57 protein-coding genes and 1 tRNA gene (1 of these 58 running past the window's edge) are annotated in these 55910 nt (G+C 67.5%); 29 read left to right on the top strand and 29 right to left on the bottom strand.

Annotated features, from left to right (window positions below):
* Nucleotides 1-534 carry the end of a DEAD/DEAH box helicase gene (locus tag ACFVWR_RS12640; RefSeq protein WP_387212317.1) on the top strand. Its footprint begins 1278 nt before the window's first position, so 534 of the gene's 1812 nt are visible here — the last part of the coding sequence; the start codon falls outside the window, past its left edge; its stop codon occupies nt 532-534.
* Nucleotides 535-597: 63 nt separating this feature from the next.
* Here the strand turns inward: ACFVWR_RS12640 and gdhA are convergent, their stop codons facing one another.
* On the bottom strand, nt 598-1962 hold the full coding sequence (gene gdhA / locus ACFVWR_RS12635) for an NADP-specific glutamate dehydrogenase (RefSeq protein ID WP_387212282.1): 1365 nt from the start codon (nt 1960-1962) through the stop codon (nt 598-600).
* A gap of 92 nt (nt 1963-2054) precedes the next feature.
* Here gdhA and ACFVWR_RS12630 point away from each other — a divergent pair, with 92 nt between their 5' ends.
* Nucleotides 2055-2783: a VIT family protein gene (locus ACFVWR_RS12630; protein WP_387212279.1), complete on the top strand. Its 729-nt coding sequence runs from the start codon at nt 2055-2057 to the stop codon at nt 2781-2783.
* 11 nt (nt 2784-2794) lie between these two features.
* Nucleotides 2795-3574 (top strand): AMP nucleosidase, encoded by a 780-nt coding sequence (locus ACFVWR_RS12625; RefSeq protein WP_387212276.1) that lies wholly within the window; start codon nt 2795-2797, stop codon nt 3572-3574.
* Nucleotides 3575-3582: 8 nt separating this feature from the next.
* On the opposite strand, the gene ACFVWR_RS12620 is transcribed toward ACFVWR_RS12625, so the two are convergent.
* The 9 genes from ACFVWR_RS12620 to ACFVWR_RS12580 all read right to left on the bottom strand — a co-directional run bounded on the left by ACFVWR_RS12620 (nt 3583) and on the right by ACFVWR_RS12580 (nt 13408).
* A complete protein-coding gene (locus ACFVWR_RS12620; RefSeq protein WP_387212273.1) occupies nt 3583-6996 on the bottom strand; it encodes an error-prone DNA polymerase in 3414 nt (1137 codons plus the stop codon).
* Nucleotides 6997-7046: 50 nt separating this feature from the next.
* Complete coding sequence (locus ACFVWR_RS12615; RefSeq protein ID WP_387212270.1) at nt 7047-8597, bottom strand: DNA polymerase Y family protein; 1551 nt, start codon at nt 8595-8597, stop codon at nt 7047-7049.
* The gene (locus tag ACFVWR_RS12610; protein ID WP_387212267.1) at nt 8598-9302 is read right to left on the bottom strand and encodes a hypothetical protein; all 705 of its coding nucleotides are present in this window, start codon (nt 9300-9302) and stop codon (nt 8598-8600) included. It abuts the gene before it with no gap.
* A 132-nt stretch (nt 9303-9434) separates the two neighbouring features.
* Nucleotides 9435-9638, bottom strand: a complete 204-nt coding sequence (locus ACFVWR_RS12605) for a cold-shock protein (RefSeq protein ID WP_223690547.1) — start codon at nt 9636-9638, stop codon at nt 9435-9437.
* 179 nt (nt 9639-9817) lie between these two features.
* Nucleotides 9818-10657 carry a DUF3097 domain-containing protein gene (locus tag ACFVWR_RS12600; RefSeq protein WP_387212264.1) on the bottom strand — a complete coding sequence of 280 codons (840 nt, stop codon included), beginning with the start codon at nt 10655-10657 and terminating at the stop codon, nt 9818-9820.
* A gap of 47 nt (nt 10658-10704) precedes the next feature.
* Entirely contained in the window at nt 10705-10995 is a 291-nt protein-coding gene (locus tag ACFVWR_RS12595) for a DUF6504 family protein (RefSeq protein ID WP_387212261.1), read from the bottom strand.
* Nucleotides 10996-11190: 195 nt separating this feature from the next.
* Nucleotides 11191-12282, bottom strand: coding sequence for a VIT1/CCC1 transporter family protein (locus ACFVWR_RS12590; RefSeq protein WP_387212258.1), 1092 nt, complete (start codon nt 12280-12282; stop codon nt 11191-11193).
* A 13-nt stretch (nt 12283-12295) separates the two neighbouring features.
* The gene (locus tag ACFVWR_RS12585) at nt 12296-13261 is read right to left on the bottom strand and encodes a cation diffusion facilitator family transporter (RefSeq protein WP_387212254.1); all 966 of its coding nucleotides are present in this window, start codon (nt 13259-13261) and stop codon (nt 12296-12298) included.
* Nucleotides 13262-13320: 59 nt separating this feature from the next.
* Nucleotides 13321-13408, bottom strand: a tRNA-Leu gene (locus ACFVWR_RS12580).
* A gap of 142 nt (nt 13409-13550) precedes the next feature.
* Here ACFVWR_RS12580 and ACFVWR_RS12575 point away from each other — a divergent pair.
* The 3 genes from ACFVWR_RS12575 to mshC are packed head-to-tail and all read left to right on the top strand — an operon-like array spanning nt 13551 to nt 17034.
* A complete protein-coding gene (locus tag ACFVWR_RS12575; RefSeq protein ID WP_387212251.1) occupies nt 13551-14864 on the top strand; it encodes a M20/M25/M40 family metallo-hydrolase in 1314 nt (437 codons plus the stop codon).
* 55 nt (nt 14865-14919) lie between these two features.
* Complete coding sequence (locus ACFVWR_RS12570) at nt 14920-15783, top strand: undecaprenyl-diphosphate phosphatase (RefSeq protein WP_387212248.1); 864 nt, start codon at nt 14920-14922, stop codon at nt 15781-15783.
* 6 nt (nt 15784-15789) lie between these two features.
* Nucleotides 15790-17034, top strand: coding sequence for a cysteine--1-D-myo-inosityl 2-amino-2-deoxy-alpha-D-glucopyranoside ligase (gene mshC / locus ACFVWR_RS12565; RefSeq protein WP_387212245.1), 1245 nt, complete (start codon nt 15790-15792; stop codon nt 17032-17034).
* Between the two features lie 99 nt (nt 17035-17133).
* On the opposite strand, the gene ACFVWR_RS12560 is transcribed toward mshC, so the two are convergent.
* A complete protein-coding gene (locus ACFVWR_RS12560) occupies nt 17134-18075 on the bottom strand; it encodes a proteasome assembly chaperone family protein (RefSeq protein WP_387212242.1) in 942 nt (313 codons plus the stop codon).
* 88 nt (nt 18076-18163) lie between these two features.
* Between ACFVWR_RS12560 and ACFVWR_RS12555 the strand changes: the two genes are divergently transcribed.
* The 10 genes from ACFVWR_RS12555 to lnt are packed head-to-tail and all read left to right on the top strand — an operon-like array spanning nt 18164 to nt 28311.
* A complete protein-coding gene (locus ACFVWR_RS12555; protein WP_387212239.1) occupies nt 18164-18850 on the top strand; it encodes an HAD family hydrolase in 687 nt (228 codons plus the stop codon).
* Nucleotides 18847-19869 (top strand): tRNA (adenine-N1)-methyltransferase, encoded by a 1023-nt coding sequence (locus ACFVWR_RS12550; protein WP_387212235.1) that lies wholly within the window; start codon nt 18847-18849, stop codon nt 19867-19869. The genes ACFVWR_RS12555 and ACFVWR_RS12550 overlap by 4 nt, the downstream gene beginning before the upstream one ends.
* Before the next feature lie 60 nt (nt 19870-19929).
* Nucleotides 19930-20835, top strand: a complete 906-nt coding sequence (locus ACFVWR_RS12545) for an FKBP-type peptidyl-prolyl cis-trans isomerase (protein ID WP_387212232.1) — start codon at nt 19930-19932, stop codon at nt 20833-20835.
* Between the two features lie 18 nt (nt 20836-20853).
* Entirely contained in the window at nt 20854-21894 is a 1041-nt protein-coding gene (locus ACFVWR_RS12540) for a helix-turn-helix transcriptional regulator (RefSeq protein WP_387212229.1), read from the top strand.
* Nucleotides 21887-22861 (top strand): helix-turn-helix transcriptional regulator, encoded by a 975-nt coding sequence (locus ACFVWR_RS12535; protein WP_387212226.1) that lies wholly within the window; start codon nt 21887-21889, stop codon nt 22859-22861. Before ACFVWR_RS12540 ends, ACFVWR_RS12535 begins: the two co-directional genes overlap by 8 nt.
* Nucleotides 22862-22870: 9 nt before the next feature.
* Entirely contained in the window at nt 22871-23221 is a 351-nt protein-coding gene (locus tag ACFVWR_RS12530; RefSeq protein ID WP_387212223.1) for a hypothetical protein, read from the top strand.
* Nucleotides 23222-23225: 4 nt separating this feature from the next.
* Nucleotides 23226-23483: a Sec-independent protein translocase subunit TatA gene (gene tatA / locus ACFVWR_RS12525; RefSeq protein WP_387212220.1), complete on the top strand. Its 258-nt coding sequence runs from the start codon at nt 23226-23228 to the stop codon at nt 23481-23483.
* Between the two features lie 42 nt (nt 23484-23525).
* Nucleotides 23526-24278: a twin-arginine translocase subunit TatC gene (tatC, locus tag ACFVWR_RS12520; protein ID WP_387212314.1), complete on the top strand. Its 753-nt coding sequence runs from the start codon at nt 23526-23528 to the stop codon at nt 24276-24278.
* A 9-nt stretch (nt 24279-24287) separates the two neighbouring features.
* Nucleotides 24288-26717, top strand: a complete 2430-nt coding sequence (locus ACFVWR_RS12515) for a DEAD/DEAH box helicase (protein WP_387212217.1) — start codon at nt 24288-24290, stop codon at nt 26715-26717.
* 46 nt (nt 26718-26763) lie between these two features.
* The gene (gene lnt / locus ACFVWR_RS12510; RefSeq protein WP_387212214.1) at nt 26764-28311 is read left to right on the top strand and encodes an apolipoprotein N-acyltransferase; all 1548 of its coding nucleotides are present in this window, start codon (nt 26764-26766) and stop codon (nt 28309-28311) included.
* A gap of 59 nt (nt 28312-28370) precedes the next feature.
* Here the strand turns inward: lnt and ACFVWR_RS12505 are convergent, their stop codons facing one another.
* From ACFVWR_RS12505 to ACFVWR_RS12490, 4 genes are all read right to left on the bottom strand, one after another.
* Nucleotides 28371-28739, bottom strand: a complete 369-nt coding sequence (locus tag ACFVWR_RS12505; protein ID WP_387212211.1) for an RNA polymerase-binding protein RbpA — start codon at nt 28737-28739, stop codon at nt 28371-28373.
* A gap of 97 nt (nt 28740-28836) precedes the next feature.
* Nucleotides 28837-29586, bottom strand: a complete 750-nt coding sequence (locus ACFVWR_RS12500) for a glycerophosphodiester phosphodiesterase (RefSeq protein ID WP_387212208.1) — start codon at nt 29584-29586, stop codon at nt 28837-28839.
* Nucleotides 29583-30557, bottom strand: coding sequence for an SPFH domain-containing protein (locus ACFVWR_RS12495; protein WP_387212205.1), 975 nt, complete (start codon nt 30555-30557; stop codon nt 29583-29585). The genes ACFVWR_RS12500 and ACFVWR_RS12495 overlap by 4 nt, the downstream gene beginning before the upstream one ends.
* Nucleotides 30554-31057, bottom strand: coding sequence for an NfeD family protein (locus ACFVWR_RS12490; RefSeq protein WP_387212202.1), 504 nt, complete (start codon nt 31055-31057; stop codon nt 30554-30556). The genes ACFVWR_RS12495 and ACFVWR_RS12490 overlap by 4 nt, the downstream gene beginning before the upstream one ends.
* 108 nt (nt 31058-31165) lie before the next feature.
* Here ACFVWR_RS12490 and ACFVWR_RS12485 point away from each other — a divergent pair, with 108 nt between their 5' ends.
* Both ACFVWR_RS12485 and ACFVWR_RS12480 read left to right on the top strand, forming a co-directional pair.
* Nucleotides 31166-31945, top strand: a complete 780-nt coding sequence (locus ACFVWR_RS12485; protein WP_387212199.1) for an SDR family oxidoreductase — start codon at nt 31166-31168, stop codon at nt 31943-31945.
* The gene (locus tag ACFVWR_RS12480) at nt 31932-33932 is read left to right on the top strand and encodes a S9 family peptidase (RefSeq protein ID WP_387212196.1); all 2001 of its coding nucleotides are present in this window, start codon (nt 31932-31934) and stop codon (nt 33930-33932) included. Before ACFVWR_RS12485 ends, ACFVWR_RS12480 begins: the two co-directional genes overlap by 14 nt.
* 69 nt (nt 33933-34001) lie before the next feature.
* On the opposite strand, the gene ACFVWR_RS12475 is transcribed toward ACFVWR_RS12480, so the two are convergent.
* Nucleotides 34002-34634 carry an HdeD family acid-resistance protein gene (locus tag ACFVWR_RS12475; protein WP_387212193.1) on the bottom strand — a complete coding sequence of 211 codons (633 nt, stop codon included), beginning with the start codon at nt 34632-34634 and terminating at the stop codon, nt 34002-34004.
* 142 nt (nt 34635-34776) lie between these two features.
* On the opposite strand from ACFVWR_RS12475, the gene ACFVWR_RS12470 reads away from it, so the two are divergent.
* Nucleotides 34777-37164 carry an ATP-binding cassette domain-containing protein gene (locus tag ACFVWR_RS12470; RefSeq protein ID WP_387212190.1) on the top strand — a complete coding sequence of 796 codons (2388 nt, stop codon included), beginning with the start codon at nt 34777-34779 and terminating at the stop codon, nt 37162-37164.
* A 291-nt stretch (nt 37165-37455) separates the two neighbouring features.
* On the opposite strand, the gene ACFVWR_RS12465 is transcribed toward ACFVWR_RS12470, so the two are convergent.
* Nucleotides 37456-37818 (bottom strand): winged helix-turn-helix transcriptional regulator, encoded by a 363-nt coding sequence (locus ACFVWR_RS12465; RefSeq protein WP_387212187.1) that lies wholly within the window; start codon nt 37816-37818, stop codon nt 37456-37458.
* Nucleotides 37819-37899: 81 nt separating this feature from the next.
* Between ACFVWR_RS12465 and ACFVWR_RS12460 the strand changes: the two genes are divergently transcribed.
* On the top strand, nt 37900-38568 hold the full coding sequence (locus ACFVWR_RS12460; RefSeq protein WP_387212184.1) for an SDR family oxidoreductase: 669 nt from the start codon (nt 37900-37902) through the stop codon (nt 38566-38568).
* Between the two features lie 165 nt (nt 38569-38733).
* On the opposite strand, the gene ACFVWR_RS12455 is transcribed toward ACFVWR_RS12460, so the two are convergent.
* Entirely contained in the window at nt 38734-39297 is a 564-nt protein-coding gene (locus ACFVWR_RS12455) for a TetR/AcrR family transcriptional regulator (protein WP_387212181.1), read from the bottom strand.
* A gap of 70 nt (nt 39298-39367) precedes the next feature.
* On the opposite strand from ACFVWR_RS12455, the gene ACFVWR_RS12450 reads away from it, so the two are divergent.
* A complete protein-coding gene (locus tag ACFVWR_RS12450) occupies nt 39368-39760 on the top strand; it encodes a DUF4267 domain-containing protein (protein WP_387212178.1) in 393 nt (130 codons plus the stop codon).
* Between the two features lie 95 nt (nt 39761-39855).
* On the opposite strand, the gene ACFVWR_RS12445 is transcribed toward ACFVWR_RS12450, so the two are convergent.
* Nucleotides 39856-40254, bottom strand: a complete 399-nt coding sequence (locus tag ACFVWR_RS12445; protein WP_387212175.1) for a VOC family protein — start codon at nt 40252-40254, stop codon at nt 39856-39858.
* 76 nt (nt 40255-40330) lie between these two features.
* Nucleotides 40331-40750 carry a RidA family protein gene (locus ACFVWR_RS12440; RefSeq protein ID WP_387212172.1) on the bottom strand — a complete coding sequence of 140 codons (420 nt, stop codon included), beginning with the start codon at nt 40748-40750 and terminating at the stop codon, nt 40331-40333.
* An 89-nt stretch (nt 40751-40839) separates the two neighbouring features.
* Between ACFVWR_RS12440 and ACFVWR_RS12435 the strand changes: the two genes are divergently transcribed.
* Entirely contained in the window at nt 40840-41283 is a 444-nt protein-coding gene (locus ACFVWR_RS12435) for a YdeI/OmpD-associated family protein (RefSeq protein ID WP_387212169.1), read from the top strand.
* A gap of 58 nt (nt 41284-41341) precedes the next feature.
* Here ACFVWR_RS12435 and ACFVWR_RS12430 read toward each other — a convergent pair whose 3' ends face one another.
* Nucleotides 41342-42235 carry a helix-turn-helix transcriptional regulator gene (locus ACFVWR_RS12430; protein WP_387212166.1) on the bottom strand — a complete coding sequence of 298 codons (894 nt, stop codon included), beginning with the start codon at nt 42233-42235 and terminating at the stop codon, nt 41342-41344.
* A gap of 101 nt (nt 42236-42336) precedes the next feature.
* On the opposite strand from ACFVWR_RS12430, the gene ACFVWR_RS12425 reads away from it, so the two are divergent.
* Nucleotides 42337-43548, top strand: a complete 1212-nt coding sequence (locus ACFVWR_RS12425) for a multidrug effflux MFS transporter (protein ID WP_387212163.1) — start codon at nt 42337-42339, stop codon at nt 43546-43548.
* Here the strand turns inward: ACFVWR_RS12425 and ACFVWR_RS12420 are convergent.
* Complete coding sequence (locus ACFVWR_RS12420; protein WP_387212160.1) at nt 43532-44332, bottom strand: SDR family NAD(P)-dependent oxidoreductase; 801 nt, start codon at nt 44330-44332, stop codon at nt 43532-43534. The two genes, ACFVWR_RS12425 and ACFVWR_RS12420, sit on opposite strands and share 17 nt — an antisense overlap.
* A 110-nt stretch (nt 44333-44442) precedes the next feature.
* On the opposite strand from ACFVWR_RS12420, the gene ACFVWR_RS12415 reads away from it, so the two are divergent.
* The gene (locus ACFVWR_RS12415) at nt 44443-44955 is read left to right on the top strand and encodes a MarR family winged helix-turn-helix transcriptional regulator (RefSeq protein ID WP_387212157.1); all 513 of its coding nucleotides are present in this window, start codon (nt 44443-44445) and stop codon (nt 44953-44955) included.
* Nucleotides 44956-44970: 15 nt separating this feature from the next.
* Here the strand turns inward: ACFVWR_RS12415 and ACFVWR_RS12410 are convergent, their stop codons facing one another.
* Nucleotides 44971-45810, bottom strand: a complete 840-nt coding sequence (locus tag ACFVWR_RS12410; RefSeq protein WP_387212154.1) for an SDR family oxidoreductase — start codon at nt 45808-45810, stop codon at nt 44971-44973.
* A 140-nt stretch (nt 45811-45950) separates the two neighbouring features.
* On the opposite strand from ACFVWR_RS12410, the gene ACFVWR_RS12405 reads away from it, so the two are divergent.
* Nucleotides 45951-46421, top strand: coding sequence for a CinA family protein (locus ACFVWR_RS12405; protein ID WP_387212151.1), 471 nt, complete (start codon nt 45951-45953; stop codon nt 46419-46421).
* 3 nt (nt 46422-46424) lie between these two features.
* Here the strand turns inward: ACFVWR_RS12405 and ACFVWR_RS12400 are convergent, their stop codons facing one another.
* From ACFVWR_RS12400 to ACFVWR_RS12390, 3 genes are all read right to left on the bottom strand, one after another.
* The gene (locus tag ACFVWR_RS12400; protein ID WP_387212148.1) at nt 46425-46766 is read right to left on the bottom strand and encodes a hypothetical protein; all 342 of its coding nucleotides are present in this window, start codon (nt 46764-46766) and stop codon (nt 46425-46427) included.
* Between the two features lie 51 nt (nt 46767-46817).
* Nucleotides 46818-48971: an RNA polymerase recycling motor ATPase HelR gene (gene helR, locus ACFVWR_RS12395; protein ID WP_387212145.1), complete on the bottom strand. Its 2154-nt coding sequence runs from the start codon at nt 48969-48971 to the stop codon at nt 46818-46820.
* 149 nt (nt 48972-49120) lie between these two features.
* The gene (locus tag ACFVWR_RS12390) at nt 49121-49513 is read right to left on the bottom strand and encodes a RidA family protein (RefSeq protein WP_387212142.1); all 393 of its coding nucleotides are present in this window, start codon (nt 49511-49513) and stop codon (nt 49121-49123) included.
* A 339-nt stretch (nt 49514-49852) separates the two neighbouring features.
* Here ACFVWR_RS12390 and ACFVWR_RS12385 point away from each other — a divergent pair, with 339 nt between their 5' ends.
* From ACFVWR_RS12385 to ACFVWR_RS12370, 4 genes are read left to right on the top strand one after another with little or no spacing between them, the layout of a single operon-like run.
* Nucleotides 49853-50365, top strand: coding sequence for an FBP domain-containing protein (locus tag ACFVWR_RS12385; RefSeq protein WP_387212139.1), 513 nt, complete (start codon nt 49853-49855; stop codon nt 50363-50365).
* Between the two features lie 19 nt (nt 50366-50384).
* The gene (locus tag ACFVWR_RS12380; RefSeq protein WP_387212136.1) at nt 50385-52544 is read left to right on the top strand and encodes a hypothetical protein; all 2160 of its coding nucleotides are present in this window, start codon (nt 50385-50387) and stop codon (nt 52542-52544) included.
* 10 nt (nt 52545-52554) lie between these two features.
* Complete coding sequence (locus ACFVWR_RS12375) at nt 52555-52818, top strand: hypothetical protein (RefSeq protein WP_387212133.1); 264 nt, start codon at nt 52555-52557, stop codon at nt 52816-52818.
* Nucleotides 52819-52870: 52 nt separating this feature from the next.
* Nucleotides 52871-53677, top strand: a complete 807-nt coding sequence (locus tag ACFVWR_RS12370) for an alpha/beta fold hydrolase (protein WP_387212130.1) — start codon at nt 52871-52873, stop codon at nt 53675-53677.
* Between the two features lie 15 nt (nt 53678-53692).
* On the opposite strand, the gene ACFVWR_RS12365 is transcribed toward ACFVWR_RS12370, so the two are convergent.
* The 3 genes from ACFVWR_RS12365 to ACFVWR_RS12355 form a co-directional block, all read right to left on the bottom strand.
* Nucleotides 53693-54199, bottom strand: a complete 507-nt coding sequence (locus tag ACFVWR_RS12365; RefSeq protein WP_387212127.1) for a universal stress protein — start codon at nt 54197-54199, stop codon at nt 53693-53695.
* Nucleotides 54196-54615, bottom strand: coding sequence for a VOC family protein (locus ACFVWR_RS12360; protein ID WP_387212124.1), 420 nt, complete (start codon nt 54613-54615; stop codon nt 54196-54198). Before ACFVWR_RS12360 ends, ACFVWR_RS12365 begins: the two co-directional genes overlap by 4 nt.
* A 73-nt stretch (nt 54616-54688) precedes the next feature.
* On the bottom strand, nt 54689-55756 hold the full coding sequence (locus tag ACFVWR_RS12355) for a hypothetical protein (protein WP_387212121.1): 1068 nt from the start codon (nt 55754-55756) through the stop codon (nt 54689-54691).
* Nucleotides 55757-55910: the final 154 nt, after the last annotated feature.

The following is a 55910-nucleotide window of genomic DNA, read 5'->3' as shown; positions in this document are numbered from 1 at the left end:
AGGCCGACCGACGAGAACGCGGAAGGCGACTTCTTCAATCCGGAAGACGCCATGATGGCCGAGGCGAACCGCCAGGAGCGCGGCTCGGACGCGTTGACGGAGGAGTTCGCCTACGAAGCGCTCGGATCGGAGGCCAACTTCGACCGTGTGCTGTACGACGGCCAGGAGTTCGGCAGCTTCGCCGTTCCGGGAAGCGACGAGGAGCACGACTTCATCGGGCTGCCGGGCATCCTCGAACCGGAGCAGGTGCACGAGCTGCTGCAGCAGCGGCAGCAACGGCAAGCGAGGAGAACCGCCTCCCGACCGGCGAACGCCGACGGGCATCCTCCCGCGCCCCTCTACCGAAACCTCAAGGAACAGCGGAGCCTGCTGAACAGCCTCGTCGGCCTGTACGCCAAGAACACCGGGGAGCCGCACGGCCTCGTGCATGCCGAGCTCAGGCGAGCGTGCGGCGGCCCGGCCGTTGCGCAGGCGTCGGTGACGCAGCTGCAGGCCCGCATCGACTTTCTGCGCAAACGGCTCGGACGCGCTTGACGCCATTCGCTTGACGCCTGACGGCAGACGCCCCGAGCGCCGCACATCCGGCCGTGAGCCGGTTCAGATGACGCCGAGGGCGAGCATGGCGTCGGCGACCCGGACGAAGCCGGTGATGTTCGCGCCGAGCACGTAGTCTCCTGGCGCCCCGTACTCCTCGGCGGTCTCCGCGCACCTGTCGTGGATGCCGGTCATGATCTCCGCCAGCCGCATCTCTGCGTAGTCGAACGTCCAGGTGTCGCGCGAGGCGTTCTGCTGCATCTCCAGCGCCGAGGTCGCCACACCGCCCGCGTTCGCCGCCTTGCCCGGCGCGAACAGCACGCCGGCCTCGGTGAGGATGCGCACCGCATCCGGTGTCGATGGCATGTTGGCGCCTTCGACGACCGCGAGCACGCCGTTGCGGGCCAGAGTCGCGGCAGCGTCGCCGTCGAGCTCGTTCTGCGTGGCGCACGGGATGGCGACATCGATCGTCGTCTCGGCGGCGAGCGCCCAGATGTCGCCGCCGGCGCGGTAGACGGATGCGTCGCCGCGGAGTGCGGCGTAGTCGCTGAGCCGCCCGCGATCGCGTTCCTTCACCCGCCTGAGCAGCTCGACGTCGAGCCCGTTCTCGTCGTAGACGACGCCGGAGGAGTCGGAACAGGCGACCACGGTTCCACCGAGCTGCTGCACCTTCTGGATCGCGTAGATCGCCACGTTGCCCGAGCCGGAGACCAGGACGCGGGCCCCGTCGAACGACCGGCCGCGCGTCGCAAGCATGCGGTCGGCGAACACGACCGCGCCGAACCCGGTGGCCTCCGTCCGCACCAGCGAGCCGCCCCAGCCGATGCCCTTGCCCGTGAGTACCCCGGACTCGTAGCGGTTGGTGATGCGCTTGTACTGCCCGAAGAGGTATCCGATCTCTCGGCCGCCGACTCCGATGTCGCCCGCGGGCACATCCGTGTACTCGCCGATGTGGCGGTAGAGCTCCGTCATGAACGACTGGCAGAAGCGCATGACCTCGGCATCCGACTTGCCCTTCGGATCGAAGTCGCTTCCGCCCTTGCCGCCGCCGATGGGGAGCCCGGTGAGAGCGTTCTTGAAGATCTGCTCGAAGCCCAGAAACTTCACCGTGCCCAGCGTGACGGTGGGGTGAAAGCGGAGACCGCCCTTGTACGGACCGAGCGCGGAGTTGAACTCGACGCGGAAACCTCGGTTGATCTGCACGCGTCCACGATCGTCGGTCCACGGAACCCGGAAGATGATCTGCCGTTCGGGTTCGCTCAGCCTTTCGAGCACGGCGGCCTCGGCGTACCGGGGATGCGCGGCGATCACCGGGCCGAGGGAGTCGAACACTTCGCGCGCCGCCTGGTGGAACTCCGGTTCGCCGGCGTTGCGCCGAAGAACCTCTTCGAGAATGGGGGACAGCGTGGAGGAGAGAGTGCTGGACAAACGGGGCCTTTCCGGGGGATCAGGTGTGACGGCGCCGAGGCGCAACTTCCTGAGCTTACTCTCAGAGAACCGTCGCGCCCTAGGCTGGTGCCATGGCTGAGAGCGCACGCCCCGATCCCCATCCTGGAGAGCCGCACCGTAATGGACTGTCCCAGCGGCTCAACTGGCTGCGAGCGGGAGTGCTCGGCGCCAACGACGGCATCGTGTCGGTCGCGGCCGTGGCGGTCGGCGTTGCCGGTGCGACGGGAGACATCGCGCCCATCCTCACCGCGGGTCTCGCCGCCCTCGTCGGTGGAGCGATCTCGATGGCGCTCGGCGAGTACGTCTCCGTCAGCAGCCAGCGCGACAGCGAGCGCGCCCTGATCGCGAAGGAGCGGCGGGAACTCGCGGAGACACCCGAACAAGAACTCGACGAATTGACCGGGCTCTACGAGGCGCAGGGCCTGCGGCCGGAGACGGCCCGGCAGGTCGCGATCGAACTCACCGAGCACGATGTGCTCGCCGCGCATCTGTCGGCCGAACTGGGCATCGACGCCGACGATGTCGTCAGCCCGTGGCACGCGGCCCTCGCTTCGGCGGTGGCGTTCACGATCGGCGGCATCCTTCCCCTGATCCCGATGCTGCTGCTCCCCGAGGCTGCCCGCGTTCCGGTGACGTTCGTCGTCGTGCTCGTGGCGCTGGCGATCACCGGATGGGTGGCGGCCCTCATCGGCGGCAGCGCGCGTCTTCGGGCGACGGTGCGGGTCGTCGTCGGCGGTGCGCTGGCCCTGGTGGCGACGTTCGCGATCGGATCTCTGCTCGGAACGACCGGCGTGGTGTGAGAGGACGACTGATGAAAGAGAAGAAGGAGATCGTCGCCAACTGGTTGCCCCGCTACACCGGGACGCCGTTGGAAGAGTTCGGCGAGCACATCCTGCTGACCAACTTCGGCGACTATGTCGCCCGGTTCGCGAAAGACAACGACGTTCCGGTGCGCGGAACCGACCGGGCGATGCCCAACGCGACCGCCGACGGCATCACGATGATCAACTTCGGGATGGGCAGCCCGAACGCGGCGACGATCATGGATCTGCTGACGGCCGTGAGCCCGAAGGAGGTGCTCTTTCTCGGCAAATGCGGCGGGGTCAAGAAGAAGAACGCCATCGGCGACCTGCTGCTGCCCATCGCGGCCATCCGCGGCGAAGGCACCTCCAACGACTACCTGCCTCCGGAGGTGCCTGCGCTGCCGGCGTTCCAGTTGCAGCGCGGTGTCTCCACGACCATCCGGGATCTCGGCTACGACTACTGGACGGGAACGGTGTACACCACGAACCGCCGGGTGTGGGAGCACGACGACACGTTCAAGACCTACCTGAAGCGCACGCGCTGCATGGCCGTCGACATGGAGACGGCCACGATCTTCGCGGCCGGGTTCGCCAACCGCATCCCCTCGGGTGCGCTGCTGCTCGTCTCCGATCAGCCGATGGTTCCCGAAGGCGTGAAAACGGCGGAGAGCGACCTGGGCGTGACGACGCAGTTCGTCGACAGGCACATCCAGATCGGGGTGGAGGCGCTCAAACTGGTGCGCCGCAACGGACGCAGCGTTCGACACCTGCGTTTCGAGGATGCGTAGCCCGCGATTCAGTGGAAGTCGCGCGACGTCGTGCGCATCCCGACCGACAGCGGCTCCAGCCTGTCGGCGATCACATTGACCACACCCTCCTCGCTGCGCTCCAACATTCCCCGGATGACCATGGCCGGCGCCTCCCTGGCGACGCGGCGGTAGCGGTTCCAGACCCCCACCGGGCAGATCACGTTGATCAGCCCTGTCTCGTCTTCGAGGTTGAGGAAGGTGACCCCGGCGGCTGTCGCCGGCCGCTGCCGGTGGGTGACGACGCCGCCCACCTCGATGCGGCGGCCCGACTCGGCCGCCGCCAACTGATCGGCCCGGTAGACGCCGCGACGGTGCAACTGGGGTCGGAGGAACCGGATGGGGTGGTCGTCGGTCGAGACGCCGGTGGCCCAGAGGTCGCTCGCGAGCTGTTCGGCGGGGGTGAGCATCGGCAGCAGCGGTGGCTGCACCGAGATCGTGGTTCCGGCGAGGTACTCGGCCTTCTCTTGGGCTGCGTTGCCGGCCTCCCAGATCGCTTGGCGGCGGCTCAGATCGAAGCACTCGAAGGCGCCGGCGGAGGCGAGCGCCTCCAGCTGGGCGACGTTCAGCCCCACTCGCCGGGAGAGGTCGCCCAGGCTCCGATAGTCGCCACCCCGCTCCCGTTCGGCGACGATGCGTTCCGCCAGCTTCTCGCCGATCGAGGTGACCCCGGCGAGGCCGAGCCGCACGGCGTGGCCCGCGTCGCGACGGTGGCTCTCGTAGTCGAGCGCGACCTCGCGGCGGTACGGCCCGATCACCGGCTGCTCGGTCGCCAGACACGCGTCCATGCCGGTGGGCCCCGGATGCGCGTCGTCGATCGCTTCGAGCACCGGGAACACGTTCGAGCGCTGGATGTCGGGGCGCTGCACCACCACTCCGTGGCGCCGCGCATCCGCCGTCAGGGTGCGTGGCGAATAGAAGCCCATCGGCTGCGCGCGCAGCAGGGCGGCGAGGAAGGCTCCCGGATAGTGCAGCTTCATCCAGGAGCTCACGTAGACCAGCAGGGCGAAACTGATCGCGTGGCTCTCGGCGAACCCGAAGTTCGCGAAGGCCTCGATCTTGGAGTAGATAGCGTCGGCGTCGTCACCGGTGATGCCGTTGCCCGCCATCCCCTCGTAGAGCTTGTCGCGCAGGGTGCCGATCTTCTCCTGACCGCGCTTGGAGCCCATCGCCCGGCGCAGTAGATCGGCGTCTTCCGCCGTGCAGTCACCGACCGCCACGGCCATCTGCATGAGCTGCTCCTGGAACAGCGGAACCCCCATCGTGCGCTCCAGCACCGGTTCGAGCGAGGGATGCAGGTAGGTCACCTCCTCCTGGCCGAGCTTGCGCCGAATGTACGGATGCACGGCCCCGCCCTGGATCGGACCGGGCCGGATGAGCGCGATCTCGATCACGAGGTCGTAGAACGTTCGCGGTTGCAGCCGCGGCAGGGTGCCGATCTGCGCCCTGCTCTCCACCTGGAACACCCCGATCGAGTCGGCGCGGCAGAGCATGTCGTACACGCCCTGCTCCTCTTTGGGGATGCTGTCGAGCGTCCACTCCTCACCGAGCGATGTGGCTATGGTCTTCATCGAGTAGTCGAGAGCGCTGAGCATCCCGAGGCCGAGCAGGTCGAACTTCACCAAGCCCATCCAGGCACAGTCGTCTTTGTCCCACTGCAGCACCGTGCGGTTCTCCATGCGGGCGGGCTCGATCGGGCACACCTCGCCGACAGGGCGGTCGGTGAGCACCATGCCGCCGGAGTGGATGCCCAGGTGTCTCGGAAACTTGAGCACCTGCTGTGCCAGGTCGACCACCGCATCCGGGATGTCGTGGTCGGCCGTGGCCTGCACCGACCCCCACGAGTCGATCTGCTTCGACCAGCCGTCTTGCTGCCCCGGGCTATGGCCGAGCGCCTTCGCCATGTCGCGCACGGCGTTCTTGGGGCGGTAGGTGATGACGTTCGCCACCTGCGCGGCGTTCAGCCTGCCGTATTTGCGGTAGACGTACTGGATGACCTCTTCGCGCCGGTCGGAGTCGAAGTCGACGTCGATGTCGGGCTCCTCCTCGCGCATGCTGGAGAGGAACCGTTCGAACGGCAGGTTGTATTTGATGGAGTCGACGGCGGTGATGCCGAGCAGGTAGCAGACCGCCGAGTTCGCCGCCGAACCGCGGCCCTGGCAGAGGATGCCCTGCTCACGCGCGTACTTCACGATGTCGTAGACGATGAGGAAGTAACCGGGGAAGTTCTTCGCCTCGATCACGTTCAGCTCGCGTTCGATGCGTTCCCGCTTCTCGGCGCTCTTCGTGCTGTGCGGGTCGCGTTCGAGGTCGGGGTAGCGCTCGGCGGCGCCGCGCCAGGTCAGCTCACGCAACCAGCTCATCGGGGTGTGACCGGGCGGAACCTCCTGTTTCGGCAGGTTGGGCCGGGCGCTGCGCAGGCGGAAGGAGAGGTCGTCGGCGACCTCGACGGTGCGTTCGACCGCTCCGGGGTAGCGGGCGAAGCGGGCGGCCATCTCCCGGCCGCTTCGCAGGTGCGCCGAGTCTGAGGCCGGTAGCCAGCCGTCCATCTCGTCGAGGCTCCGCCGGGCGCGCACGGCCGAGAGCGCCGAGGCGAGCGGGTATTGGGCGGGGGATGCGAAGTGCACGTTGTTCGTCGCGATCACGGGCATCCCGAGGCGCCCGGCGATGCGGGCGAGGGTGTCGTTGTCGGTGCTGTCGTGCGGGTTGCCGTGGTCGATCAACTCGACGAGCACGTTCTCCCGGCCGAACCGGTCGGCGAGGCGGGCGACCTCCCGCTCGGCCGCGGCTTCTCCTCCCCGGGCGAGCGCCAGGCGCACATCGCCTTTGCGGCATCCTGTGAGGATCGTCCAGGCTCCGTCCGCTCGCCGGGCCAGGTCGTCGAGGTCGTAGACCGGTTTGCCCTTCTCTTCGCCGGCCAGTTGCGCGGCGGTGAGGGCGGCGGCCAGCCGGTGGTATCCCTCCTGCTGCCGGGCGAGCACCACGAGATGGCTGCCCTCCGGGTCGGCTTCGCCGTTCTGCGGTTTACTGAGCTGCAGCGAGAGCTCCGCCCCGAAGACCGTCTTCACCCTGTCGTAGGCCTCCGCGGCCTCGGCGAGGTGCACGACCCCGTAGAAGCCGTCGTGGTCGGTCATCGCCAGGGCGTGCAGCCGCAGGCGCGTCGCCTCCTCGAGCAGTTCCTCCGGCGAGCTCGCGCCGTCGAGAAAGCTGAAGTTGGAGTGCGCATGCAGCTCGGCGTAAGGCACCTGCCCGGTCCCCGGCTCCTCCGGAGGCAGTGCGACGGGGGTGTACTTGGCGCGTTTGCGCGACGACGGCCGTTCGTCGGCGGGCGCGCTCGTGCGCCGCGCCCCGGACAGGCGCCGCTCGAACTCGGCCCACGGGATGGGCGGGTTATTCCACCCCATCGGAACCCCTCACTGGGAAGGGGACGATGGCACCGGCAGCCGCAACGGGCTCAGTCATAGCGTGCCTCCGAGCGCCATCCGGCACCGTCGAGCACCAGCAGCCAGGCGGTGCCGTCGGCGTCGACCACCTGGAAGCGGTGCACTGTGCGGGCGAGGTCGGCATCCCACCACCTCTCGCGGACGCGCCAGGGACCGGCCCAGGCTGTGACCTCGCGACTGTCTTTCGCAACGCCGGTGGGGGAGAACCGGTGGATGGGGGCGGTGACCGCGCCCCGATCATCCACCGCCACGGGCTCGCCGTCGGCCCCGAGCACGAGCACGGGGTGCGGCGCCTCGAACACTGTCGCAGGAGCAGGAGCGGGAAGACTCCCCGGCCACGGCTGCTCCGCCCGGGCGACGCCCACCGCCCTGTCGCCCCAGGGCACCAGCACCTGCCGCTCGGCGAGCGCCCGCCCACCGCCGATGCTGGCAGTGAGCACGGCATCGTGCCCGAGCATGCTCTGCACGCGGGAGAGCCCGTGATGGATGCGCTCGTCGGCGCCACCGCCCCACAGCCCGTCTTCGTGGTGGCCGATGTCGTCGACGGCTTCAGGGGCCACCAGCACGCGCACGATGGGGGAGCCGAGCCCGCTGTCGATCGCCCCGCTGCCCTGCAGCTGCCAGCGCACCCTGTCGACGACATCGGGGGCGGAGAACAGGCGGGGATGCAGCCAGGTGCGTTCGCTCATCCGCCCGAGCTCGTCGGTCACCTCGATGCGCAGGGAGGTGCAGACCAGCCCTGCCTTGGTGAGCCCCGCGATGAATGTCTCCGCCGTGGCGCGGAACGCGAACGTCACCTGGTCGACCCGGTCGAGCGGCGGCTCGAACTCGATCACCCTGTCGAGCTGCTTGGGCGGTGTGCGGGGCACCACCGCCGCGCCGTCGAGCCCGCTCGCCAGGGTGTGGCAGTGGGCGCCGAGCTCTCCGAACCTCTCGCGCACGTCGGTGCGGTCGAGGGCGGCCAGGTCGCCCAGCCGGTGGATGCCGAGCCGGTGGAACAGCGGGGTCAGCTCTTCCCGGCCGAGCAGGGCGACAGGAAGCGGGGCCAGGAAGGCCGGGGAGTCGCCCGGCGGGATGATGCGCACCCGGTCGACCCCGGTGCCCCGAGCCGCCTGCTCGGCGGCGAACGGTCCGTCGGCGATGCCCACGCGTGCATCCGGGATGCCCAAACCCTCGAGGCACCGCAGGAGTTCGGCGGCGGCCCTGTCTTCGCCCCCGTAATAGCGGGCAGGCCCTCGGGCGCGCAGCACGAAGGTGCCCGGGCGCACCGGCTGCACGCCCGGGGTGATCTCTTCGACGACGGCCAGAACGGGTTCGAACGCGCGGGCGTCTTGCACCGGGTCGTACGGCAGCACCTGCAACCGGGTGCACCGGGACTGCGCCTCGCGGATGCGCAGCCCGCGCTTGACTCCTTCTGCCCGGGCGGCCGCCGAGCAGGCGAACACGAGGTTGCGGTCGACGAGGGCGATCGGCGCGTCGGCGGCAAGCTCGAGGGCGCGGATGGTGGCGATGACGGGCCAGTCGGGGCACCACAGCACGATGGCGCGGGTGACGGCGGGCACTCAGATCACGGCCTCGAGTCGCGAGCCCCGCTCGCCGGCCGGCGCCGCGCTGAAGCCCTCGTTCAGGTCGGGCAGCCAGAGGTCGGCCCTGCGGCGGCTTCCTGCTCCGCCGCGCGCCGCTGCCTCGACGGTGACGCGCCGGGAGGAGAGATAGCCCGTGCCTTCGCCCAAGCCGTCCCAGCCGCTGCGGGAAACGGTGAGCGTCGCCTCGACCTGCGGCCAGTCGCCGACCACGATGAGAGTGGCCTCGCGCTGGCGCAACCGGGCGGTGAGACGCGCGACATCGCCGTCTCTGGCCCGGGATGGGGGAGCGACGACCACGACGCTCAGCACGTCGACGATCGCGGCCGTGACGGTGAGCCACTGGTCTCCCGGATGCGGCACCAGCACCAGCCGTTCCAGATCGATGCCGAACCGGCCGGCCGCCTCGGCGCCGAAGTCGGGCATCCCGAGCACCCCGCACCAGGCGCCGGCGGCCGATGGACCGGCCAGCAGCGCCATGACGAGGGTCGTCGACCCGAGCACCGAATACGCTGCTCCCGCTTTCAGCGAGCCGCCGGGCAGCAGGGAGGCGAGGGCAGGATGCGTCTCCAGCCGCCTGCTCTCCAGCTTGGTGGCCTGCATCTGACGGATGCGCGACTGCAGCTCGTGCACCTGCGCCCGGTCGGGTGCCGGGGAGGCTAGAGCTGCAGCTGTCGTGAACACTCTTCCAGTTTCGAACATATGTTCGAAGAGTGCAAATGAAATCTCGCCCGGGCGTGGCACGGGGTCGCACGGGGTGAGGCAAAAGAAAAAAGGGGCCGGACCCGAAGGTCCGACCCCTTTTCTGAGCTCTGACTAGAGCGGACGGATGTTCTCCGCCTGCAGACCCTTCGGGCCCTGAGTCACCTCGAACTCGACCTTCTGGTTCTCCTCCAACGAGCGGTAGCCGCCGGTGGTGATCGCCGAGTAGTGAGCGAAAACGTCAGCGCCGCCGTCGTCGGGAGCGATGAAGCCGAAGCCCTTTTCAGCGTTGAACCATTTGACCGTACCTGTTGCCATGTCTCCTCCAGGAGCGAATTGTCGACTCCGAACGTCGGAGCCTCGCCGCGTGTTGTAAGCCTGCTCCTGAACAGGTGGCAACGCTCCGGGTCCGGGACGTACCGCTCCAACACATGCAAAACACGCGGCGTGCGGACAAGCTTACCGGCACGAGGCCGAAAAACACACCCGGCTCTGATTCACGGCTCGGTGACGAAGTCGATCAGCTGCTCGACACGCCCGAGAAGCTGGGGCTCCAGGTCGGCGAAAGTGCGCACGGTTCCGAGGATGCGCTTCCACGCTCTGGCCACATCCGCCTGCGTGTCGTGGGGGAGTCCGAGGGCCTCGCAGATGCCGTGCTTCCACTCGATGCTGCGCGGAATCGTCGGCCAGGCGGCCAGTCCGACACGCTCGGGTCTGACCGCCTGCCAGATGTCGACGTAGGGATGCCCGACCACCAGCACGTGCGCCCCGTATGGCCCGCGCGCAACCGCTTCGGCGATCCTGCTCTCTTTGGAGCCGGGAACGAGGTGGTCGACCAGAACGCCTATGCGCCGAGAGCGATCGGGCGCGAACTCGCGCACGATCGCATCCAGGTCGTCGACGCCCTCGAGGTACTCGACCACCACGCCTTCCACGCGCAGATCGTCACCCCAGACCCGTTCGACGAGCTCGGCGTCGTGCCGGCCTTCCACGAAGATGCGGCTGGCACGCGCCACCTTGGCCTTCTGGTCGTCGACGGCGAACGAACCGGATGCGGTGCGTGCCCTCCCGGTCTCGGCGTTCTTCTTCGGGATCACCAGCTTCACCGGCTCGCCGTCGATCAGAAAGCTGCCCGTGAGGGGGAAGACACGTCTTTTGCCGAAATAGTCCTCAAGCTCGATCGTTCCCGCTTCGACCCTGATGACGGCGCCGCAGAATCCCGTGACCGCCTCTTCGACCACGAGGTCACGCACCAGCGGGACCTCGGCGATCGGTTTGCGGCCCGACTTCTTCCAGTCGCCGGCCAGCACATCCGTTCCATAGCGGTCGTCAGTCACCCGGTGAGAGTAGTTCGCCGCGTGCTCCCGCCGGGGGAGCCACGCCATCAGTCGAAGATCCTCACCAGCTGCCAACTGCGTCCGGCGTCGTCGTGGCGCACGTCGAACACGTGGGCGACGCCGCTGTCGTCCGTGCCCTGGAAGCGCCAGCCGCCGATCTCCCGCGGCAGGCTCCCGATGCCGTAATGCTGTTCGCCGAAAGGCCGCCACCAGGCGCACACATCGGCCCACACCGTCGGCGTGTCGGTCACGCGGTACCGCTTCGTACGCCACACCAGCCGGGTCGGAATGCCGTCGTCGGTCGTCCACACCGTGACACTCTCGTCGATCTCCGCCATCACCTTCACCTCACCCGCGTTCGAACATATGTTCGAGTCGAGTGTATGACAACGTCGCGGCAGGCGCGACCGGTCTCGCGCCGCGACGTGCTGGGTCGGAGAGATCGACCGTGAGTGGAGAATTTTCCGTCACGACGGACGGAGCAGCGGCGTGTCGCCGCAAATGACCGGCGAAACCGAGCGGAACGCCGCGGTTCAGCCGAGCGTCGTGCCGAACAGCAGTCCGAGAAGGTAGGTCGCAGCCGCGGCGCCGTAGCCGATCGCCAACTGCCGCAGAGCGCGCTTGAGCGGGGATGCGCCCGAGAGCAGTCCGACGACCGCGCCCGTTCCGAGGAGGACGATTCCGACGAGCGCGGCGGCCACGATGACCGCGGTGGTTCCCTGCAGACCGAACAGGTAGGGCAGCACGGGGATGAGCGCCCCGGATGCGAAGAAGCAGAAGCTCGACAGCGCTGCGTTCCATCCCTTGCCGACCGATTCGTGCTCGTCCACGGCATCCTCGCCCACGACAGGCTCGGTGCTGTACGTCGCGATTCCGCTCAGCACCTCCTGGGCGTGGGCGGTGGCCTCGTCGGGGGACATCCCGCGAGCGCGGTAGACGAGGGTGAGCTCGTTGGCGTCGACGTCGAGGTTCGGCAGGGCGCTCCGTGTCTCGGGGTTGGGGGTCGACGCCTCGAGAAGCTCGCGCTGCGACCGCACCGAGACGTATTCGCCGGCGCCCATCGAGAGCGCTCCGGCGAGGAGTCCCGAGATCCCGGTGAGCAGCACGACGTGGTTCGCCACACCGCTCGCGCTGATGCCGAGCACGAGCGCGAGGTTGCTGACGAGGCCGTCGTTCGCACCGAACACGGCGGCGCGGAACGTTCCCGACAGGCGTTGCCGTCCGCGCGCGGCGAGGGCCCGCACGACCTCTTCGTGGATCTGCTCGTCCGCGGCCATCTGCGGTGTCGCATCCGAGTCGCGGGCGTACGGCGACCGTGCTTCGGCGCGCTGAGCGAGTGCGAGCACGAAGACGGACCCGAACCGGCGCGCCAGGAAGCCCAGCACGCGGGTACGGAGGTCTCCGCGCAGCGGGCGGCCGACGTCGTCGCCGAGCAGCTCGAGCCAGTGCTGCTCGTGGCGGCCTTCCGCGTCGGCGAGCGCGAGCAGGATGTCGCGCTCCTCGCCGCTGCGGCGGCCCGCCAGGTCGCGGTATACGGAGGCTTCGGCGCGTTCGTCGGCCAGATAGCGACGCCACCGGCGGATGTCGGCGGCGCCCGGAACGGGGGAGGAGGTGGAGAGAGTCATGGGCGTGAGAATTCTAGTCAGCGATGACGGCGGGATGCAGCGGCTCCGCTCCCGGGCGGGAGAGCGTGAGCACCGCCTCGCCGATGTACTCGCTGCGCTCGATCTCGTGTTCGACCGCCGCGAGATCGGCTGCCACGTCCGATTCGACGTCGTTTCCGACGAGGTCGACCGCCGCGACGAGATAGAAGCGCTCGGGCCCGACGAACTCGAGGTGCAGGTACGTGACCTTGTCGACCTCGGGATGCTGCAGCAGAAGCCGGAGAACCGCGTCGGTGACCTGCGGCGAGCCCGGTTCGCCGAGCAGGAACCGGCGGTTGCGATCGATCAGCACGATCGCGACGACCGCGAGCAGCACGCCGACCAGGATCGAGCCGAGGGCGTCGTAGAAGGCATTCCCGGTGAGCTCGTGCAGCAGGAGTCCGAGAAACGCGATGATGAGGCCGATCAGTGCTGCCGCATCCTCGGCGAACACCGCCCTGAGCGTCGGGTTCGATGTCGTCAGCACGTGTCGCAGAGTCGACGTTCCCCGTTCGGAGGCCAGGGCGCGCGCCTGCCGGAGCGACTGGAGGAAGGAGATGCCTTCGAAGACGAAGGAGACGGCGAGCACGATGTAGCCGACCAGATAGTCGCTCGCGGGCTCGGTCGAACCGAGCTCCGACACACCGTGGGTGATCGACACCACGGCGCCGGCCGTGAACAGGCCGACAGCGGCGAACAGCGACCAGACGTAGGCTTCGCGCCCGTATCCGCCGGGGTGTGCGGCGTCGCGAGGCTTGGCCGAGCGTCGCTCCGCCTGGATGAGGAAGATCTCGTTCCCCGCGTCCGCCCACGAGTGCGCCGACTCTGCGACCAGCGACGCAGACCCGGTAAGGATGGCCGCGATGGTCTTGGCCACAGCGACGATCAGGTTCGCTCCGAATGCGATGAGGACGGTGAGAAGACTCGAGGAGTTCGAGCTGTCTTTTCGGCTCTCCGGCATGCGAGCAAGAGTAGTTGCAAAAAGGACCGGTTCTGATGAACCGGCCCTCATTGTCGATGTGGTGTCCGAGGGGGGACTTGAACCCCCACGCCCTATACGGGCACTAGCACCTCAAGCTAGCGCGTCTGCCATTTCCGCCACCCGGACGGGTGTTTCGGCTTCCGGTCGAACCGGCCGCCGAAGAAAGACCTTAGCATGAAACGACACCCCGTTTTCACACACGCGACTCACAGCGCGAGCCCATCGGGTCGCGTTGGCGAGGGTGCCGCGCGCCGGTAGCGTTGGGGGCATGACCGACGCCACCAATGACAGCCAGCTCGACGAGACAGCGGTGATCGCCCGCGATCTCATCCGGTTCGACACCACCAATTACGGCGAGGGAAAGTCGAACGGTGAGACGGACGCAGCGGAGTACGTCGAAGCGCGCCTCAGCGCGATGGGCCTTCAGCCGGCGTTGTTCGACTCCGACCCCGGCCGCACGAGCGTCGTGGCCAGAGTGGCGGGGCGCGACAGCAGCAAACCCGCGCTCGTTGTTCACGGGCACCTGGATGTGGTGCCGGCCGATCCGCGCAACTGGACGGTCGACCCGTTCGGCGGCCAGATCAAAGACGGGCTGCTCTGGGGTCGCGGCGCCGTCGACATGAAGAACATGGATGCGATGATCCTGACCGCCGTCGGCGACATCCTCGGCTCGGGGCGGCAGCCGGAGCGCGACCTCGTCGTCGCGTTCTTCGCCGACGAGGAGGACGGCGGCCGCCGCGGCTCGCACTTCCTGGTCGACAACCACCCGGAGCTGTTCGCCGGAGCCACCGAGGCGATCAGCGAGGTCGGCGGCTACTCGATCGAGCTCGGCGGCAAGCGCGCGTATCTCATGCAGACCGGCGAGAAGTCCCTGATCTGGATCAAGCTCATCGCCAAGGGGCCGGCGGCTCACGGGTCGCGCCTCATCCGCAACAATGCGATCACCCGACTGGCCGAGGCCGTCGTCGCGATCGGGCGCCAGGACTGGCCCATCCAGCTCACCGACACCACGTCGCAGCTGCTTGCCGAGGTCTCCCGCATCGTCGGCATCGACCCCGAGCAGGTCGGCCCCGACGAGATCGTGCTGCGAACGGGAACGGCCGCGGGCTTCATCCTGGCGACGCTGCGCACGACGTCGAACCCGACGCTGCTCGAAGCCGGGTACAAGCACAACGTCATCCCCGACACGGCGGAGGCTCTGATCGACATCCGCACCCTGCCGGGCGATGAGGACAGGGTGCTCGGTCTCGTGCAGGAGATCGTGGGCGACGACATCGAGATCCAGATCATGCACCGGGATGTCGGGCTCGAGTCGGCCTTCGGCGGCCCCCTGATCGAGGCGATCGTCGGCACGCTCGACGAGCACGACCCGGGCGCACCCGTGCTTCCTTACCTTCTCTCCGGCGGCACCGACAACAAGGCGCTCAGCAAGCTCGGCATCACGGGATACGGCTTCGCACCACTGCGGCTGCCCGCCGATCTCGACTTCCCCGGGATGTTCCACGGCGTCGACGAGCGCGTGCCTCTCGACGCGCTAGTGTTTGGTCGGACTGTGCTGCGCGACCTCCTGCTCGCCTACTGACGAGCTTCGACCGCCGAAACGTCCCCACCCCAGAACCAGGTAGCGAAAGCAGCGTATGGATTTCATCAACGCGATCATTCTCGGTCTCGTGCAAGGCCTGACCGAGTTCCTCCCGATCTCGTCGAGCGCGCACATCCGCATCGTCGGAGAGCTTCTCGGCACGGGGGCGGACCCGGGCGCGCGGTTCACCGCGATCATCCAGCTCGGCACCGAGGCCGCCGTGCTCCTCTACTTCTGGAAAGACATCGTCCGCATCATCGGTGCGTGGTTCAAGGCATTGTTCGGCAAGATCCCGCGCAACGATCCCGACGCCAAGATGGGCTGGCTGGTCATCATCGGAAGCATCCCGATCGTGGTGCTCGGCTATCTCTTCCAGGACTACATCAGCACGACACTCCGATCACTGTGGATCGTCGCGGCGACGATGATCGTCTTCGGCATCCTGCTCGGGATCGCCGACTACGTCGGAAGCAAGACCCGTCGCCTGCGCGACCTCACCTGGGGAAACGGCATCATCTACGGTTTCGCCCAGGCGCTCGCTCTCATCCCCGGTGTCTCGCGGTCAGGAGGCACGATCACCGCCGGCCTCTTCATGGGCTACCAGCGCAGGGCCGCAGCACGGTATTCGTTCCTGCTGGCGCTTCCCGCGGTGTTCGGCAGCGGGTTCTTCCAGCTGTACAAGGCGATCAAAGAGCCGTGCACGAAAGCCCTCGAGGCTGCGGGAACCTGCACCGTCGAGGTGTTCGGCCCAGCCGAGACCGCCGTCGCGACGATCGTCGCGTTCGTCGTCGGGCTCGTGGTCATCGCGTTCTTCATGGGCTACATCTCGCGCCGCAGCTTCCTTCCGTTCGTCATCTACCGCATCGTGCTCGGTGTCGTGCTGATCGTGCTGCTCGGCACCGGCGTCCTCGCCGCATAGACCAGAATGCGCACCTGGCAACGCCCCGAAGTCCCGCACCTCGCGGGCGACAACGTCCCTCCTCTGCTCTGGGACACCGCGACGCGTGAGCTGGTCGAGGCCCGCCCCGACGACGTCGCCCGCCTGTACGTCTGCGGCATCACGCCGTACGACGCGACCCATCTGGGCCACGCGGCGACCTATCTCGCGTTCGACACGCTGCAGAGGGTGTGGCTGGATGCCGGCTATCGCGTGCACTACGCCCAGAACATCACCGACATCGACGATCCGCTCCTCGAACGCGCGGCAGCGACGGGTGTCGAGTGGCGCACGCTCGCAGACGAACAGATCGAGCTGTTCCGTGACGACATGACGAGCCTCAACATCCTGCCTCCCGACGACTACGTGGCCGTGACCGAGGTCATCGAGCAGATCGGGCGCGCGACGCGCATCCTGTTCGAGCGCGGCCTGGCCTATCGGGTCGACGACGACGTCTATTTCGACACCGAGGCGGCACAGCGATCGGCGCCGTGGGTGCTCGGCGAGGAGAGCGGGCTCGACCGCGAGACCATGCTGGCGCTGTTCGCGGAGCGCGGGGGAGACCCCGACCGCGCGGGCAAGCGCGATCCGCTCGACCCGCTCCTCTGGCGCGCTCCGCGCGACGGCGAGCCGAGCTGGCCGTCACCGGCGGGCGAGGGGCGGCCGGGCTGGCACATCGAATGCTCGGTGATCGCGCTCATGCATCTCGGGCGGGACTTCACGGTGCAGGGCGGCGGTTCAGACCTGGTCTTCCCGCACCATGAGCTGAGCGCCGGTCACGCTGCGGCCCTCAGCGGACATCCCCTCGCCCGGGTGTACAGCCACGCGGGGATGGTCGCCTATCGCGGCGAGAAGATGAGCAAGTCGCTCGGCAACCTGGTGCTGGTCTCACGGCTGCGCGAATCGGGCGTCGACGTTCGCGCCATCCGGCTCGCACTTCTGGCGCACCACTACCGCTCCGACTGGGAGTGGTTCGACGACGCGATCGACGACGCCGAGGCGCGTCTCGCCAGCTGGTCGGAGGTTGTCGGAGCGCCGCTCGACGCACCACTGGACGACGATGCCGCGCAGGGCGAGAGTGATCTCGTCGCCGCGATCCGGGCGGCTCTGCGCAACGATCTCGACACGCCCGCCGCCCTGCGCGCTGTGGATGCCTGGGTCGAAACCCGCCCCTCGCGCGTGAGTGCCCTCGTGCCGACGGCCATCGACGCGCTCTTCGGCCTCAAGCTCTGACCCGCGGGTCTCCACCGAGGGGTCCCAACACGCCGTGTAACGCATACGTCAGACGGCGTGTTGGGACCCCTCGAGAGCGCGGCGGTCACCCTCGCGGGGTCAGGAACGCCAGGGCTCGTCCGGTCCGGGCGGGCGGCCGCCGGCCTGACCGTCGCGGCCGTCGCCGCGGCGGCGCAGATAGCGCTCGAACTCCTGCGCGATCGCCTCACCGCTGGCCTCGGGCGAGTCGACGGTGTCGCGGGCCTGTTCGAGCTGCTGGATGTACGACGCCATCTCTTCGTCGTCGGCCGCCAGGGCGTCGATGCCCGCCTCCCACGCCGCCGCCTCGTCGACGAGTGCTCCGCGGGGGATCGTCACGTCGACGAGCTCTTCGAGCTTGTCGATGAGGGCCAGCATCGCCTTGGGGCTCGGCGCGTTGTGCACATAGTGGGGAACGGAGGCCCAGATCGTGACGGTCGGGATGCCGACGGCCTCGGCGCCCTCGGCGATGGCGCTGAGGATGCCGACCGGCCCTTCGTATGTCGATCGTTCGATGCCGAGCTCCGTGCGCACCGCTGCGTTCTCGCTCGAAGCGAAGATGGAGATGGGCCGCGTGTGTGGAACGTCGGCGAGCATGGCGCCGAGAAAGACGATGCCGCCGACGTCGGCCGCGAGCGCCGCATCCAGGATCTCGGAGGTGAAGCTCTTCCAGCTGCGCGACGGCTCGGTGCCGAGAAGCAGATAGATGTTCCCGACGTTGTCGCCGCTGACCCGCAGGTTCGCGTCGTCGGCGAGCTCTTGGACCGGTTCTCCCGGATGCACGGGGCCATACATCACCGCGGACGGCCAGACGAGCCGGCGCTGTCCGTCGTCGTCGGTCACGGTGGGCCGGTTGAACTGGAAGTCGAAGTAGAGTTCGGGATCGACCTCGGAGACGGGCACCACGTCGAGAACGTCTTGCAGCGTTCGCACGGCGCCGCTGGCCGCCTCACCCGCGTCGTTCCAGCCTTCGAACGCCACGACCAGGATGCGGCCGCCGAGAAAGTTCGTGCCCTGCTTCACTGTGGGTGTACCCGGTCCTCTCCCCGGCGCCCGATCGGACGCCATCCATCCAGGATAGGCCCGTGCGCGCCCGGTAGGCTTGTGGCCCGTGACCTCACTGAATCCTCCGTCGTTGCCTGCCGCCGTTTTCTGGGACATGGACGGCACACTCGTCGACACCGAACCGTACTGGATGGCGTCCGAAGTGGAGTTGGTGGGTTCGTTCGGTGGAGAGTGGACGCACGACGACGGCCTCACCCTCGTCGGTCTCGGGCTCTGGAACTCGGCCGAGGTGCTCCGCTCGCGCGGAGTCGACCTCACGCCTGACGAGATCGTGCAGTGGCTGACGACGCGCGTGCAGCAGAAGCTCGACGAACAGGGCGTTCCCTGGCGCCCGGGAGCGCGCGAGCTGCTCGCGGAACTCAAGGAGCGCGGCATCCCCACAGCCCTGGTCACGATGTCTGTGCGACGCATGGCGGAGCAGATCGTCTCGAACATCCCGTTCGACGCCTTCGACGTGATCGTCAGCGGTGACGAGGTCGGCGAGCCGAAACCGCATCCGGAGCCGTATCTCCGTGCGGCCGAACTGCTCGGCGTCGAGCCCGCGGATTCCGTCGCCATCGAGGATTCGCTGGTCGGCCTGGCCTCCGCGGTCGCCTCCGGCGCGACTTCGATCGGCGTTCCGCACATCGTTCCCCTGCCCGAGAGCGACGAGCACACCCTCTGGACGACGCTCGACGGCAAGACGGCCGACGACATCGTCACCCTCGCGACCTCGAAGGCAGCCCTGCGATGACCGGATACGACCCTCGCAACAGCGGACCGTTCGTCGCGGGCGACCGCGTGCAGCTCACCGGCCCGAAGGGCAAGCTGAACACGATCACCCTGGAGTCGGGCAAGGTGTTCCACACGCACCGCGGCATCCTCGAACACGACGCGATCATCGGCCTGCCCGACGGCTCCGTCGTCACCAACAACGTGGGCGTCGAGCACCTCGCCCTGCGGCCGCTGCTCAACGACTTCGTGATGTCGATGCCCCGGGGTGCGGCCATCATCTACCCGAAAGACGCGGCGCAGATCCTCGCTCTCGCGGACATCTTCCCTGGCGCGTCGGTCGTGGAGGCCGGGGTCGGCTCCGGCGCGCTGTCACTCTGGCTGCTGCGCGCCATAGGCCCGACGGGGACGCTTCGGTCGTTCGAGCGCCGGGACGAGTTCGCCGACGTCGCCCGTTCGAACGCTGCGACCTTCCTCGGCCACGATCCGGAGAACTGGACGGTCACGGTCGGCGACCTGCAAGACACGCTTCCGTCGGCGGTCGAGGAGCAGAGCGTCGACAGGGTCGTGCTCGACATGCTCGCGCCGTGGGAGACCCTGGATGCGGTGACAGCTGCGCTCAAGCCCGGCGGCGTGCTGCTCTGCTACATCGCGACCGTCACTCAGCTTTCACGCGTTGCGGAGGCGATCCGCGCCACCGGCGACTACACGCATCCGCAGTCGAGCGAGACGATGGTGCGCGGCTGGCACGTCGAGGGCCTGGCCGTTCGCCCCGATCACCGGATGATCGCCCACACCGGCTTCCTGCTCACCGCTCGCCGTCTCGCGCCCGGAACCGTGCTGCCCGAACTGAAGCGTCGGCCGTCCAAGAGCGACTACAGCGACGAAGACGTCGAGGCGTGGACTCCCGGAGCTCTGGGGGAGCGTCAGTCGAGCCCGAAGAGCCTCCGAAAGCGCATGCGCGCGGCGGCTGCGGGCGCCGAACTCTCCAAGGCGCGCGGCCAGGACGCCGCGTCAGATCAGGAACCCACCATCAACTAGCATGGGAGGCCGGAGGGCGCGTTCTCTCCGAACTTCCATCGATGTATCGAAAGAGGACTCGTGCGCAGAGCAACCGCACTCGTCGTAGCCGCCGGGCTGCTGGCCATCACACTCACGGGATGTTCATCCGACCCGAACGCCAGCTGCGACACCGCGCTGCAGCCGGGCAAGGCATCCGATCTGGTGACGGCCACCGGCAAGCTCGGCACGAAGCCCACGGTCTCGTTCCCGACGCCGATCGACACGACGAAGTCGCAGCGCAGCACTCTCATCGAGGGCGACGGCGCGCAGATCCAGAAGGGTCAGATGGTCGAACTGCAGTACTCGCTGTTCGACGGAAAGACCGGCGCGGTCGGAGGCACGAGCTCCTACGAATCGAGCGATCCTCTCCTCGTCCCGGTGGGCGCGATCAGCATCCCAGCGCTCAACACCGGCCTTCTGTGCACCCGGGTCGGCGACCGGGTCGCCATCGCGATCGCCCCGAAGGACGCGGGCACGCAGGCGCCTGACGGATCGGTCGTCGCCGTGATCGACGTCGTCGGCTCCTTCCTTCCCAAGGCGAATGGAACCCCACAGCCCTCCGTGTCAGGATTCCCGACCGTCGTGCTCGCGCCGACGGGGCAGCCCGGCATCACGATCCCCGGCCACGCAGCGCCGACGTCGGTGAAGACCGAGACGCTGCTCGCCGGCGGTGGCGAGACGGTCAAGAAAGACAGCAAGGTCGTTCTCCACTACACGGCGGTCGGCTGGGATGCGAAGACGGTGACCGCGAGCACGTGGACCAACGGCTCTCCCGACCAGGTGACCATCGACACCGGGGAGAGCGCGCAGAACCAGGCGCTGCCGCAGAGCATGACGAAGGCGCTGGTCGGCAAGAAGGTCGGCTCGCAGGTCGTGGTGCTCACGCCGAAGACCGATCAAGTTCCTGCTCTCGCGTGGGTCGTCGACATCCTGGGCGTGCGCTGAGCCGATTAGACTGGACGGGTGTCCCCGTCCTCGTCTTCGCCCTCTCGCGTGCCCGTCGAGGAGCGTCTCTTCAGCCTGGTGCTCGCGTTGCTCGCGACGGAGACCGGACTGACCAAGAACGAGATCCTCTCGACGGTGCAGGGCTACCGTCAGCGCTACGTCTCGCGCGGTGACAACAGCAGCCTCGAGCGCCAGTTCGAGCGCGACAAAGACGACATCCGCGAACTCGGTGTTCCTCTCGAGACGGTCGAAGCGCCGGGAGACGCCGGCAACAATCAGCTCCTGCGCTATCGCATTCCCAAAGGGGCATACGACCTCCCGGCCGACGTCGTCTTCTCGCCGGAGGAGATCACGCTGCTCGGTCTAGCCGCCACAGTCTGGCGCGAGGGCTCCCTCTCGGCGGAGTCGCGTCGCGCGCTGATGAAACTCCGTTCGCTGGGGGTCGAGGCTGACGATCCGATCGTCGGCTATGCGCCGCGACTGCGTGCGAGGGAAAGCGCCTTCGAGCCGCTGAACATCGCTCTCGAACGTCGGGCGATCGTGCAGTTCCCGTATCTGAAGCCGGGGGAGCGGGCATCCCGCACCCGCACGGTCGCGCCGCTGTCGCTCGTGCAGCACCAGGGGCGCTGGCACCTGCAGGGAATCGATCAAGACGCCAAGGGCTCCCGCACCTTCCTGCTCTCCCGCATGGTCGGCCCTGTGAAGATCACCGGCCGCACGTTCGAGCCCGACGGCTCCGATTTCGCGGCCAAAGCGCTCGAAGAGCTCGAGAGCATCTGGGCCGGCAATGTCGCCGAGATCGAGGTCGTGGCGGGATCGGATGCCGCGACGAGGCTCGGCAAGCGCTACGGCGACGCTGTGCCCGCGGCGCGCGAGGGCGAATCGTTCCGGCTCACCGTCAACTACTCCGACCTCAACATCCTCGCCGACCAACTGGCGGGTTTCGGGCCCGAGGTGCTCGTGCTCTCGCCGCAGTCGCTGCGAGACGCCGTGCGCGATCGCCTGCTGGCCACCTACCGGGCGCACGACGACACGGGAGGGGAGCGCACCGATGGCTGAACGCCGCAAGCCCATGCAGGCCCAGGACAAGCTCGCCTTCCTGCTCGCCCTGGTGCCCTACCTGATGGATCGCGACCGCGTGAGCGTCGCCGAGGCCGCCGGGCATTTCGGGGTCGAGAAATCGCAGTTGCGGGATGCTGTGCGTCTCATCGCCGTGTCGGGCATCCCCGGCGAGACCAATCAGTATCAGCCGGGCGACCTGTTCGACATCGCGTGGGACGATTTCGAGCAGAACGATCAGATCGTGCTCACCCACCAGGTCGCCATCGACGACTCGCCCCGCTTCTCGGCACGGGAGGCGGCGGCGCTCATCGCGGGGCTGCAGTATCTGTCGGCCCTCCCGGAGAACGCCGACCGCGACGTGATCGGCTCGCTGATGGCGAAGCTCGCGCGTGGCGCATCCGGTGCGCCGTCCCAGGTGGCGGTGGCCGGGTCGGAGACGGACGAGACGCTCGCGGTGATCCGGGATGCGGTCGCCGCCGGAACCCAGCTCGACTTCGTCTACCTGAACTCCCGAGGCGAGCGGGAGCGCCGGCGCGTCGACCCGCTGCGCATCGAATCGACCGACCAGGACTGGTACCTGCGCGGCTGGGACCACCTGCGCCAGGCCATCCGCACCTTCCGCCTCGACCGGATCGACGACCTCTCCGCCACGGATGAGCCGATCGCCTACAAGCCCGGCGACGTGACCCTGCCCGACACCCTGTTCCAGGGCACCCCCGACGACCTGCTGGTGCAGATCGAGGTGTCCAGTTCGGCCGTTCCGTTGATCGTCGACTACATCCCGGACGGCGCGCCGCGCGTGGAGGACGACGGATTCGTGCGCACGAGCGTTCGCGTCGCGCACTATCACGGTCTCAAACGTCTGGTGGCCGGACTGTCCGGGGTGCTCACCGTGCTCGACCCGCCCGAGGCCCGCCGCGTCGTCGCGGAGTGGGCCCGCGCGGGCGCCGAACGGTACAGGTAGGCTGCGAACATGCCCTGGTGGTCGTGGCTCATCATCTGGGGGGCGCTCGTTCTGGCGCTCCTCGGCATGCTCGCGTTCTTCGCCGTCTGGCTCTTCCGGAAGCTCATGGCGGCCGGCCGGGAGGTGTCCGCCCTCGCCGAGAAGGCCGAGGTGCTGCAGCGCCGTTCCGACGAGCTCAGGGACCCGGCGTTCCACTCGGCCGTGTTCGCCGACCTCGGCGAGCTTCAGGCGCAGCGCGAGCAGGGGAGATCCGATCGCGCGTATGCGAGGCAAGCTCGCAGGGATGCACGGGTCAGACGGGGTAAACTGCTGACCAACGCGGATCCGACACAGTTTTCGCATTTGACCAAAAGGACTTGATCCCATGTTCGCTGGCCTGACCGGATGGCACCTGCTCATTATTCTGGCGGTGATCCTGCTCTTGTTCGGTGCGCCCAAGCTTCCCGGTCTCGCGAAGAGCATCGGTCAGTCGATGCGCATCTTCAAGGGCGAGGTCGACGAGATGAAGAAAGACGGCAAGCAAGACGACCAGCCCGGCGCCGGCGGCACAGTCGTTCCGCCGTCGAGCCCGACGTCGACGACTCCGCAGGCCCCGTCGTCCGAATCGCCGACGAAGCAGTAGGTCGTGGCCTCCGCGAAGCGAGGCAAGAACCACGAAGGACGGATGACGCTCGGCGAGCATTTCGTCGAACTTCGTAAACGCCTCTTCCGTTCTGCGCTCGGCCTGCTGGCCGGTGCGATCGCCGGATGGTTCCTCTCCGGCTATCTGCTCGACGCGCTGCGTGCGCCGATCACCGAGATCGCGCAGCAACAGGGGCGTGAGGCGCAACTGAACTACGACAGCATCACCGGTGCGTTCGATCTGAAGATCCAGATCGCGATCACGGTGGGAGTTCTGCTGTCGAGCCCGATCTGGCTCTACCAGATCTGGGCCTTCTTCGTTCCGGCGCTCAGCCGCAAGGAGCTCAAGTACGGTTTCGGGTTCTTCTTCACGGCGGTTCCGCTGTTCCTCGCGGGCGCGTACGCCGGCTGGCTGCTGGTGCCGCACATCGTCACGCTGTTGACGAGCTTCGCGCAGGGGGAGGACTCCTCCATCCTGTCGGCGAAGACCTACTTCGACTTCGTGCTGAAGCTCGTGATTGCGGTCGGTGTCGCGTTCGTGCTGCCCGTATTCCTGGTGCTCTTCAACTTCGTCGGCGTCTTGAGCGCGAAGTCGATCATCAAGTCGTGGCGCTGGGCCTTTCTGCTGATCGCCCTCTTCACGGCGATCGCGACCCCCGCGGCCGACGTGATTTCGATGTTCCTGCTCGCGGTGCCGATGGTGGTGCTCTATCTCGTGGCCTACGGGGTCGCCTGGCTGCACGACCGCCGCGCGGCGAAGGCCGCCATGCGCGTGGAGGCCGAGCTTGCGACATAGGCTGAGCGAGTGACCGATCAGCTGTCTCCGGCCGAACGCTACGCGGCCTCCCGTTCCCGAGTGCGCCAGCCGGTTCTCGACGCCTTCCGCAGCGGCCTGAAGTTCGACCTCGACCCGTTCCAGATCGAAGCCTGCACCAGTCTCGAGAACGGCCGGAGCGTGCTCGTCGCCGCGCCCACCGGCGCGGGCAAGACGATCGTGGCCGAGTTCGCCGTGTTCCTCGCGATGCGCGAGGCGAACGCGAAGGTCTTCTACACCGCGCCGATGAAGGCGCTGAGCAACCAGAAGTTCCAAGAGCTCGTGAACGAATACGGCCCGGAGTCGGTCGGCCTGCTCACGGGCGACACCAACATCAACTCGCGCGCCCGCATCGTGGTCATGACCACCGAGGTGCTGCGCAACATGCTCTACGCCGACTCCGACCTCCTCGCCGACCTCGCGTATGTGGTGATGGACGAGGTGCACTACCTCGCCGACCGGTTCCGCGGGGCCGTGTGGGAGGAGGTCATCATCCACCTGCCGCAGGCCGTGCGGATGGTGTCCCTCAGCGCCACCGTCTCCAACGCTGAAGAGTTCGGCGACTGGCTGCAGGCCGTGCGCGGGCAGACGGATGTCGTCGTGTCGGAGGAGCGGCCTGTTCCCTTGGAGCAGCACATCCTGATGCGGTCGAAGCTCATCGACCTGTTCGATTCCTCCGGGCTCGCGGCGACGAACCGGGTGAACCCGGAGCTCGTGCAGATGGCGCGCTACGGGGGTCGCACGCTCAGCTCTCGCCAGATGAAGGATGTCGGCCGCTACCACTCGCGAGGCGGTCGAACCGAGTCCTTCCGCCTGGACCGCGCGGAAGTGGTCAAGATGCTGGACGACCGCAACCTGCTGCCGGCCATCTTCTTCATCTTCAGTCGCAACGGCTGCGACCAGGCGGTGCGGCAGACACTGCGGTCGGGCGTGCGGCTGACGCAGGCACACGAACGTGACGAGATCCGCGAGATCGTCGAAGACCGCTGCCGCACACTGCTCGACGAAGACCTCGCCGTGCTCGGCTACTGGGAATGGCTCGAGGGCCTGGAGCGGGGCGTCGCGGCCCACCACGCGGGCCTCCTGCCCGCCTTCAAAGAGGTGGTCGAGGAGCTCTTCCGCCGCAAGCTCGTCAAGGTCGTGTTCGCCACCGAGACGTTGGCACTCGGCATCAACATGCCGGCCCGCACGGTGGTGCTCGAGAAGCTCGAGAAGTTCAACGGCGAGGCCAGGGTTCCGATCACGCCGGGGGAGTACACGCAGCTCACCGGGCGCGCTGGGCGCCGGGGCATCGACGTCGAAGGCCACTCGGTCATCCAGTGGCAAGACGGCCTCGACCCTCAATCGGTCGCCTCGCTGGCCTCCCGTCGCAGCTATCCGTTGAATTCGAGCTTCCGGCCCACGTACAACATGGCCGTGAACCTGATCGATCAGTTCGGCCGTGAGCGCACGCGCGAGATCCTGGAATCGTCGTTCGCGCAGTTCCAGGCCGACCGAGCGGTCGTCGATCTCGCCCGCAAGGTACGCCAGCAGGAGGAGTCACTGGCGGGCTACGAGAAGGCGATGAGCTGTCATCTCGGCGATTTCCGTGAGTACTCCAGCATCCGTCGCGAGCTCACCGACCTCGAGCGCAAGGGCGCGCGCATGGAGAACGTCTCCCGCTCCGATCGCGACAAGCGCCAGCGTCAGCTCACCGCGCTGCGCAAACGCATGAAAGAGCATCCGTGCCACCGCTGCCCTGACCGGGAGCAGCACGCCCGCTGGGCGGAGCGCTGGTGGAAGCTCAAGCGCGAGACGGATGCGCTGAGCTCGCAGATCCGCTCGCGCACGGGAGCCGTCGCCAAAGTCTTCGACCGCGTCTCCGACGTTCTCGCCGAACTCGGCTATCTCGCCATCGAGAACGGCACGACCGAGCTCACGATCCACGGCCGCACGTTGAAGCGCATCTATGGCGAGCGCGACCTGCTCGTGGCGGAGTGCCTTCGCCGCAACGTCTGGAACCAGCTCGACGCCCCGGGGCTCGCGGCCATGGCGTGCGCGCTCGTGTTCGAGCCGCGGCGGGATGAGGGCCTCGCGCACGAGCGCACCCTGCCGCGCGGCGCCTTCCGCCCCGCGTTCGACAAGACGATCGAGATCTGGAGCAGGCTCGACGACCTGGAGCGCGAGAAGCGGCTCTCGGGCAGCGAACCGCCGTCGACCACCCTCTCGCTGGCGATGCAGCTGTGGGCGAAGGGGACGAGCCTCGACACCGTGCTCTCCGAGGCGGACATGGCGGCCGGCGACTTCGTGCGCTGGACGAAGCAGACGATCGACCTTCTCGACCAGCTCTCGCTCGTGGCGCAGGGTCCGGTCGGGCGCACCGCACGGCAGGCCCTGGAATCGATCCGACGCGGCATCGTCGCATACTCGTCCGTTGCCTAGCGATCGTGCGGGGGGCGCCCATCCTGGTGCCCTAGGCTCTCGCACCGTGACCCGATTGCCTCGCGCGCCGCTACCCCTGTGGTTCGCGCTCGTGCTTGCCGCCGCAGCCGGTCCGGTGCTCGACGCCGGCTTTCCCGACCGGGACTGGTGGCCGCTGACCTTCGTCGGCATCGGGATGGTGCTGCTCGCGGTGCGCGGACGCCGAGCGGGGTCCGCCTTCCTCGTCGCGCTCGTCGCCGGCGAGACCTTCTACCTCTTCCACGTCGAGTGGACGTCGCTCTACCTCGGCCCGGTGCCCTGGGTGGCTCTTTCGACACTCGAGGCGCTGTTCTTCGGTCTCGGCGGGATGCTCATCGCCCTCGCGTACCGCTGGGCGCCTCGGGCCTGGCCGACGAGGCTCGGTCGCCTCGGGCTCGTTCCGGTGATCGTCGGCGGCCTCTGGGTGCTCCGCGAGTACGTCGTCGGCAACTGGCCATACGGCGGGTTCTCGTGGGGACGTGTGGCCGAGTCGCAGTCGCAGAGCCCGTTCGCCCCGCTCGTCGCCTGGCTGGGCATCTCGGGGCTCAGCTTCGTCATGGTGTGGATGGTGGCGCTCATCATCGAACTGTCCTTCGCTGTGGACGTGCAGCGCTGGTGGCGTGCGGGCGTCGCCGTGGCCGCCGTCGCGGTGGTGCTGGTGGTGCCCGCCTGGCCCGCACCGACCGACGGCACGGTGCGCATCGCGGCGGTTCAGGGAAACGGCCCGGCCGGATACTTCGACAACGCCCCGCCCGGCGCCGTGCTCGACAGCCAGATCACCGAGACCGCGAAGATCCAAGACGAGAAGGCCGACATGGTCGTCTGGCCGGAAGGTGTCGCCCAACCGGACCCGACCCGCGACCCGGACACCGCGGCCATCCTCGACGCCCTGAGCCGCAAGATGGGCGCGCCGTTCATCGTCGGAACCATCACCTCGCGCGGCGGAAAGTACTTCAACACGTCGCTGCTGTGGAAAGACGGCCAGGGGGCGGTCGACTACTACGACAAGAAGCACCCGATCCCGTTCGGCGAGTACGTTCCCGACCGCTCCTTCTGGCGGCAGTTCGCCCCCTCGCTCATCGACCTGATCGGGCGCGATTACACACCAGGCACGCGCGACAACGTGTTCGACGTCAACGGTGTGCGCGCCGGGATCTCGATCTGCTTCGACATCGTGGACGATCAGCTGCTCACCGACATGATGAACGGCGGCGCCCAGGTCATCCTCGCGCAGACCAACAACGCCGACTTCGGGGAGACGGATGAGAACCAGCAGCAACTGGCCATCGCCCGGCTGCGCGCGATCGAGTCGGGCAGGTCGCTGGTGAACATCTCGACGGTGGGCAGCAGCCAGATCATCGATCCGTCCGGCCGCACCATCTCGAGCATCCCGCCTTTTCAGCCCGGGCACATGATCGCCGATGTGCCGCTCGGCACCACGACGACCCCGGCGACGCTGCTCAGCCGCGGAATCGAGTTCCTGCTCGCAGGACTCGGGCTGTTCGGCCTTGTGGTCGCGTTCGGCGCGCGGAAGAGGGATGCGCCCCAGGTGCGCGCACCCCTCGAACTGCGCTGACCATGAAAAAGGCCGCTCTCACCCGACGGTGAGAACGGCCAGCTGTCGTTCTATGGCGGCTAGGCGCCGATCTTGTGCTCGCCACCGCGCCGTGCGCGGAGGTAGGTGAGCCGCTCCTCGAGAAGCTCCTCGAGCTCGGCGCGGGTGCGACGCTCGAGCAGCATGTCCCAGTGGCTGCGAGGGGTCTTCACGTCGGAACGGTCGACCTCGACGGGCTGGTTGCCGACGAGCAAGGTGGCCTCGTGGCCGCAGTGCTTGCACTCCCAGGTCTCGGGGGCCTCCGCCTCGGCCGAGAACACCATCTCGGTCTCCTGGCCGCACTCTGCGCACAGGTAGGTGTAACGGGAACGCGGGGAGTACACGACGCCTTCTTCACTCTGTAAGCTCTGGGCGCCAAGCCTCATTCCGCGCAAACTGCGATCTGCCATTTTGTGGTTCTCCTCTTCGCGCGATGCTTCACTTTTATAAACCAACAAGCTGGGGATTCTCTTTCCGTCGGCGAGTTTCTCCCAGCCCTTTCTCAGTTCACTTTCGTGAGGCGACCAGCGCTTTCAGCACGTCGCAACGGTCGGTGACCAGGCCGTCGACACCCAGATCGAGAAGGCGTGTCATCTGCTTCGGCTCATTCACCGTCCACACGTGCACCTCGACGCCGGCTCGGTGTAGCACGCTCACTGTACGCGCCGTCACGAGACGGAGGAACCCTCGCCGTTCGGGCACTTGAACAGCCACGAGCCCGCGCAGCACCCTGCGCGCGATAGGGGCGAGGCCGAGTTTCGCGGCGAGGATCGCGGGGAGCACCTGGCGCACAGAGGCAGAGCTCGCGACTCCGGGCAGCGCATCCGCCGCTGCCCGCCGACGGTGCTCGTCGACCGATGTGATCAGCACGCGGTCGGTCGCGCGCGTTTCGCGGATGGCGCGCGCTGCCGGGAGGGACGCGCCGGCATCTTTGATGTCGATGTTGAAGCGCGCTTCGGGGAATGCGTCGAGCGCTTCCGCGAGAGAGGCGTAGCCCTGGCAGTGTCCGAGATCGACCCGTCTCAACTCCGCCATCGTCAGCTGGTCGACGCGCACGTCACGGCCGACCGTCCGCGACAGATCGGGATCATGACTGATGACGGCGACTCCGTCGGCGCTGACGTGCACGTCCGTCTCCAGGTGTGACGCCCCAGCGTTGAGCGCGCGCAAGAACGCCAGCAGGGTGTTCTCCGGGGCCTCGATCGCGAGGCCCCGGTGGGCGATGATGCGGGGGAGTGGGCCGGAGAGGAACGTCACGCCGTCGGCGCGGCGTCGCCACCCGCCGCCGGAGTGGTCGGAGCGCCCGGAGCACTCGGCGTCGCGTCGGGAGCTCCCTTCTGCGAGAACGCCTGACCGATGCCCTGCAGCGCCTGCGTGAGCTCGCTCGGGATGATCCACATCTTGTTGGCGGGACCCTCGGCGAGCTTCGGCAGCGTCTGCAGATACTGGTACGCGAGCAGCAGATTGTCGGGGTTTCCCTCGTGGATGGCGCTGAACACGGTGGTGATGGCCTTCGCCTCGCCCTCCGCCCGCAGCACCGCGGCCTTCGCGTCACCCTCCGCCTCGAGGATCGACGCCTGGCGCATGCCCTCGGCGTTCAGGATCTGCGACTGCTTGGTGCCCTCGGCGGTGAGGATGACAGCACGCCTGTCTCGCTCGGCGCGCATCTGCTTCTCCATCGAGTCCTGGATCGAGAGGGGCGGGTCGATCGCCTTCAGCTCGACGCGGGATACTCGGATGCCCCATTTGCCTGTGGCCTCGTCGAGCACGATGCGCAGCTGGCCGTTGATCTCGTCGCGGCTCGTGAGCGCCTCTTCGAGGTTCAGGCCACCGACGACGTTACGGAGCGTGGTCGTGGTCAGCTGTTCGACGGCGCCGAGATAGTTGGCGATCTCGTAGGTCGCCGCGCGTGCATCCGTCACCTGGAAGTACACGACCGTGTCGATCGAGACCACGAGGTTGTCTTCGGTGATCACCGGCTGAGGCGGAAAGGACACGACCTGTTCGCGGAGGTCGATCAGAGGCCGCACCCTGTCGATGAACGGCACGACGATGTTGAGGCCGGGAAGCAGGGTCTTGTGGTACTTGCCCAGTCGCTCCACGACTCCCGCGGTCGCCTGCGGGATGATCCTGATGGCCCTGAACAGGGTGACCAGGACGAAGATCGCGATGATCGCTACGATCACGAACACCACGATCTGCAGGACCAATTGGCTGACGTCGCTCAAGACGCACTCCTTTCTGTGAAACCGTCGGTGCCGAGAGCGATGGGGTCGGGCGCCACGACGGCGGTCGCCCCCTCGATCGACACGACGAAGACATGCTCTCCCGGAACGAGCTCGGCCGCGGTGCCAGCCGGAACAGGGGCCAGCCGGGCCGTCCAGGTCTCGCCGACGGCGAGCTTGACCATGCCCGTGGTGCGCGTCACGGTCGAGACGACGGTGCCGGACATCCCGATGAGTGCCTCGACGTTGCTCTTGGCCGGATCGCCGCCTCTTTTCAGGGCATGCAGCAACGGCGGCCGGATGAGGAAGATCAGGAGCACGGAGAGCACCGCGGCGATGATGAGCTGAAGCCACCATTCGGCGCCGAAGAGGCCTGAGACGAGACCGCCGACGCTGCCGATCGCGATCATCAGGAACACGAAATCGAGGGTCAGCATCTCGACGATGATGAACACCAGGATGAGGACGAGCCAGATTATCCAGGCGTAAGACATGATGTCCATGGCCGACTCCCTTCACCGGTTGATCCGACGCTATCAGGTGGGAGACCGGCCGGGTGCTAACCCACTTGGTAGTCTCAGGTCGAGAAAACGATCGTGCTAGGAGTCTTCGTGTCAAACCCTCTCGCCCCCGGCAGTCTCGAAGGAAAGCGCGCCCTCATCACGGGCTCGTCCCGAGGCATCGGAGCCGACACCGCCCAGTACCTGGCCTCCGCCGGGGCCGGCGTCGTCATCAACTACCGCAACAAGGAGGCGCGCGCGGTCAAGCTCGCGAACGCCATCCGCGAGGCCGGAGGAACCGCCATCACGGTCGGTGCCGATCTCACCGACCGCGACTCCATCGCTTCGCTCTTCGACACGGTGTCGAAGGAGTGGGGCGGCCTCGACATCCTCGTGCTGAACGCCTCGGGCGGAATGGAATCGGGGATGGCGGAGGACTACGCCATGCAGCTCAACCGCGACGCGCAGGTCAACGTGCTGAACGCCGCGCTCCCGCTGCTCGGGCCCGGCTCGCGGGTCGTGTTCGTCACCAGCCACCAGGCGCACTTCATCCGCACCACCGAGACCATGCCGGAGTACGAGGCCGTCGCGGTCAGCAAGCGGGCGGGGGAGGACGCGCTTCGCGCGCTCATCCCGTCGCTCGAGGAGAAGGGAATCGAGTTCGTCGTCGTCTCCGGCGACATGATCGAGGGAACCATCACGGCGACCCTGCTGAACCGCCTGAATCCGGATGCGATCAACGCGCGCAAAGAGGCAGCGGGCAAACTCTTCAACGTGAGCGAGTTCGCCGCCGAGATCGCCCAAGCGGTCGTCGACCCCGTTCCGTCCGACCACACCCGTCTGGTCGGAGACATCTCGAGCTTCGCGCCGATCGCCGATGAAAAGCACTGATCTCGGCCTCCTGACCTCCGTCTCCGCGCCGACCGTGCATCCCGGCGGCGGACGAGCGGTCGTCTCGGTCACCCACCCCGACCTCGCCGCTGACGCCACGGTCGGTCAGCTCTGGACGGTGCCGCTCACCGGTCATGCCGCGCCGAAGCGTTTGACCCGCGGCTTTCGCGACACGGCGCCTCAGTTCTCGCCGGATGGCCGACTCCTCGCGTTTCTGCGCGCGGCGCCGAAGTCTCCGCCGCAGGTGTTCGTGGTCGACGCCGCCGGTGGTGAGCCGGTGCAGGCCACCGACCGCAAGCTCGGCGTGTCGGAGTTCGCGTGGGCTCCTGACGGCCGTTCCCTCGCGTTCGTGAGCCGGGTGCCGGAGCCCGGTCGATACGGGACGGTCGAGGGCCTCGATGCGAACGCCGAGCCGCCCCGGCGATTCGCGACTCTGAAATATCAGGCGAACGGGCTCGGGTACATCACCGATCGCCGGTCGCACGTGTTCATCATCCCCGTGCCGGATGTCTGGAGCGAGCCGATCGCGCAGCCGGTGCCGACCGTGGACGCCGCGGCCGCTCTCATCCCGGTGGTGGCCGATCCCCGTCAGGTGACGACGGGGGAGTGGGACGACGGGCAGATCGCGTTCTCGCCCAACGGCACCGCGCTCGCCTTCGTGTCCGCGCGGCACGAAGGGCGCGACGACGACCTGCGGTCGAGTGTCTTCCTGATCGATCCGTCCGACGCGGACGCGACGCCGCGCGACGTGACCGGTGCGCACGGCGACTGGTCGGTGGTCGAGCTGGCCTACGGCCTCAACGGCGTGCTCTACTTCACCGCTCAGGATGTCGGTCCCAGCGGCCGCGACTTCGTAGCGCGCAACTCGGCGCTGTACGCGATCGACACCGAGGGCGCGACACCTCGGCTGCTCACCGACCCGGAGACGGTCGACCTCACCGAGTCGGACATCGTTCCGTTCGGCGACGACGCGGTGCTCGTGCAGGACAGGAGCCGCGGCGCGCTCGTGCTCCTCCGGGTCACCGCGGCCGGCGAGTCGACGCGACTCAGCGACGACACCACCGTCGTGTCCGGAGTCGGAGCGGCAGGCGACACCCTCGTCGTGTCGTTCGCAGATGCCTCCACCATGGGAGACCTCGCGACGATCGAATCCGGCGAACTGCGCCGGCTCACCGACCTCTCGCGGGATCTGCGCGCTGCCGGCGTGCTGACGCCTCAGGAGCTGACGGTCGCGGGGCGCGACGGCTACCCCGTGCACGGATGGGTGGTCCTGCCCGAGGGCGACGGGCCGCATCCAGTGCTGCTCAACATCCACGGCGGCCCGTTCGCCGCCTATACCGGGAGCCTCTTCGACGAGGCGCAGGTGTACGCGGATGCGGGCTACGCCGTCGTGATGAGCAACCCGCGCGGGTCGGCCGGCTACGGTCAGCAGCACGGCCGAGTCATCCGGCAGGCGATGGGAACGGTCGATCTGGCCGACGTTCTCGACTTCCTCGACGGGGCGATCGCGGCGCATCCCGAGCTCGACGCCTCCCGGGTGGGCATCATGGGCGGATCGTACGGTGGATACCTCACCGCCTGGACGATCGCGCACGACCACCGCTTCGAAGCGGCGATCGTGGAGCGCGGCTTTCTCGACCCTGAGGCCTTCGTCGGCACGAGCGACATCGGCAGCTTCTTCGGCGACGAGTACACCGGAACCGACCCGGAGCTCATGCGATCGCAGAGCCCGCAGGCCGTCGTCGGGCAGGTCGTCACGCCGACGCTGGTGCTGCACTCGTCGAATGATCTGCGCTGTCCGCTCAGCCAAGCTGAGCGCTACTACGCGGCGCTGAAGCGCCAGGGCGTCGAGACCGAACTGCTCGTCTTCCCTGGGGAAGATCACGAGCTGAGCCGTGCGGGTCGGCCGCGCCACCGTCAGGAGCGGTTCGACGCGATTCTCGACTGGTGGGCGACACACCTGCCCAGCGAGAAGAACTCCCGCTGAGACGACGAACGGCCCCCGCTTCTGCGGGGGCCGTTCACGTGTGGGGTCCTGTCGGGGGTTGCGCTCCGGTCAGGCGACCGAGGGGGCAGCGTCCGCGGCCTTCAGCACGTCTTTGCCGAAGGTGAAGGCGCGAACGATGCCGACGACGCCGAGGACGATCAGGGCGACCGCCGCGAAGATCACGAGGAACACCGCGGAGGAAGCCGGAAGGAACAGCACGACGACACCGGCGAGGATGCTGAGGATGCCGTACGTGATCGCCCAGCCCGTGTTCGGTACCCGGCTCGATTCGGCGATGTTCATGACACCCTCGATGATCCAGCCGATGCCGATGAAGGCCACCGCGAAGATGGCGATCGTCACGGCCGCCGCGGTGACGTTCTTCAACGCGATGATGCCGGCGATGACCAGCAGCACACCGAGGATGATGTTCAGGGCGCGCATCCCGCCGCTGGTGCCCTTGCTGAAGATGCCGATCGCGAGACGCATGATTCCGGCGATGACGAAGTAGATGCCGAGGAACACCGCGAACACGGCGAGCGTCTTGACGGGCCAGATCAGGAGCACGACGCCGAGGATGACGGCGGCGGCTCCGCTGATCCCGAGCGCGACGCGGATGCCGTTGATCGCCGATTTCGTGAGGTTCCTGGCGTCGAGGGAGAAATCGTGGATGCCGGCGGCGAGCGGATCGGTGGATGTCATGAGAGATGACCTTTCCTTCGGGGCCGCTGCACGTGCGGCCGTCGTGCCGAGAATAGCGCTGCCGGGATGCGCGCGGCAGGTGCACGACGGCGTTTCCCCGCCGATCTGTGAACGCGTCCGGGGGCCCAACTAGGCTTCGATCATGGAAACCTCCGCCTCGCAGGCGCCGTCGTCGGCGCCCCATCCGGCCGACAGCCACGACCTCATCCGAGTGGAGGGTGCCCGCGAGAACAACCTCAAAGACATCAGCCTCGACATCCCCAAGCGACGTCTGACCGTCTTCACCGGGGTCTCGGGTTCGGGTAAGAGCTCACTCGTGTTCGGCACGATCGCCGCCGAGTCGCAGCGGATGATCAACGAGACGTACAGCGCGTTCATCCAGGGGTTCATGGCGACGCTCGCACGGCCCGATGTCGATCTGCTCGCCGGGCTCACCACGGCGATCATCGTCGATCAGGAGCGGATGGGCGCGAACGCCCGCTCGACGGTCGGCACGGCGACAGACGTGAACGCGATGCTGCGCATCCTGTTCAGCAGGCTCGGCACGCCGCACATCGGCTCCCCGCAGGCGTTCTCGTTCAACGTCGCCTCGATCTCGGGCGCCGGCGCGGTGACGTTCGAGCGTGGGGGCACCACCACGAAAGAGCGGCGCGACTTCTCGATCACCGGTGGCATGTGTCCCCGGTGCGAGGGGATGGGCACGGTGAACGACATCGATCTCACCCAGCTCTACGATGACTCCAAGTCGCTGAACGAAGGCGCTCTGACCATCCCGGGTTACACCGCCGACGGCTGGGGCGTGCGAATCTTCACCGGCTCCGGGTTCCTCGACGCCGACAAGCCGATCCGCGACTACAGCAAGCGGGAGCTGCACGACTTCCTCTACCGCGAACCGGTCAAAGTGAAGGTGGGGGACATCAACCTGACCTACGAGGGGCTCATCCCCAAGGTGCAGAAGTCGTTCCTGTCGAAAGATCGGGAGGCGATGCAGCCGCACATCCGCGCCTTCGTCGACAGGGCGGTGACGTTCACGACCTGTCCCGAGTGCGAGGGGACCCGGCTCAACGAAGGGGCGCGCTCATCCCGCATCCGCGGCCTGAACATCGCCGAGGCGTGCGCGATGCAGATCAGCGACCTGGCGGCCTGGGTGCGCGACCTCGACGAGCCGTCGGTCACACCCCTGCTGAACACGCTGCGGAATACGCTCGACTCGTTCGTCGAGATCGGCCTCGGGTATCTGTCGCTCGACAGGCCGTCGGGCACGCTGTCGGGCGGGGAGGCGCAGCGCACCAAGATCATCCGTCATCTCGGATCGTCGCTCACCGACGTCACCTACGTCTTCGACGAGCCGAGCATCGGGCTGCACCCGCACGACATCCAGCGGATGAACGAACTGCTCTTGCGCCTGCGCGACAAGGGCAACACGGTGCTGGTCGTCGAGCACAAGCCGGAGATGATCGCCATCGCCGATCACGTCGTCGACCTCGGCCCGGGCGCCGGCGCCGAGGGCGGGGCCGTCTGCTACGAGGGGACTCTGGACGGTCTGCGGGCCAGCGGTTCGCTCACCGGCAGGCACCTCGATGACCGCGCACGGTTGAAGGATGCTTCGCGAAAGCCGACCGGCGCGCTGCAGATCCGCAACGCCACGGCGCACAACCTGCAGAACGTGGATGTGGACATCCCGCTCGGCATGCTGGTGGTCATCACGGGCGTGGCCGGTTCGGGTAAGAGCTCGCTCGTTCACGGGTCGATCCCGGCGAGCGAGGGCGTCGTGTCGATCGACCAGGCTGCCATCCGCGGCTCGAGACGGAGCAACCCGGCCACGTACACGGGCCTGCTGGAGCCGATCCGAAAGGCGTTCGCCAAAGGCAATGGGGTGAAGCCGGCGCTGTTCAGCTCGAACTCCGAGGGTGCGTGCCCGAACTGCAACGGTGCCGGCGTCATCTACACCGATCTCGGCATCATGGCCGGTGTCTCGACTACGTGCGAGGTCTGCGAAGGGAAGCGGTTCCAGGCTTCCGTGCTGGAATATCATTTGGGCGGCCTGGACATCAGCGAGGTGCTCGCGTTGCCGGTGACGGCCGCCAGGGGGTTCTTCGCCGCGGGGGAGGCGCGCACTCCGGCCGCCCACGCCATCCTCGACAGGCTCGCGGATGTCGGGCTCGGCTATCTGAGCCTCGGACAGCCGCTGACCACGCTGTCGGGTGGCGAGCGTCAGCGTCTCAAGCTGGCGACGCACCTGTCGGAAAAGGGCGGCGTGTATGTTCTGGACGAGCCGACCACCGGACTGCACCTGGCCGACGTCGAACAGTTGCTGGCGTTGCTCGACAGGCTTGTCGACTCGGGAAAATCGGTGATCGTCGTGGAACACCACCAGGCCGTGATGGCTCACGCCGACTGGATTATCGACATCGGTCCGGGAGCCGGGCACGACGGCGGGCGGGTGGTGTTCGAGGGAACGCCGGCTGATCTCGTGGCGGCACGCTCGACGCTCACCGGTGAACACCTGGCGCGGTACATCGGTGCGTAGAGGCGGGAGTAGCCCACATTTGCGTTATGTCAAGTAATTCGGGGTGTCAGTCGGGCGCCTCGAGCGTCACAGACCGCTCAGGCCAATGGTGAATGCCGATTTTGATGCAGCCGTCACGTTCGGGTGATGCGGGATGCGTTCCCTGCGATGCGCAGTGGATCGCTAGGCGAACGGTTGCCAGGTGACCCGGCTTATCCAGCCACCCTCAGGCCCTGACGGTTACGCTGATAATGCACATTATGTCAAGTAGTCTCGACGGACACCGCATGGGCCGCGCAAGAATGTCCCAGGTCATTGGGCGTCGTTCGGTGTGAGGTTGGCGCGAGCGGCGAGGACCTCGGGTACGTGTTCTTCTGCCCATTGCCTCACAGCGCGCAGCGGAACCAGGAGCGAGCGACCGAGCTGCGTGAGTTCGTATTCGACGTGAGGCGGGTTCTCGTCGAATACGGTGCGGGATATCAGCCCGTCCTCCTCCATGGACCGGAGGGTTTCGCTGAGCACCTTCGGAGTGATCCCTTGGATTCGAGCGGCCAAGGCGGTGAACCGCATCGGCTCGTGTTCGAGCGCGTTGACGATGAACACCGTCCACCGTGCGCCGATGCGCCGCAACACGATACGCGACGGGCAGGTCGCCGACATGATGTTGTACGCCATACGGACCCCTTCCGGTTACGTTGAAGTTACCAGTTACTTTTCCATAGCGTCAGGTGTATCACCAACCGATCGGAGAAGAAGATGACTGCAACACTCGCAAACAGCACCGTGCTCGTCGTCGGCGGAACGCACCGCTTGGGCGCCGCCATTGCGGCCGCGGTAGAAGCGGAAGGCGCGCACGTGACCGTTTCCTCGCACGCGCCGCGCGACGAGACGATGCTGCGCCTCGACCTTCGCGACGAGGCGTCCGTGCAGGCGGCCGCGCGGCAGATCGGCCCCATCGATCACCTGATCTCGACCGCCGGCATGTCCTACAGTGCGCCGATTCGTGAGATGGAACTCTCCCGCGTGCAGGAGGCGATCGCGGCGAAGGTAACCGGTCCCCTCCTGCTGGCCAAGCACTTCGAGATCCGGCGCTCGCTCACCCTCTTCTCCGGGCAGGTCGCCTGGCGCCCGGCGTCCGGGAGCTACACAACCGGAATCACCAACGGCGCCGTCGCCTTCGCTGCTCAACAGCTTGCAGCCGAACTCGCTCCGGTCCGCGTGAACGCGATCGCTCCGGGAATCATCGACTCCGGTCTGTGGGACGCCCGCGGCGCGGAGAAAGAGGCGTTCCTCACTGCAGCCGCCTCCCGCACTCTCGTCGGGACGACGGGAACTGTCGACGACATCGTCGACGCGGTGCTGTGGATCATGTCGGCCCGGTTCTTCACCGGCGAGACGCTACGCCTGGACGGTGGACGACGATGAGCGTCGCCCGCCGGTTCACCAGAGCGATGACCGCACTGCGGGCGACGTGGATCGCTGCGTGCTCCCTCGGCGAACGTTCCAGGGAATGGCCCGGGTGGCAGCGAAACAACCTCCGGTAAACGCCGGCGGAGAGTGTGAAGGCGCGACGTGTCAGGTCGCGACGTGTCAGGTCGCGATCAGCTGAAGCAAACTCGCCAATCGCGCCTCGCCGTCTCCCGGAATCCGACGGCTGCGCTGAAGGAGGGCCAAACCGTGGAGACTGGCCCAAACCACCTCGGCGAGGGTGTCCGGGTCGTCGCTGAACGGCTCCACAGCAGCGCGGAGCTCGGCGAAGGCAGCAAGCAGCTCGGGTAGCGTGCCGCCCTCGGCGAACACGAGCTTGGTGCCACGGACGAACATGGCGTCGTAGAGCGCCGGATGCGCGCCAGCGTAGCCGAGGTAGGCGCGACAGGTCGCCTCGAGGGCCTGCTCTCCGCTAGGAGCGGTTGCGCGAGCCGCGGCGATGATCTGAGCGAATTCGCTGAATCCTTCGACAGCGACCGCATCGATAACCGCCTCCATCGATCCGAAATCCGCGTAGATCACCGGCTGGGTGTAATCGATAGCGTCGGCCAGGCGCCGTGACGTGACGGATGCCCACCCGTCGGCCTCCGCGAACTTTCGCGCCGCAGCCAGGATTTCGATCCGGCGCTTCTGTCGCCGCGTCGCCATGCGTTCGCTCGTCGCCATGCGAAGAGATTACCGTATCAACGAAAGAACTGCTAGCGTCGCTACAAATCTATCAGCGAAAGGAATCCACATGGATTTCACACAGTTCACCTCGGCTACCTGGATCGGGGCGGGCCTCGCCGTGCTCCTCGCGCTCGGCTTCCTCTACATCGGAGCGTCGTTCGTGATCGCGCCGGAGTCCGCGTCGCGCGGATTCGGCTTCACGAGCGCCTTCACGGCGGAGGTCACTCCCTGGCTCCACGTCAAGGGGCCCCGCGACATCGTTTCCGGGCTGCTGGTCGCTGTGATGCTGCTGGTAGCCGGGCCCGCCGCGTGCGCCACGGTGCTGCTGGTCGAAGCGCTCATCCCCCTCGGTGACGCGGCGATGATCTTCCGCCATCACGGGCGTGCGGCTGCGGCGTTCGGCATCCATGTCGCAACCGCCGCGGCGATGATCATCGCCGCCATCCTCTTGTTGGTCTGACGGCGACGCACGCTGAACCGGCCTGACGTCGCAGCGCCACGCGCCAGCCGTGCAGGACATGATCGAGGCACTTCTGCGCTGAGGGCCGTTTAGGATCAGCGGTCGGATTCGATGGCGAACGTGTTGCCGTCCGGGTCCTGGAACCAGGCGATTCGGCCTCCGCCCGCTCGTTCAGTGATGCCGCGTGCGTCGTGTTCGAGCTGGTCGTAACGGACGAGTCCCACGCCGGCCTGGGTGAGTTCGTCGACGATGGAATCGAGGTCGTCGACGTACCAGGTGGCCATGGTCGCCTCCGATTTGCCGGCAGTCGCCGACTGGAACACGTTGAGGGCCACGTCACCACCCGATCGATAGACGCGGCTCCCGTCCGTGATGTTCGCGCTCGGTCCTGAGTGCGCCAAGGGCAAGCCGAGCTTCCCCTCATAGAAGTCGACGGCTCTTCCGATGTCGGACACGGCGATGGACGCGCGCACCGAGAATTCACTGAGTGGCATGGGAGCCTGCCTACTCTTCGCTCCTTGGCGACGCAAGGACGATTCCTCCCCCGATGAGGCTCGCAGGGCCGCAGTCTCAGCTGAGCGGCACGATCGCATCCACTTGTACGAGCGCATTACCCTGCAGCACATTCGTGCCGATCATCGAGCGCGCGGGAGGAGCATCGGGGAAGAACTCACGGAAGACACGATCGATGACGGCGGCGAATTCGATCAGCACCGGCGTGAAGATGGTCAGCTTGATCGCGTTCGACATGTCAGCCCCTGCGGCCTGACTGATGGCGTTCAGATTGGTGAGGCACTGCCTCATCTGAGCGCTGACCGCTTGCTCACCCCCGCCGAACAGCGGGTTCAGCGGCCGAGGCAACATCTGGCCGGTGGCCGGGTCGATCGGAAGTTGGCCCGACACGTAGAGCAGACCGTTGTAAGCGATCGCTTGGCTGGAACCCCCGGGGGACCACGGTGCATCCGGAGTAAAGATGACGTTTCGTTCCACAGGTCGCTCCCCCGGGCTTGATATCGACGGCACTGCTCCGGACATACTATCCGTGGCGCACCCGGCGTCTTTTGGATGGACGGAGCGCGATGAAGTTTCACTCTGTGGTCGAACCGCACGAGCCGATGCGCGGCCTCGTGGTGTCGCCCGACGCTGTCGAGTACCTCGAGCGCGCCAGCGGAACCAAGCGGCCCCGCATCACCGTGACCATCAACGGTCACACCTGGCACACTCGCCTTGCCATCATGCGAGGGCGGCACCTCATCGGCTTCAGCAACGCCAACCGTGCAGCAACCGCCGCGGAAGTCGGTGACGAGGTGGTCATCGATGTGGAAGTGGATGACACGCCTGATGTCGTCGAAACGCCGACCGATGTCACGGACGCGCTGCAGGCCGATCCCTCTGCGCAGGCTCGGTTCGATGCCCTCACCACGAGTCAACGCAGGCAGCACATCCGCCTGATCGACCAGGCGAAGAGCACGGAGACGCGAGCCCGACGCATCGCGGCGCTCGTGCAAACCCTTCGCGGATAGCCGACACTCGGTCCACAACTCGGAGCACAAAGCACTCCCCTGTCCCGGTCGTCGCGTGTCAGGCACCCGTCTGGTCGTGAGCGCTCCCCGCGACAGCTGGCTGGTCTGTCGCCCACGAGGCGAGAAGGCGAAGTGCCTCCGCCGACGGTGAACCGGGTTCCGCCGTGTACATGAGGAGGATGTGTCCGGGCTCGGCAGTGATGGCGAACTCCTCATAGGCGAGGGTCATGTCGCCGACCACAGGATGGTGGAACCGCTTCGTACCGGTGCCGTGTGTGCGAACATTGTGCGCGCCCCAGAGCTGGCGGAAGGTTTCGCTGCGGGTGGAGAGTTCGCCGACCAGATCTTGAATGGCCCGGTTGTGCGGATCGCGCCCGGCCTCTGCGCGCATCATCGCGACGCACATATCCGCGAACAGGTCCCAGTCGGGGTAGAACTCCCGGGAGGCGGGATCGAGAAACTGGAACCGCGCGAGGTTGGGGGTGCGTCCGCCGTCGCCGATCACCGGTGAGTAGAAGGCGCGACCGAGAGCGTTGAAGGCGATCACGTCCGACTGCGCGTTGCGAACGATCGCGACGCCGTCGGTGATCGCGTCGAGAGCCCAATGCAGCGAGGGACGGGTCGCAGGATTGCGCACAGGGCGGCGACGACCGCGGCCCGAGGCGGGGATGCCGTCCGCGGCTCTGGCGAGATCGAGCAGGTGGGCGCGCTCAGTGTCGTCAAGCTGCAGGGCTTGCGAGATCGCATCGAGCACGGCCGCCGAGGCACCCGCGATCGCGCCGCGTTCGAGCTTCGCGTAGTACTCGACGCTCACGTCGGCGAGCATGGCGACCTCGGCGCGGCGCAATCCGCTCACTCGACGGTTCGGCCCGGCCGGTATCCCGGCGAGCTCGGGCGTGAGCTTGGCCCGACGCGACATCAGGAACTCGCGCACGTCTGAACGATTATCCATGCACAAGAGGCTACGACGGTCAGCGTGAAGCAGGGATTCCCTGCCGGTACACCTTTCATCGGAGACTCCCCCGGCCGCGCGAGACGGGCTTTGCTTTTCACGTGACAGTTTCACTTGCTCCCGCTGATGACCGGGTTCGGGCCGGTCGCTGGTTGGCGACCCTGCTCCTCGTCTTGACAGTGTTCGGGCCGATCTCGATGGATCTCTACCTGCCCGCGCTTCCTGCGCTGACGTCCGAGCTCGGCGCAGCCACATCCCTCGCCCAATTGACGGTGACCGCCTGCCTGATCGGACTCGCCGGCGGACAGCTGGTCGCCGGTCCCCTCTCCGACCGGTACGGCCGCCGAGGCCCGCTGCTGATCGGGATCGCGGCATACGTGATCGTCTCGGTTCTTTGCGCGATCAGCCCCACCGTCGAGGTGCTGATCGCGGCACGCCTGGTGCAAGGTCTTGCCGGCGGTGTCGGCATCGTGATCGCGCAAGCTGCTGGACGAGACGTTTACGACGGCGGCCGGCTCATCCGGTTCTACGGACGACTCACGGTGATCGGTGGCTTCGCCGCGATCGTCGGACCGTTGCTCGGTGGAGCGCTCACCATCCTGATGGACTGGCGTGGTCTGTTCCTCGTCCTCGCTGTGATCGGTGCGGCCATCCTCGCCTGGGCGGCCTTCGGATTCCCGGAGACGTTGCGGAATGCGGAGCGAACGACGGGCGGGTTCGTGCGCACCGGACAGGACCTGCGTCTCCTGTTCCGCGACCGCCGGTTCGTCGGCGCCGTGCTCGCGCAAGGGTTCGTGTATGCGGCGCTGTTCGCGTACCTCAGCGGCGCGACCTACGTGCTGCAGGGTGTCTACGGCCTGTCGCCGCAGCAGTATGCGCTGGCATTCGGCCTGAACTCCGCCGGGTTCATGGTCTTCGGCTACCTCGCCGGGCGCGCGAGCGAACGATGGAGCGTCATCGGCACTCTCGTCGTCGGTCTCATCCTTGCCGCGGCCGGTGCCGGTGGTCTCTTGGCCGCTGGGATGACGCACCTTCCTCTTGTCGTGGTCATCGTCTCGCTCCTGCTGTTGGTCAGCGGGACCGCCATCACGAGTCCTCCCTCGACCACACTCGCGCTGTGCGACTATCCGCAGATCGCCGGCACGGCTTCAGCGGTGCTCGGTGCCGCACGGTTCGCGTTCGGCGGAATCGCGGCGCCGCTCGTGGGCGTCGCCGGAGCCCTGAGCATCCTCCCGCTCGGCATGGTCACCACGGCAAGTGTCGCGCTGGCTGCCGGATGCGGGATCGCCTTCCTGGCTAGAGCATCCCGGTGAGGACTCCCCCGTCGGCGCGGATCGCGGCGCCGTTCGTCGCGGAGGCGAGGGGGCTCGCCAGGTAGACGACCAGGTTGGCGATCTCGGCGGGAGTGATGAAACGCTGAAGCAGTGTCGTCTGGTTCTGTGCGATGATCGCCTGCTTCATCGAGTCGGCGGAGAGTGACTGCGCCTCCGCGATGGTCTCGACCGTCGCGGCGACACCGTCGGAGTATGTCGGACCGCCGAGCACGGTGTTGACGGTGACCGCCGTCCCCCGCGTGTGTTTGGCGAGGCCGTTGCCGAGGGCGAGCATCGCCGCCTTCGTCACCCCGTAGTGCACCATGTCGGCCGGCACGTTGACCCCGGATTCGCTGCTGATGAAGATGATGCGACCCCAGCCGCGCTCGACCATGCGACCGAGAAGCCGCCGCGACAGCCGAACCCCGCTCATCACGTTGACATCGAAATAGCGGGCCCATTCGTCATCGTCGACGGACTCGAACGGGGCGAGGCCGAACAGCCCCACGTTGTTGACGAGGATGTCGATCTCGCCGAGCGCGTCGAGAGCATCGAGCAGCTCGGCCACTCCCCCGGCGTCACCGAAGTCCGCGACGAGGCCCCGCGCCGTCGACCCGGGATGTTCGCGTTCGAGCCTCTCGACGGCCGCGTCGACCCGGGCGTCGTCACGGCCGTTCACGATGACCTGCACTCCCTCACCGGCAAGCGCCGACGCGATGGCGTATCCGATGCCCCCGGTCGATCCGCTGATGAACGCTGTCTTGCCCTGCAACCCGAAATCCATGCTTCCCGCACTCCCCTACCGTTGACGTCCCGAGACAAATCACTTGCTCAAGCAAGTCAACTCTAGCGCATGACTTGCTTGAGCAAGTGATGGGGTCATATCCTCGAGACATGTCGAAGCCGTCGAAGCCCGCCGGGATGAAGCCGCAGAACCTTGAGGCGTGGGCAGCCCTGGCCACACTGCTGGAGCGGCTGCCGACCGCGCTCGACACCCAGCTGCAACGCGACAGCGGGCTGACGCACTTCGAACACGGCGTGCTCTACGCCCTCGACAGCGCTCCCGAACGAAAGCTACGGATGAGCACGCTCGCCGGCTACGCGAGCTCCACTCTGTCGCGGCTCTCGCGAGCGGTCACGCGTCTCGAAAAGAAGGGTTGGATGCGCCGCGCCGTCGACCCGACCGACGGTCGTTTCACTCTGGCGATTCTCACCGACGAGGGTCACTCGAAGGTCGCTGAGTCCACTCCCGCGCATCACGCTCTCGTGGAGCGGTTGGTCTTCGACGCTTTGACCGTCGACCAGACCCGTCAGCTCGGCGAGATCAGCAGACGCATCTCCGAGACGATCGACACGGCGCCTGTGTGGACCCCGCCATCCGTGAAAGCACCCGAACCGACCGGCTGATCAGCCGCGCCGCCGTCACAAGATGGGGCGACCACCCGTGACGGCCACGCGGGCGCCGGAGATGTAGCTGCCCTCGTCTGACGCGAGCAGCACGTAGACCGGAGCGAGCTCTGCCGGCTGGCCTGCGCGGCCGAGGGGCGTGTCGTCGCCGAACTTCGTGACCTTCTCGTCGGGCATCGTCGACGGGATCAGTGGTGTCCAGATCGGCCCGGGCGCAACACTGTTCACTCTGATGCCGCGCGGGCCGAGCAACTGCGCCAACGACGCGCTCATGTTGGCGATGCCCGCCTTCGTGGCCGCATACGGCATCAGAGTCGGCGACGGGCTGTCCGAGTTGACCGACGACGACCCGATGATGGATGCGCCTTCGCCGAGGTGGGGCAGCGCGGCTTTGACCAGGTGGAAGTAGGCGGACAGGTTCGTGGCGATCGTGTGATCCCACTCCTCGTCGGGGATCTCCTCGATCGTTTCGTGCGTCATCTGGAACGCGGCGTTGCTGACCAGGATGTCGAGACGGCCGAACTCGTCGATCGTTCGCGCCACGAGATCGCGGCAGTGCTGCGGATCGCTGAGATCGCCACTGACCAGAAGGGCTTGCCGACCCGCTTCACGCACCCACTGGGCCGTGTCTTCGGCATCCTCGACTTCGCTGAGGTACCCGATGACGACGTCGGCCCCTTCGCGAGCGTATGCGATGGCGACCGCCTTGCCGATCCCCGAGTCCGCTCCCGTGATCAGAGCGACCTTGCCGGACAGCTTGCCGGATCCCCTATAGCTCTGTTCGCCGTGATCGGGTCGCGGATCCAACTTCTCCGTGAGTCCTGGTGGTTCCTGCTGCTGCTCGGGGAATGACATCGTGGCTCCTTTCTCGCCTTAAGCGCAGCAAACACCTGCGACGCCGGAAAGCAACCCGCCGGGGCGATGCTAGGCCTCGCTTGACGCGCTCTCGTTTCCCGCGGAGATTGACATCATCCCGGAGAGTGAAGGAGCAGTGGATGGGCGAAGCGAGCAGGGATGCGAAAATCGCGCAGCGAATAGCGGACCTGGCCGGGAAAGACACCACGGTCGGGGTGGCCGAGTCGTTGACGAGCGGTGCGCTGGCTTCCGCGCTCGGCGCTGCCCCCAACGCGTCCGAGTGGTTCTGCGGCGCGGTCGTCGCGTATTCCGAGCGGGTCAAGTTCGACGTGCTGGGCGTCACACCGGGCCCCGTGATCACCGCGGACTGCGCGCGGGAGATGGCAGAGGGCGCTCTCCGGCTCCTCGGCTGCGATGTCGTGGCCGCAGTGACCGGCGCGGGCGGTCCGGGCCCGCAAGAGGGCAAGGCGGCCGGAACCGTCCATCTCGCCCACGGTCGAACCGGCCAGGTGCAGGTCGACGAGCTGCACTTCGACGGCGAGCCGGCCGAGGTGGTTCAGCAGACGGTCACAGCCGCGCTGACCGTCATCGCCGAAGCTCTCGCGCGTTAGCGATCAGTGCGAGCCGAGCTGCATCCCCGCGGTGCTGTACCCACCGTTCGGATTCTGCGACGGTTCGGTCTCATCGAAGCTCGGGTTCGCTTTGCCCGGCAGGCTCTGCGGCGCGATCCGCGTTCGCACCGCGACGACGATCGCCGTGATGCACACCGCAACGAACACCACGCCGAGCGTGGCCAGGAGCCACCCTGCGGCATCCCCTCTGGTCAGCAACACGATCCCGAACGGTGCCGTCAACCAGGCTCCCGCTCCGGCCAGAACGGCCAGAACGACGAACGTCGTGACCTTCGCTCGGATCCGTCGGACTCGATCGAACTCCGACATGCCAACTCGACTCATGGCGACCCCTCCCCCTTGTTGTTCGCAGCCTACTTGAGTCGGCACTCGGCGTCATCCTGTCGTCAGGATGACGAGTTGCTGGGTCGCCCGCGTCATCGCGACGTACCGATCGACCGCGCCCTCGATGCCCTGCCCGAAGGAGTCCGGATCGATGAGGGCGACGAGGTCGAACTCCAGGCCTTTCACGAGTTCGGGAGTCGAGTGACGCACCCGTGAGTTCGAAGAGCGATGAGCCGTCGTGTCCGTTGCGATGACGCACGCCGTGCCTTCGGCATGCTCGGCGAGCCAGGCTTCGAGGATCGGGCCGAGCTCGTCGACAGAAGCCCTGACGACCGGATGCCCGCTCCGGCGGATCGACGTCGGAACGTTCGCGTCGGGCAGGGCGAGGCGGATCGCCGGCTCGGCGACCTCCATCACCTCCTCCGGTGTTCTGTAGTTGACGGTCAGCGAGGCCAGCTCGATCCCAGCGAGACCGACCCTGCGCAACCTCTCCTCCCACGACTCGTGGAAGCCGTGCCGGGCCTGCGCGCGATCGCCGACGATCGTGAAGCTTCTCGACGGGCAGCGCAGCAGCAGCATCTGCCATTCCGCGTCCGTCAGCTCTTGAGCTTCGTCGACGACGATGTGGGCGAAGGGTCCGGCCAGCAGGTCCGGATCCGTGCGTGCCAGCACCGTGTCGTCGATGAGCGACTCTTGCGCGTCTTCACCGCGCAGCATCGTGACGAGGCCTTCGCCGTCGTCGTCAGCCGCGATCAGGTCGTCGATCACCCTGTTCATCCGCTCGCGCTCGACGGCGAGGGTGGCGTCGCGGCGCCGGGCACGTCCGGAGGCTTTCGGGTCGCCGATCCGCTGCCGCGCGGAGTCGAGGTAGGGAAGATCCGAGCTGGTCCAGGCTCGCGCATCCTGCCGCCTCAGCAGCTCCGCGTCGTCCGCGGAGAGCCACGGAGCGCACCACCTGAGGTACGCGGGCACCGACCACAGGTCACCCACGACGCCGGCGGGGTCGAGCACCGGCCAGGCGCGGTTGAAGGCCGATCGCAGCTGCGCGTTCTGCCCGAGCGCCCGCCGCACCTGGTCCAGGGGCACGTCGTCATCGTGTTGCCGAGCGACGATCGCGACCAGTTCCTCCCAGATCCGATCGCGCGCCTCATTGTGCGGCGTTCCGGGCTCCGGCGCCTCGAAAGCGTCGACCCAGTCGGCGGCCTCGAGCCAGACATCCGCCCACGGAGTCTCGACCGAGAGCGCTTCGGCCGGCGGTCGCTCGTAGTAGGCGACGGCCCTGTCGACCGCCCGTACCAGCTCAACAGACGATTTGAGTCGGGCCACCGTGGCATCGGCTTCGGGAACCGCGGCCGCGCCCTCGGGCACGAGATCGCGCAGGGTGCAGGTCTGAACGCCGTCCTCCCCCAGACTCGGCAACACATCGGCGACGTAAGAGAGATAAGCCTGGTGCGGTCCGACGAAGAACACCCCACCACGCCGTGCAGCGAGCCGCGGATCGGAGTACAAAAGGTACGCGGCGCGGTGCAGCGCGACGACGGTCTTGCCCGTGCCCGGCCCGCCGTCGACCACGAGGGCGCCCTGCGAGCCGGCACGGATGATCGCATCCTGGTCCGCTTGGATCGTGCTCAGCACATCCCGCATCCTGGGCGAACGGCTGCTGCCCAGGCTCGCGATGAACGCCGACTGGTCGTCGAGCGCGGCGTTCCCTTCGAGGCCGTCGGTCGTGAAGACCTCATCCCAATAGTCGCTGATCCGCGCTCGGTTCCAGCGGTAGCGCCGCCTGCTCAGCAAACCCATCGGGTTCGCGTGGGTCGCACCGAAGAACGGCTCGGCGGCGGGCGAACGCCAGTCGAGCAGGAGCCGCCGGCCGTCGTCGTCGGTGAGGCCGAGCCGCCCGATGTACACGGGCTCCCCCGAGTCGGCCGCGACCATCCGCCCCAGGCAGAGGTCGAGACCGAAGCGCCGAAGGGTGCGGATGCGCGAGGTCAGTCGATGCACTTCGAGGTCGCGATCCATGGCCGCTTGGCCGCTGCCGCCCGGCCCTCGGAGCTCGGCCGCGAGACGGTCGGACAGTTGGGCGATCGATCGCGTCAGGTTCTCGTCGATCAGCGCGAAATGTGCTTCGTCGTCTTCGATCAGCGCTGGGTCGCGCTTGAACGACAGACGATCCGGGAGGTCGAACACGCTCGTGGTCAAGGTCATCGGCAGGTTCCTCTCTGGGCCGGAACCACCCCGCATCCGGGTTCGCTCCAGCCTCCGGCGGACAAGTCTGCGCTACAGAGGGGGTCTTGCGGCAAGGCCCCCTCTGAGATATATCTTGTAAATGGAGGGGCGCTCCTGTTCGCCCCCACTCACTCCTGAGGCACGGACGCCACCGCGTCGATCTCGACCAGCGCCCCTGGTCGCGCCGGGGTGATCGCGAGCACGGTGACAGCGGTGCGGGTGTCACCCCACACGGATGCGGTCGCCGCATAAGCGGCAGCGGGATCGACGCCGGCGGCCAGGTAGATGGTCAGCTTGGCGACATGCTCGGCGTCTGTACCGGCCTCCGCCAAGACCGCCAGGAGATTCCGGAGTGCCTGCTCGGTCTGGGGTCCCAGTCCGTCGAGAAGCTGTCCGTCGTCGTCGACGCCGTTCTGGCCGCCGACGTAGAGCGTCTGCCCTGCGGGGGCGATCATCCCCTGCGCGAACGCCGGGCTGCGGAAAAGCTGCGGAGGGTCGATCGGTGTCAGCGCTGTGGTCATGGCCGTTCCCTTTCTCGTCTGGTGCGCCCAGCATCCCGCGCACCCCCGACAGCACTCTCGGCGCTCCGACTGTTTTGCTAGAGTCGTCTGGTGTTTACCGCGACGATCCCCCAGCTGCCCTTCGGGCGTCAGGAGGTCGTTGGCGCCCCCCGCGCCGGCGGCAGATAGAGCGTCACCCTCTTTCGCCCTCGCTGTCCGGACGGTATCCGGACACGGGCGGTGCTCGTGCGCGCCTGCGGCTTCTCCGCGGCCTCGCGGGGCCCCCGACTCTTTTCTGCGTCCGCGCCTCTTCGCGGATGTCCGGTGGCCGAACGGCCCCATCGATTGGTGACGATTCTCATGATCACTCTGACTGAACAGACCATCCGCTCTGCGTTTGTGAACGCATCACGCAAAGAGGTCAGCGACCTCACATTTCCCCTCGACTTCGCCGACACCCGGTGGGACGGGCTCGACTACTACGGCTGGCGCGACCGTAAGCAGCCGCGGCGCAGCTATGTTGTGGTCGAACTGGACGGGGCGCCCGTCGCGTTCGTGCTCAGGCAGACCGACGCCTCGACGCGCGCCCGGCCGCAGTGCTCCTGGTGCCAAGACGTCAATCTGAGCAACGAGGTGGTGTTCTTCAGCGCGAAGCGCGCGGGGCAGGCCGGCCGGAACGGCGACACGGTGGGTACTCTGTTGTGCGCCGACTTCGGATGCTCCGCGACGGTGCGCAAGCTGCCGCCGGTGGCCTATGTCGGATTCGACGTCGACGCAGCGCGTGAGGAGCGAATCGCCGAACTCCGGCAACGCGCCCGCAGTTTCGCGACATCGGTGCTGCACGGTGCGGCTCACACGAATCCGGGAGAATGACCGTTCTATGATCGTTCCGATGAACAACGCGACCGCTGCCGACAGCGCCACAGAAGCACAGCCTGCCGACCCGGTCGTCGAAGACGGCGATACCGGCGAGCCCGACGAACCCAGCAGAGCGGCGAAGGCCGGCCGCTTCGCCCTTGTCTGGGTCATCCCGCTCGCGCTCCTCGTGGCGGCCCTCGCCGCCTACGTGGCCAACGAGAACCGCATCTACTTCTACGACACCCGCGGGTTCCAGGAGATGGCGATGGCCGTCTCGTCGGCGCTGCACACGGGTCCTCGTGCGCTGTGGAACTGGATGGTCTTCGTCGCCGACAAGGAGTACCCGTCTTACTGGGCGCTGCCGTTCTCGGTGTTCCCTCCGCAGATCATCAACATCCGGCTCTTCTACATCCTCGGACTCGCCGCCCTCGGTCTCGTACCCGTGGTCGTGTTCCTGTCGAAGATCGTCGCCCGCCTGTTCAACGTGCGGGTGACGATCTGGATCGTTCTCATCGCAGCGTTCAACCCCGCCCTCTTCCTCACAGCGGTTCAGGGCGTTCCCGATCTGATCGGCCTCGCCCTCATCCTCGCCGCTGTCTGGATTCTGCTCTCGCGGCCGGTCACGAGGAGCGCGCTGTTCTGGGCGCTGATCATCGGTTCGACGTCGCTCCTCGTGAAGAAGAACTTTCTCTTCGACGTGGCGATCGTCTTCGTCGCTTATCTCATTGCGATCATCGTCTCCGGGATCGTCGGCAAAGATCTCGGATCGCGGATGCGGTCGCTGCTGCGCGAGGTGCTGTCGGTTCGCGTGATCCTCGCGTTCGTCGGAGTCGTCGCGGCCGTGGCGATTCTCACGCCGGGCACCTTGTCGGCGATCTTCGACCGCAACAACTCCCTCTTCTATGAGAGCTATCAGAGCCCGCTCTCCGACGTGTTCAGCGACGACTTCACCTACGCGGGAGGGTGGGCGGCGTGGATCGCCGCCGCTCTCTCCGTGACGGCGCTGGTGCTGTTGATCCGTCGTGGCGGCACGGGCCGGCAGAAGGCGGTGTTCATCGCGGGCTTCCTCGCTCTCGCCGAGTTCTTCTGGGCGATCACGCAGCGACAGGCGGGCCTCATCCACGAGATCCACGTGTGGCCGCTCGTCTGGACGCTCGGGCTGGTCAGCATCGGCTACATCTTCGGTCGGCCCGCGAGCCGGCCCTTCCAGTCGTTCACGGCGCTCGGCGCCTTCGTGATCTGCCTCTTCATGTTCCTGCCGTCTCTTCCCGGCCTCGACCAGGTGCGTATCGCGTCACGGGATGCTCTTCCCGCGGTGCTGCACCCCACGGTCAGCCCGCCGCTCCGACTGCGCAACATGGCCGACCTGGAGGCGGCGGCGAAGACGATCCGCACCGCATCCGAGACCGGCGGGCCCATCCTCGTGCCGATCGGCTCGCGTGCCATGAACAGCAGCATCCTCACCGAGATCTTCGCTCAGCGGCTCTCCACCGCAGCTCCCGATATCTACCTGATGCCGCAGATCGACCTGCAGGATGCGCTCCCGTGGTCTTCCCTCATCGGGGACGACGGCCGCACCGTTCTGGTCTCGACCACGTGGACGCCCGACCTGCTCGACGGCCGCGACAACCTGATGAACGTGAATGAGTTCCTGCTGTCGCCTGCGGCGAAGAAGTGGGTCGTCTCCTCGACACCGCTCGATCTGGGCACAGCACCGCAGATGGCCGACCTGAGACTGATGGAGGTGCGCATCCCCCAGTCCGACGCTCTCGAGTTCGCCACGGCGATCCGTCGCTACCTCCCGACCACGACGAACCACGGACTCGAAGACCAACTCGCGCTCCTCAGCGATCAAGACCGCCGCACGCAGGGGCCGAGTTCGGCCAACCTGAGCTCTTGGCCGACGATCGTCGGGCCGGCCGCGAAGTCGAGCAAGATCCTCGTCAATCCGAAGGCCGTGTCGTCGATCGGCCTCTCGGCACCCGGGGAGGCCTGCGACGCGCTCGAGTACACCTGGACGGATGTCGCGACCTCCCCGGCGCGGGAGGTCTCCCACGGCTCGCTGGTCGGAAAGCGCGCGATCGCCGTGCCGACGCCCCCGAGTGGCGAGCGGTCCTGGTCACTCGTGCTCTCTCTGGGACAGTCGACGAAGAAGAGCGCTGACTGTCTAGCCACCCTCTCCCCCACGAACTAGGGTGGTGGCCATGTCAGACGCCGAGTTGGCCGACCTGCGGGCGCAAGCCGCCGACGGTGATCAGGATGCGCTCGCGCAGCTCGTCGAGTTCGCGGCAGAGCGCGAAGACGCCGACGAGCTGCGGCGGCTTGCCGAGGCGGGCAGCTCCGACGCCGTCGACGAGTTGATCGAGCTCGCGGCGGCCACCGGCGACCGCGACGAACTGCGCCGGCTGGCGGCGACGGGCAACCGCGACGCCGCGGACGTTCTGCAAGACCTCGACGAAGAGCAGTAGGCGCGTCTGCGGCGCTCGCCGCACCGACGAACGAGACGAGAGGTCGCTCCGGATGGCAACGGTGAGGTCAGCGGACGGAACCGAGATCGACTATGAGGTGCAGGGAGACGGCCCCGTGCTCATCCTCGTCGACGGAGCCATGTGCTACCGGGATGCCGGCCCGATGCGGCCGATCGCCGAGCAGGTGCGAGACGAGTTCTCGGTGGTGCTCTACGACCGTCGGGGACGCGGGAGCAGTGGCGACACCCTGCCGTTCGACGTCGACCGCGAGATCGACGACATCGACGCGCTCATTGGCGCCACGGCCGACGACGGGCCGGCGATGATCTTCGGGATCTCGTCGGGCGGAGCACTCGCCCTCCGCGCCACAGAGCGGCTCGGCCCGGATCGGGTGACGCGCGTCGCGCTGTATGAACCACCGTTCATGCCGGAGCCTGCTGTCGCCGCTGCCGCGGCGTACACCGAGGAGCTCTCCGCGGCTCTCGACCGTGGCCACGCGGGCGAGGCCGCCGCCCTCTTCTTCCGGCGCGTGGGGATGCCCGCCGAAGCCGTGGAAGGCATGCGCCACTCCCCCGGGTGGCCCGCCATCGAGGCGATCGCCCCCACACTCGCCTACGACGATGCGGCGATGGGCGACAGCCGGGTGCCGACCGCAGTGGCTGCCCGCGTCGGAGTGCCGGTGCTCACGCTCGCCGGTGGATCGTCCCCCGACTTCCTGCGTTACGGCGCAACAGGGGTCGCCGATGCTGCCCCGAACGGCCGCTTCGACATCGTCGGCGGCCAGACCCACGACATCCAGGCGTCGGCGGTTGCGCCACACCTCAAGGGGTTCTTCGGCGGTGACGACGCTTCGGCTTGACGGAGCCCCGTCGGCTCAGCCGAGCTCCGCGCTACCGCGTTGCCGGTCGACCGGCACGACGACGACCGGGCGCTGTATGGAACGCGTGAGGTGGGTCGCCACGCTGCCGGCCAGCCACGATTCGAGGGCGTGGCTGAATCCGGCGGCGTGCGTGCCGACGACGACGAGGCGTGCATCCACTTCGTCGACCAGCCTCGCGAGAGCCTGGCTGGGATCACCCGCGAGGATGCGCAAAGACCAGCCGTGATCGAGTTTCGGCAGCGCTTCGAGTGCCGAGGTGATCGCACCCGCGAGTTCGAGGGCCACCTGCTTGTCTTCGGAGTCCAGATCACCGGGATGCAGCGACGCCTGGCGCTTGTCCGCCTTCTCCCACTCGGTCAGGTAGCTGTCGAGTGCGACGTAGCCGCACAACAGCGGCCGGTCTAGCTCGGCGGCGAGAAGTGCGGCCTCCGCGACCACGGCAGCGGACTGGCCGGGATAGACGCCGACGACGACGGGACCGGTTGCAGGTGTGACGCTCACCCCTGGCCGGCGCCCGCGATGTTGACGAGCCACGAAACCCCGAATCGGTCGGCCGCCATCCCGAAGCTGTCTCCCCACGGCGCCTTAGCAAGCGGCTCGAAGACCGTGCCACCCTCGATCAGCTTGTTCCAATAGCCCGTGAGCTCGTTCTCGTCGTCGCCGCTGAGCGAGACCGAGATCGACGAACCCTCCGCGAACGGCATCTTCTTGGGCACGTCTGCCGCCATCAGCACGAACCCGGCGTCCGTCGTCAGCTGCGAGTGCATGACGTTGTCCTTCTCCTCAGGATCGTCACTCACGTTGAACTCCGCGAACGTACTGATGTCGAGGGTTCCGCCGAAGATCGAGTGGTAGAACGTCATCGCCTCGCGCGCCGAACTGCGGAAGTTGAGATACGGGTTGAGCCGAGACACCATGATGATCTCCTCCTTGAGAGCGGATGTGACTCCAGGCTACCGATGCCCTCCGACGATGCACGAGTGCATACTTTCAGCGCCGATAGGCGTCGACGATCAGGCTCCCCCGGATCTGCCCGAGGCGCTCGACGAGGCGCGCCACGAGCGACGCCGAAACCCCGGAGGCCACCAGGTCGAACGGGCCGATCGGCTGGAGGCGGCCGCAGCGGATCCGCACCACCTCCCAGTTCACGGACCGCAGCAGTCTGTCCTTCTTGAGGTCGGTCGCCTCCCGTCGCCCGACGTGCTCCAAGCCGTCGCGTCCGGTCGTGTCGTACTCGATCGCCACTCGCAGCTCGGGGATGATGATGTCCGGCCACACTTCGAGGTGTGAGAAGAACGGACGCGCGACCCGCACCGCGTTGTTCGCGAGATCGACGTCGAGCACCTCGCCCAACCGCCGTTTCAGGTCGGGCTCCGCCGCCGACGCTGGACGCGGAGCGAGGCCGCTCGTGAACGCCTCTCCGATCGCGACGCCGGCGGCTCCCGCTCGCGCGTTGCGGCAGACGGGGCAGCGCCGGCCGCCCAGGATGCGCTCGACTGTGGCCTCGTAGGACGGGTGCCCGGCCGCGCACTGCCAGCTGTACCGGGCGGCGGTTCCGCTTTCGGCCGACACCGCCACTCGCGAGCATGGAGCGGCAAGGCTGACGAGTTGCTCCCGGCTGAGCTCCGACCTGTCCAGCCTGCGGCAGAGGTAGCAGCGATCGTCATCCGGATCGTGCTCGATGCGCCGGGGATCGCGTGGATGACCACAGGTGTGGGTGCCGGCCTCCATGGCGGGCTGGGCGATTCTCCGCGGCGCCGCAAGCCGGGTGCACTCCGGGCACCAGGTCGAGCGCCGGCGCGAACCGCCCGGCCGGGCGCGCTGTTCTGAAGGAGTGGCGACGAACCGGTGCCCGACATCGCACTCCCACACGAGGTAGACGTCGGCCGCAGGCGGAACCTGGCTCAGCACGAGACCGTGGTTGAGATCGGGATGGTAGGTGCGGATGAGCACCGGATACCGCTGCCAGTCCTCCCGGTAGCGGCCGACCGCATACGGCACCGCCACGCCTTTGCTCCACTGGCGGCGCGCCCACCACTGCTCGACGCTCTCCGCCACGCTCGTTCCCTTCAGCCGCCTCCGACCTTCCTCGGTCGGCCACAGCGTAAGCGCAGCCACCGTCATCCGTACTCTCTCGTGACGGTCGTCGATGCACTGAGGGGTCCCGACTCGCCGCTACATCGGTGCATGTAACGGCGAGTCGGGACCCCTC

It is taken from the genome of Leifsonia sp. NPDC058292 (genome assembly GCF_042880955.1).
Taxonomy (GTDB): Bacteria; Actinomycetota; Actinomycetes; order Actinomycetales; family Microbacteriaceae; genus Leifsonia.
This window is presented reverse-complemented; position numbering and strand designations above follow the sequence as displayed.

Bases quoted from the DNA above. Each gene is read 5' to 3' on its own strand.
- ACFVWR_RS12630 (WP_387212279.1), top strand. From the start codon at position 2,055: ATGGCTGAGAGCGCACGCCCCGATCCCCATCCTGGAGAGCCGCACCGT.
- ACFVWR_RS12625 (WP_387212276.1), top strand. From the start codon at position 2,795: ATGAAAGAGAAGAAGGAGATCGTCGCCAACTGGTTGCCCCGCTACACC.
- ACFVWR_RS12620 (WP_387212273.1), bottom strand. From the start codon at position 6,996: ATGGGGTGGAATAACCCGCCCATCCCGTGGGCCGAGTTCGAGCGGCGC.
- ACFVWR_RS12605 (WP_223690547.1), bottom strand. From the start codon at position 9,638: ATGGCAACAGGTACGGTCAAATGGTTCAACGCTGAAAAGGGCTTCGGC.
- ACFVWR_RS12595 (WP_387212261.1), bottom strand. From the start codon at position 10,995: ATGGCGGAGATCGACGAGAGTGTCACGGTGTGGACGACCGACGACGGC.
- ACFVWR_RS12590 (WP_387212258.1), bottom strand. From the start codon at position 12,282: ATGACTCTCTCCACCTCCTCCCCCGTTCCGGGCGCCGCCGACATCCGC.
- ACFVWR_RS12585 (WP_387212254.1), bottom strand. From the start codon at position 13,261: ATGCCGGAGAGCCGAAAAGACAGCTCGAACTCCTCGAGTCTTCTCACC.
- ACFVWR_RS12575 (WP_387212251.1), top strand. From the start codon at position 13,551: ATGACCGACGCCACCAATGACAGCCAGCTCGACGAGACAGCGGTGATC.
- ACFVWR_RS12570 (WP_387212248.1), top strand. From the start codon at position 14,920: ATGGATTTCATCAACGCGATCATTCTCGGTCTCGTGCAAGGCCTGACC.
- mshC (WP_387212245.1), top strand. From the start codon at position 15,790: ATGCGCACCTGGCAACGCCCCGAAGTCCCGCACCTCGCGGGCGACAAC.
- ACFVWR_RS12550 (WP_387212235.1), top strand. From the start codon at position 18,847: ATGACCGGATACGACCCTCGCAACAGCGGACCGTTCGTCGCGGGCGAC.
- ACFVWR_RS12535 (WP_387212226.1), top strand. From the start codon at position 21,887: ATGGCTGAACGCCGCAAGCCCATGCAGGCCCAGGACAAGCTCGCCTTC.
- ACFVWR_RS12530 (WP_387212223.1), top strand. From the start codon at position 22,871: ATGCCCTGGTGGTCGTGGCTCATCATCTGGGGGGCGCTCGTTCTGGCG.
- tatA (WP_387212220.1), top strand. From the start codon at position 23,226: ATGTTCGCTGGCCTGACCGGATGGCACCTGCTCATTATTCTGGCGGTG.
- tatC (WP_387212314.1), top strand. From the start codon at position 23,526: ATGACGCTCGGCGAGCATTTCGTCGAACTTCGTAAACGCCTCTTCCGT.
- ACFVWR_RS12505 (WP_387212211.1), bottom strand. From the start codon at position 28,739: ATGGCAGATCGCAGTTTGCGCGGAATGAGGCTTGGCGCCCAGAGCTTA.
- ACFVWR_RS12490 (WP_387212202.1), bottom strand. From the start codon at position 31,057: ATGGACATCATGTCTTACGCCTGGATAATCTGGCTCGTCCTCATCCTG.
- ACFVWR_RS12480 (WP_387212196.1), top strand. From the start codon at position 31,932: ATGAAAAGCACTGATCTCGGCCTCCTGACCTCCGTCTCCGCGCCGACC.
- ACFVWR_RS12475 (WP_387212193.1), bottom strand. From the start codon at position 34,634: ATGACATCCACCGATCCGCTCGCCGCCGGCATCCACGATTTCTCCCTC.
- ACFVWR_RS12470 (WP_387212190.1), top strand. From the start codon at position 34,777: ATGGAAACCTCCGCCTCGCAGGCGCCGTCGTCGGCGCCCCATCCGGCC.
- ACFVWR_RS12465 (WP_387212187.1), bottom strand. From the start codon at position 37,818: ATGGCGTACAACATCATGTCGGCGACCTGCCCGTCGCGTATCGTGTTG.
- ACFVWR_RS12460 (WP_387212184.1), top strand. From the start codon at position 37,900: ATGACTGCAACACTCGCAAACAGCACCGTGCTCGTCGTCGGCGGAACG.
- ACFVWR_RS12455 (WP_387212181.1), bottom strand. From the start codon at position 39,297: ATGGCGACGAGCGAACGCATGGCGACGCGGCGACAGAAGCGCCGGATC.
- ACFVWR_RS12450 (WP_387212178.1), top strand. From the start codon at position 39,368: ATGGATTTCACACAGTTCACCTCGGCTACCTGGATCGGGGCGGGCCTC.
- ACFVWR_RS12445 (WP_387212175.1), bottom strand. From the start codon at position 40,254: ATGCCACTCAGTGAATTCTCGGTGCGCGCGTCCATCGCCGTGTCCGAC.
- ACFVWR_RS12435 (WP_387212169.1), top strand. From the start codon at position 40,840: ATGAAGTTTCACTCTGTGGTCGAACCGCACGAGCCGATGCGCGGCCTC.
- ACFVWR_RS12430 (WP_387212166.1), bottom strand. From the start codon at position 42,235: ATGGATAATCGTTCAGACGTGCGCGAGTTCCTGATGTCGCGTCGGGCC.
- ACFVWR_RS12420 (WP_387212160.1), bottom strand. From the start codon at position 44,332: ATGGATTTCGGGTTGCAGGGCAAGACAGCGTTCATCAGCGGATCGACC.
- ACFVWR_RS12415 (WP_387212157.1), top strand. From the start codon at position 44,443: ATGTCGAAGCCGTCGAAGCCCGCCGGGATGAAGCCGCAGAACCTTGAG.
- ACFVWR_RS12410 (WP_387212154.1), bottom strand. From the start codon at position 45,810: ATGTCATTCCCCGAGCAGCAGCAGGAACCACCAGGACTCACGGAGAAG.
- ACFVWR_RS12405 (WP_387212151.1), top strand. From the start codon at position 45,951: ATGGGCGAAGCGAGCAGGGATGCGAAAATCGCGCAGCGAATAGCGGAC.
- ACFVWR_RS12400 (WP_387212148.1), bottom strand. From the start codon at position 46,766: ATGAGTCGAGTTGGCATGTCGGAGTTCGATCGAGTCCGACGGATCCGA.
- helR (WP_387212145.1), bottom strand. From the start codon at position 48,971: ATGACCTTGACCACGAGCGTGTTCGACCTCCCGGATCGTCTGTCGTTC.
- ACFVWR_RS12390 (WP_387212142.1), bottom strand. From the start codon at position 49,513: ATGACCACAGCGCTGACACCGATCGACCCTCCGCAGCTTTTCCGCAGC.
- ACFVWR_RS12385 (WP_387212139.1), top strand. From the start codon at position 49,853: ATGATCACTCTGACTGAACAGACCATCCGCTCTGCGTTTGTGAACGCA.
- ACFVWR_RS12380 (WP_387212136.1), top strand. From the start codon at position 50,385: ATGAACAACGCGACCGCTGCCGACAGCGCCACAGAAGCACAGCCTGCC.
- ACFVWR_RS12375 (WP_387212133.1), top strand. From the start codon at position 52,555: ATGTCAGACGCCGAGTTGGCCGACCTGCGGGCGCAAGCCGCCGACGGT.
- ACFVWR_RS12370 (WP_387212130.1), top strand. From the start codon at position 52,871: ATGGCAACGGTGAGGTCAGCGGACGGAACCGAGATCGACTATGAGGTG.
- ACFVWR_RS12360 (WP_387212124.1), bottom strand. From the start codon at position 54,615: ATGGTGTCTCGGCTCAACCCGTATCTCAACTTCCGCAGTTCGGCGCGC.